We start from the raw sequence: 46,357 nt of genomic DNA on the forward strand, positions 1-46,357 counted from the left end.
CCGAACATCGACCGGCGTGTCACCCGACCCGGCGAACGTTCGTGGCCAACGCACTAGCCGTACATCCGCCGCATCGCGAAGTCGACCATCTGCTCCACGGCCTTCGCGTCGAACACCATCCGGTGCTCGCCCTCCATGTCGAGGACGAAGCCGTACCCGGTCGGCAGCAGATCGATCACCTCCGCCCCTGTGATCACGAAGTACTTGGACTCCTTGCCCGCGTACTTCCGCAGCTCCTTCAGCGAGGTGAACATCGGGATCACCGGCTGCTGGGTGTTGTGCAGCGCGAGGAATCCCGGATTGTCGCCGCGCGGGCAGTAGACCTTCGACGTGGCGAAGATCTGCTGGAAGTCCTCCGCGGACAGCGATCCGGTGGTGAAGGCGCGCACCGCGTCGGCGAGCGAGGGCGGCGACGGCTCCGGGTAGAGCGGCTGCTCCGCGTAGCCGCCCTGGGGCGGGGGCTGCGGCGGCGCGTACTGCTGCTGTCCACCCTGGTTCTGGTCGTAGCCGTACATGCGCGCAAGCGTACTCAGTCACACATCCCCGTTAGGGGTTGCGCCTTATTACTGACGGGTAGCATCATCGTAGCTACTGAGTAGTAGTAGATGTACGAGGAACCTGCCTCCCGATCCTTAACGGAGCCGTTGCCATGGGTCACTACAAGTCGAACCTCCGCGACATCGAGTTCAACCTCTTCGAGGTCCTCGGCCGCGACAAGCTGTACGGCACCGGCCCGTTCGCGGAGATGGACGTCGAGACCGCCAAGAGCATCCTCGACGAGATCGCCCGCCTCGCGGAGAACGACCTCGCCGCCTCCTTCGAGGACGCCGACCGCAACCCGCCGGTCTTCGACCCGGCCACCAACACCGCCCCCGTACCCGCGTCCTTCAAGAAGAGCTACCAGGCCTTCATGGACAGCGAGTACTGGCGCCTGGGCCTCCCCGAGGAGATCGGCGGCACCACCTCGCCCCGCTCCCTGATCTGGGCGTACGCGGAGCTGCTGCTCGGCGCCAACCCGGCGGTCTGGATGTACTCCTCCGGCCCCGCCTTCGCCGGCGTGCTGTACGAGGAGGGCAACGAGGCCCAGAAGAAGATCGCGCAGATCGCCGTCGACAAGCAGTGGGGCTCGACGATGGTCCTCACCGAGCCGGACGCCGGCTCGGACGTCGGGGCGGGCCGCACGAAGGCGGTCCAGCAGGAGGACGGCTCCTGGCACATCGAGGGCGTCAAGCGCTTCATCACGTCCGGCGAGCACGACATGTCGGAGAACATCCTCCACTACGTGCTGGCCCGCCCCGAGGGCGCCGGCCCCGGCACCAAGGGCCTGTCGCTCTTCCTCGTCCCGAAGTACGACTTCGACTGGGAGACCGGCGAGCTGGGCGAGCGCAACGGCGTCTACGCCACGAACGTCGAGCACAAGATGGGCCTCAAGGCGTCCAACACCTGCGAGATGACGTTCGGCGACCAGCACCCCGCCAAGGGCTGGCTCATCGGCGACAAGCACGACGGCATCCGCCAGATGTTCATGATCATCGAGTTCGCCCGGATGATGGTCGGCACGAAGGCCATCGCCACCCTCTCCACGGGCTACCTGAACGCCCTGGAGTACGCCAAGGAGCGCGTCCAGGGTCCCGACCTGGCGAACTTCATGGACAAGACCGCGCCCAAGGTCACCATCACGCACCACCCCGACGTCCGCCGCTCGCTCATGACGCAGAAGGCGTACGCCGAGGGCATGCGCGCCCTGGTCCTGCACACCGCGTCCGTCCAGGACGAGATCACGGCCAAGGAGGCCGCGGGCGAGGACACCAAGGCGCTCGTCGCCATGAACGACCTGCTCCTGCCGATCGTCAAGGGCTACGGCTCCGAGAAGTCCTACGAGCAGCTCGCCCAGTCGCTCCAGACGTTCGGCGGCTCCGGGTACCTCCAGGAGTACCCGATCGAGCAGTACATCCGCGACGCGAAGATCGACACCCTCTACGAGGGCACGACCGCCATCCAGGGCCAGGACTACTTCTTCCGGAAGATCGTCCGCAACCAGGGCGCCGCGCTGAACTCGCTCGCCGAGGACATCAAGAAGTTCCTCGCGGTCGGCACCGGCGGCGAGGACCTCGCCGCGGCCCGCGACCACCTCGCCAAGGCGGCCGTGGACCTGGAGGCCATCGTCGGCACCATGCTGACCGACCTCGCGGGCACCGAGCAGGACGTCAAGTCCATCTACAAGGTCGGCCTGAACACCACCCGCCTGCTGATGGCCTCCGGTGACGTCGTCGTCGGCTACCTCCTGCTGCGCGGCGCGGCCGTGGCCGCCGAGAAGCTGCCGACCGCCTCCCCGAAGGACGTCCCGTTCTACACGGGCAAGATCGCGGCGGCGAAGTTCTTCGCCGCGAACGTCCTGCCGGGCGTCGGCGTCGAGCGCGCCCTGGCCGAGTCCGTCGACCAGTCCCTGATGGAGCTGGACGAGGCGGCCTTCTAGTCCACTGCGGAAACCCTCTGGCCACGGGCCGGGCCCTCCCTCCGGGGACGGACCCGGCCCGTTGTCAGTGACCCGTGCGACTCTGGTGGGCATGAGTTCCATGGAATCCCGCAGGGGTGGTTATTCCGTCCCGGCCGGCCGGCCGTACGCGCTCAGTGAGCTGCGCGGAAAGCTCGGCTCGGTGGGCGACCAGATCGGCGACCTGTACGACGGCTCCCACCCGCTCGAGTACGAGCCGATCGCCGACACCCTCTACGTCGCCTTCAAGACGGCCGCCGACCTCGCCCCCGTCAAGAGCTACACCGGCTGCGAGGTGCACCCCAACGGAGCCATCGACCCCGAGGCCCCCGCCGGCTGGGGCCGCTGCCTGCTGTGCAACGACCGCCGCCGGCGTGGCGAGCGCGGCGTCCCCGCCCCGGCCGAGCAGCGCCGCCTCGGATACCCCGTCCCGGACCCGCCGTACACCCTGGACGTGCTCAAGGCGTACGTCCAGCAGGTCAACGACCGTGCCTTCGCCGTCACCGTCTCCTCCCCCGGCGAGGAGTTCGTGGAGATCGCGGACACCCTGCACCGCGCTTTCATCGTGGCCCGCGAGCTGTCCCGGCCGCGCAACGCGTCGGGCTGCTCCGAGCACCCCGGCTCGCCCATCGACCCGACCGCGCCGCCCGGCGAGGGCTGCCTGTTCTGCGTGGGCCGGCGCCGGCAGCGCCAGCGGCCGCCGGGCGCTCCGCAGATGCTGCCCCAGGTGCGCCGCGGCGAGCGCCGCACGATACAACGGCGGTTCGAGCGGCCCCCGGGCCTCTGAGGAAGGCCCTGGGGCCCGGAGGTTAACCCTCGTTATGGTGAACCCCATGCGCGCACCCCTCCGCTTCGACCGCGGCCACACAGACGACCTGATGTCCTTCCTGGCGGCCAGTCCGTCGCCGTACCACGCGGTGGCGAACGCCGCCGAGCGCTTGGACAAGGCCGGGTTCCGGCAGGTCGCGGAGACCGACGCCTGGGACGCGACCTCCGGGGGCAAGTACGTGCTGCGCGGCGGGGCGATCGTCGCCTGGTACGTACCCGAGGGCGCGCAGGCGAGCACCCCCTTCCGCATCGTCGGCGGCCACACCGACTCCCCCCACCTGCACGTGAAGCCGCTCCCTGACATGGGCGCACAGGGCTGGCGCCAGATCGCCGTCGAGATCTACGGCGGGACGCTCCTCAACACCTGGCTCGACCGCGACCTCGGCATCGCCGGCCGGCTGACCCTGCGCGACGGCACCCACCGCCTCGTCAACATCGACCGGGCGCTCCTGCGGGTGCCGCAGCTCGCCGTGCACCTGGACCGGTCGGTCAACACCGACGGGCTCAAGCTCGACAAGCAGCGGCACATGCAGCCCATCTGGGGCCAGGGCGACGTCCACGAGGGGGACCTCATCCGGTTCCTCGAAGAGGAAGAGGGCCTGACCCCGGGCCAGGTCACGGGCTGGGACCTGATGGCCCACAGCATCGACCCGCCCGCCTACCTCGGCCGCGACCGCGAACTGGTGGCCGGGCCGCGCATGGACAACCTGATCTCCGTGCACGCGGGCGTCGCGGCACTGGCCGCCGTCAGCACCGCCGAGGAACCCCTCCCGTACATCCCGGTGCTCGCCGCCTTCGACCACGAGGAGAACGGCTCGCAGTCCGACACCGGCGCCGACGGACCCCTCCTCGGCAACGTCCTGGAACGCTCGGTGTTCGCCCGCGGCGGCAGCTTCGACGACCGGTCACGCGCCTTCGCCGGCACGATCTGCCTGTCCTCCGACACCGGGCACGCCGTCCACCCCAACTACGCCGAACGCCACGACCCGACGCACCAGCCCCGCGCCAACGGCGGACCGATCCTCAAGGTCAACGTCAACATGCGGTACGCGACGGACGGCAGCGGCCAGGCCGTCTTCGCGGCGGCCTGCGAGAAGGCGGGCGTGCCGTGGCAGGTCTTCGTGTCGAACAACTCCATGCCGTGCGGGACGACGATCGGCCCCATCACCGCCGCCCGGCACGGCATCCGGACCGTCGACATCGGCGTCGCCATCCTGTCGATGCACAGCGCGCGCGAGCTGTGCGGCGCGGACGACCCGTATCTGCTCGCCAACGCCATGACCGCGTTCCTGGAAGGCTGACCCCCGGAATCCCGAACGCCGCTCACAGGCTTGTCCGTTGAAGGGCCGGGTACGCGAAGGACGTACACCGGCCCGGAACCGCCGGGCCCACAGGGAGGCGGAACTCATGGGACTGGGAGGATTCATTCTCCTCATCGCGGGCGGAGCGATACTCGCCTTCGCCACCGACTGGGAGATGGAGAGCGTCAACCTGACCCTCGTCGGGGTCATCATGATGCTCGTCGGAATCATCGGGGTCGCGGTCTACGCCAGCGTCGCCAGGCGCCGTCGCATGGTCGTGCCCCCCACCACCACGGTCGTCGCCGACGACCAGCACCACCACCACAACCCCTGACGCCCGGCGGCGCCGTCCGCGCGCGCCGGGCCCCCGGGACCGTCGGCGCCGGTCAGTCGTCCATACCGGCGAGCACGAGCGGCAGCCGGGGCGTTCCGTCCGCCGTCACGCGGACGGGGACGCCCCAGTCCTGCTGGTGGACGTGGCACGCCGGGTACTCGTTCGCCGGGTCGTCGTCGCACGAGGCGGCCATCGCGGACACGTGCAGCACGCCCTCGGTGACCTCCGGATTCAGCTCCAGGTCGCGGCCCAGATCCGTCCCGGCCCCCTCACCGCCGCTCAGCAGCTCGGGCGGGGTCGACGACACGAGCAGCCGCGTCGAGGGCCCGTACCGCGTGTCCAGCTTCTGACCGCGCGGCGCCTCGAAGACGACGTCCAACCGCAGCCTGCCCGGCGCCACTTCGGTCGCCGCGCGCTGCGTCCGGTGCGCGACCGCCTCGACGCGCACCGCCTCCTCGGGCAGCCGCAGCCGGGTCAGCCGGTGCCGGGCGGACTCCACGACGACGATGTCGTCCCCCACGAGCACGGCGTCGCTGGGCTCCCGCAGGTCCGTCGCGAGCGTGGTCACTTCCCCGCTCGCCGGGTCGTAGCGCCGCAAGGCGTGGTTGTACGTGTCGCTGACCGCGACCGAGCCGTCGGGCAGCGCCGTCACCCCGAGCGGGTGCTGGAGCAGCGCCTGCCCCGCCGCGCCGTCCCGGTGCCCGAAGTCGAACAGCCCGGTCCCGACGGCGGTGTGCACGACCAGGTCGCTGTCGACGTACCGCAGCGCGCTCGTCTCCGAGTCCGCCACCCACAGCCGGTCGCCGTCCGCCGCGAGCCCCGACGGCTGTGCGAACCACGCCTCGGCGGCGGGCCCGTCCACCAGCCCCTCGTTGGTCGTCCCGGCCGCCACCCGCACGGTCCCCTCCTCGGGGTCGTACGTCCACAGCTGGTGCACGCCGGCCATGGCGATCCACACCTTGCCCCGCCACCACGCCACGTCCCACGGCGAGGACAGGTCGACGTCCCGCGCGGGCCCGGAGGTGGGCGAGCCCTGCCACCACTGCTTGCCGGTACCGGCGACGACCTCGATCGCGCCCGTGGCCGGGTCGTACGTGCGCAGCTGGTGATGGACGGTGTCGGCGATCACGACCCGCCCGTCCGGCAGCAGCGCGAGTCCCTGGGGCTCCTTGAACTCCCCGGCACCGCCGATCCGCCGTACGACGGTCTCGCCGTCCGCCTCCAGCTCGACGAGCTGGTGCCGGGTGGTGTCCGAGACGAGGTAGTTCCCGCTGCCGGGCAGCAGCAGCGCCTTCCCGGGGAAGCGCAGATCGCTCGCCACCGGCTCGGGCGCGACGTACGGGCCGTCCCCGCGCCGCAGCGTCCCCTTCGCCGCGTGGACGGCCTCCAGCTCCTCGACGAGCTTCTCGATGGCGTGCGCGTGCCCCTCACCGGCGTGCTGGGCGACGACGTACCCCTCGGGGTCGATCACCACGAGCGTCGGCCAGGCGCGTACGGCGTACTGCTTCCAGGTCGCGAGCTCGGGGTCGTCGAGCACCGGGTGATGCACGCCGTACCGCTCGACGGCGTCCACGACGGCCTGATGCTCGGCCTCGTGCACGAACTTCGGTGAGTGGACCCCGATGGTCACCACCGTGTCCCGGTGCTTCTCCTCCAGCTCCCGCAGCTCATCCAGGACATGAAGGCAGTTAACGCAACAAAAGGTCCAAAAATCGACAATGACGACGCGGCCCCTGAGGTCCGCCAGACTCAGGTCCTTGCCGCCTGTGTTGAGCCAGCCGCCCTTGCCGATGAGCTCGGGGGCCCGAACGCGCGCACGTGAAGACATACCTCCATCCAACCGCATGCACGGGACAGGCATTCCGCCCCGCGACGTGTTGTACGCGACCCGGCTTCCGGCGCCCTACCGCAGCCGGCGGTCCTTCAGGGCCGGGAACTGGTCGCGCGTGGTCGTCACCTTCGCCGGGTCGAGGTCCACCACCAGCACCTCCTCGGCCGGGCCCGCCTCGGCCAGTACCTCGCCCCAGGGGTCGACGACGATGCTGTGCCCCGCCTGCTCCACCCCCGCGTGCGTGCCGGCCGTGCCGCAGGCCAGGACGTACGCCTGGTTCTCGACCGCGCGGGCGCGGGCCAGCAGCGTCCAGTGCTCGCGGCGCCTGGCGGGCCAGCCGGCCGGGACGACGAACGCCTGCGCGCCGGCGTCGACGAGGCCGCGGAAGAGTTCGGGGAAGCGCAGGTCGTAACAGGTGCCCAGGCCGAAGGTGAGACCCGCGGCCGTCACCGTGACCAGTTCCTCGCCCGCGCCCATCATGACGGCCTCGCCCTTGTCGAAGCCGAAGCGGTGGATCTTCCGGTACGCGCGCACGAGCTCGCCGGCGGGGGAGAGGACGAGGGAGGTGTTGTAGAGGGGCCCCTCCGGGTCGCGCTCGACGATCGACCCGGCGTGCAGCCACACGCCCGCGTCGGCCGCCGCCTTGGCCATCGCCTCGTACGTCGGCCCCTCCAGCGGCTCCGCCTCGTCGGCGAAGGACTCGTACGCGAAGGCGCCGGTCGGCCACAGCTCGGGCAGGACCACGAGGTCGGCGCCGTACCGCTCGCGTTGCTCGCGGACGAGGGAGGCGACGCGCTGCCGGCGGGATTCGACCGGTTCGTCCGGGTCTACTGCGATCTGGATGAGGGAGGCGCGCACACTACCACCGTCCTGGCATTCGAGCCGTCAACACGGGCCTACGATCGTCACACCAAAGCACTGCCAGGGTGCCACGGGGCAGCGTAACTTAGCGTGCGAGCCTCCCACGCAGTCCGGCACGCACCGTCAGTCCAGCCCGCCAGTCAGTCCCGTCAGACCAGCCAGCCCGCGCCACCGCCACTGAACCGCACGAGGGGTCCCGTGACCGTCCATCCCAGCCTCCAGACATACGCCGAAGCCTGGACCCACTCCATCGAAGCGATATCCGAGCTGGTGACACCGCTCGTCGAGGGGGAGTGGAACCGCCGTACGCCGTGCCCGGGCTGGTCGGTGCGCGACATCGTCTCCCACCTCATCGGCATGGAGTGCGAGATGCTCGGCGATCCGCGGCCGATCCACTCGCTGCCGCGCGATCTGTACCACGTCACCTCGGAGTTCGCCCGGTACATGGAGATGCAGGTCGACGTACGGCGCCACCACACCGCGCCGGAGATGACCTCGGAGCTCGAGTACACGATCATCCGCCGCCAGCGTCAGCTCCGCAACGAGACCCGCTCCCCCGACACGATGGTCCGCGCCCCGCTCGGCGCCGAGCAGACCCTGGAACTAGCGCTGCGGATGCGGGCCTTCGACACCTGGGTGCACGAGCAGGACCTCCGTACGACGTTCGGGCGCCCCGGCAACCTCGACTCGCCCGGCGCGCTCGTCACCCGCGACGTCCTCGTCCAGGGCCTGCCGAAGGTCGTCGCGAAGGAGGCGGGCGCGCCCGCCAACTCGGCGGTCGTCTTCGACGTGCACGGCCCGGTCGAGTTCATGCGCACGGTCCGGGTGGACGCGGACGGCCGGGGGACGGTCGACGGCACGCCGTCGCTGGGCCCGCTCGCGACGATCAGCCTGGACTGGGAGACGTACGTGCGGCTGGCCTGCGGCCGGGTCCGCCACGAGGCGGTCGCGGACCACGTCAAGGTCGACGGCGACCAGGCGTTGGCCGACGCGATCCTGCGGAACTTCGCGGTCACGCCGTAACGACGACCCGGCACGCCACCACGCCGACGCCCCGTCAGGCCGGGACGTGCACCGCCTCGACGCGGCTCGCGACCAGGTGGTCGCGCTCCCGGCGGGCGGTCCGCTTGCGCAGGCGCAGGATCTGTACCACGCCGAGCGTCTCCAGCACGAAGACCGAGCCGAACGCGATCCGGTAGTTGTCGCCGGTCGCGTCGAGCAGCACGCCGACCGCGAGCAGGGTCGTCATCGAGGCGACGAAGCCGCCCATGTTGACGATGCCCGAGGCCGTGCCCTGGCGCTCGGGCGGGTTGGCGGGGCGGGCGAAGTCGAAGCCGATCATCGAGGCCGGGCCGCAGGCGCCGAGCACCAGGCACAGGGTGACGAGCAGCCACATGGGCGCGTGCTCGCCCGGGTGCGCGACGGCCGCCGCCCACAGCAGGGCGGTGGCCGCGACGGTACCGAGCGCGATCGGCGCGCGGGCGGCGCCGTGGCGGGCGATGATCTGCCCGAACACCAGGCCGAGGGCCATGTTGGACAGCACGACGAGCGTCAGCAGCTCGCCCGCCGTGCCGCGCGAGAGCCCCTGCGCCTCGACGAGGAACGGCATCCCCCACAGCAGCAGGAACACCATTGCCGGGAACTGCGTAGTGAAGTGCACCCACATCCCCAGCCGCGTCCCCGGCTCGCGCCACGCGGCGGCGATCTGCCGGCGGACGTAGGCCGCGCCCGCGTGCTCGGCGGGGGCCGGTTCGTACCCCTCGGGGTGGTCCTTCAGGAACAGCAGCAGCAGGACGAGCACGAGCACTCCGGCGAGCGAGCTGCCCGCGAAGGTGGCGGTCCAGCCGACCCCGTGCAGCAGACGCGCGATGACGAGCGTCGAGACGAGGTTGCCCGCCATCCCGCACAGGCCCGCGAGCTGCGCGATCAGCGGTCCGCGCCGGACGGGGAACCAGCGGGCCCCCAGACGCAGTACGGCGATGAACGTCATGGCGTCGCCGCAGCCGAGCAGGGCGCGGGCGGCGAGGGCCGTGCCGTACGAGGGGGAGAGGGCGAAGGCCGCCTGCCCGAGGGTGAAGAGCACGACGCCGAGGGTCAGGACCTTCTTCGTGCCGAGGCGGTCGACGAGGAGGCCGACGGGTATCTGCATGCCCGCGTACACGAGGAGCTGGAGTATGGAGAACGTCGACAGCGCGGAGGCGTTGACGTCGAACCGGTCGGCGGCGTCGAGGCCCGCGACGCCCAGGCTCGTACGGAAGATGACGGCGACGAAGTAGACGGCGACGCCGATGCCCCAGACGGTGGCGGCGCGCCGGCCGCCGGGTGGGTCGCCGGGCAGGGCGGCGGCGGGAGCGGCGGAGTCCCTCACCGGCCCTCGCCCCGTTCCTCGCCCCGGACCAGCACCTTGACGCGGCTGACGTGGCGGCGTACGCAGCGGGCGGCGCCCTCGACGTCGCCCGACCGGATGGCTTCGAGCATCTCGGCGTGCTCGGTGAGGTTCTTGGCGATGCGGTCGGGGTGCGCCTCCATGATGGTGACGCCCATGCGCAGCTGACGGTCGCGGAGCTGGTCGTAGAGGCGGGAGAGGATCTGGTTCCCGGCGTTGCGGACGATCTCGACGTGGAAGCAGCGGTCGGCGACGGCGACTTCGGCGAGGTCGCCTTCGAGGGCGCGCTGCTTCTGCTCCTCCAGCAGTTGTTCGAGCCGTGCGACGAGGGCGGCGGAGGCGGGTACGGCGCGGCGTACCGCGAACTCCTCCACCAGCAGCCGGGTCTCGACGACGTCGGCGATCTCCTGGGCGGAGACGGCGAGGACGAGGGCGCCCTTCTTCGGGTACAGCTTGATGAGGCCCTCGACCTCCAGCCGCAGCAGCGCCTCGCGCACCGGCGTCCTGGACACGCCGACGGCGTCGGCGAGGTCGCCTTCGGTGAGCAGGGTGCCGCCCTCGTAGTGCCGGTCGAGTACGCCCTTCTTGATGTGGGTGTAGACGCGCTCGGCGGCGGCGGGCTGCTTGACGGTGCTGGGCGGGGGGACCGGGGGTGCGGCAGGCATGCGCACAGCTTAGATACAACAGGAGTGCGTCAGAAGGGAGCGTCCGCATCCCGGAACGGGCGGGGGCGCGGCGACGCCCGTCCGGTCACCGGCCGCCACCGCGCCCCGGCTTCACCCCTTCGCGCCGGTCGCCGCGGCCGCCGTCTCGGCGGGGGACGGTAGGCCGGACGCCCGCTCGACGGGCGTCCCCTCGTCCCCCTCTCCCCGGCCCCACCGGTTCGCCCTCCGCATCCGCGACACCAGCGGTTCGGTCCACCGTGCCGTCAGCGGGCCCAGGATGACGAGGATCAGGACGTACGCCGTGGCGATCGGGCCGATCCGTGGCTCGGTCGCCACCGCGAGGCCCGCTATCACGATCGAGAACTCGCCCCGCGCCACCAGTGCTCCGCCCGCCCGCAGCCGGCCGCGCGGGCCGATGCCCGCGCGCCGCGCGGCGTACCAGCCGGTGGCGATCTTCGTGAACGTCGTCACGACGGCGAGCAGCAGTGCGGGCAGCAGCACCGGCGGGATGGCCGCCGGGTCCGTCGACAGGCCGAAGAAGACGAAGAAGACGGCCGCGAAGAGGTCCCGCAGCGGCGTCAGCAGCTTGCGCGCGCCCTCCGCGACCTCTCCCGACAGCGCGATGCCGACGAGGAACGCCCCCACGGCCGCGGACACCTGCAACTGCTGTGCCACTCCGGCCACCAGCACGGTCAGCCCGAGCACCACGAGCAGCAGCATCTCCGGGTTGTCCGACGAGACCGCCCGGCTGATCAGCCGCCCGTGCCGCAGGGCGACGTACAGGACGAGCCCGACCGTGCCGAGCGCGACGACCAGCGCCACGCTGCCGCCGGCGAGGCCCACGCCGGCGAGCAGCGCCGTCAGCAGCGGCAGGTAGACCGCCATCGACAGGTCTTCCATCACCAGGACGCCGAGCACGACCGGCGTCTCGCGGTTGCCGAGGCGGCCGAGGTCGGTGAGCACCTTGGCGACGACACCCGACGACGAGATCCAGGTGACACCGGCCAGGGCGACCGCGGCCACCGGCCCCCACCCGAGGAGGAGCGCGGCGGCCGCGCCCGGTGTGGCGTTGAGGACGAAGTCGACGGCGCCGGACGGGTATTGGGTCTTGAGGCTGGTGACCAGCTCGGAGGCGCTGTACTCCAGGCCCAGCAGGAGCAGCAGCAGGATGACGCCGATCTCGGCGCCGACCGCCACGAAGTCCTCGCTGGCGTCGAGCGGCAGCAGTCCTCCCTGCCCGAACGCGAGCCCCGCCAGCAGGTAGAGGGGTATGGGGGACAGGCCCACCCGCTCCGCCAGCCGGCCGATGAGGCCGAGCGCCAGGATGAGCGAGCCGAGTTCGATCAGCAGCGCGGTGGTGTTGTGCACGGCTCAGCCCCCCGCGATGATCTCGACGAGCGCGTCGACGCCCTCGCGGGTGCCGACGACGACCAGCGTGTCGCCGATGGACAGCCGGAATTCGGGCCCCGGCGACGGCGTGGCGGCGGTCCGCTGGAGCACGGCGACGATCGACGCGCCCGTACGGCTGCGCGCCCGGGTGTCACCGAGCGGCCGTCCGGCGTACGGCGACTTGGCGGTCACCTGGATGTGCTCGGTGACGAGGTCGATGCCGTCGGTGCGTACGGCGTCGATGGGCGCCGTGTCGATCAGGTGGGCCAGGGCCGTGGCCTCATCGGGCGACAGGGGTACGGACAGGAGGCACGCGTCGGGGTCGTCACGGTCGTAGAAGCCGATGAAGCGCCGGCCGTCCTTGTGGACGACGACCGAGATGTGCTGGCCGTCGTCGGTCGTGAAGTCGTACTGCGTGCCGACCCCCGGCAACGTGGTCCGGCGCGTGCCCATGGTCTGCCTCCCGGTCTGCCGCCCGGCCGCTGCACGTGCGGACATGCGGGCACGGCGGCCGTGATCCACGAGCAGTGCGACCGGCTACTTTGCCTTGCCATTACCCTACGCTGCCCGTCCGCGAGCCTCCTGTCGGGCGTATCCGCAGCTCAGAGGCACGGCGAGGGCGGCGAGCGTGAGAGCGGCGGCGCCCCGTGACGCGGAGCGCCGCCGCCCTCCCCACGCGACTGCGCGCGAGACCTCAGGGGCGGTGAGCGACCGCCGGGTCCTCTTCTCCGCCCCTGCCGGGGCCGGTGTCGCCGGCCCGGTCCGGGTCCGCGGCGTCGGAATGTCGCGGCTCGTGCCGCGCGGCGTCGTGCGGTTCGGAGGAACGGGCGACTTCGGCCCGCACCATGGCGTTCAGTGCGGCATACGGGTCGATGGGCATGGTGAACGTCCTTCTCGTCGAGGGGTGGTCGCGGTGCCGGAGCGACGGCGACGGCACAGCGGTGTGCCGGGCCGCGCCGGCCCCCTCAGCAGCGCAGGACCACCCGCCGCCGCTCCCCGCCGGCCGCCGGAGCCACGTCGGCCCCCGGGACCGCCCGCCCGGCGCCGGGGCGCCTCCCCCCGTTCCGCGTACGCCGGTACGCCGTCACCACGCCGACGGCCCGCCCCCTGCTGCCGCTGCGCACCCGCTCGCGCCGAGCGCCCCGGGCACCGTCCCCGGCCCCCCGCACCTCGCTGTCCCCCGCGTCCGACGGCTGCCCCTCGCCCCCGGCACCGGCACCGGCACCGGAACCGGCACCTGAACCGGGACTGGGAAACGAACCCGCCCCGCCCCCCAGAACAGCCGCCTCCCCCGCCGCCCACATCACCGGAGGCCGCACCTGCCCCACCGACCCGCCCTCCCCCAGCACCACGGCGAGCACGGCGGTGAGGACCAGCAGTACCGTCAGCGCGCCGCTGCGGACCGCGCGCGGGACGAGGCACATGGCAGGCATGTGCCTCTCGTCCCACGGGCGCGCCGGTTCTTAGCCGTACGACGCCCAAGACCCCACCACCGGGCTAGTGGCGAACGCCCGTTCTCCCGAATCCCCCCTCGGAGCGGGCGGCCGCGTGTTGAATGGGCGCATGCGACGCACACTTGGCAAGCCCCTGGTCATCGGAGTCCTGGTCGTCGGCATGCTCATGGCCGTCGCCGGTCTGTACTGGTTCCAGCCGTGGAAGCTGTGGGTGGACGAGACCGTGCGGGACGAGCTCCCCGTGGCGGCCCCCACCACCACCGGGCGGGACTCCTCCTCCGCACCGTCCGCGCCGCCGGCGCCGCGGACCCTGGCTTCCGGCACCCTGATCAGCCACGAGCACAGCACCAGCGGTACGGCGAAGATCATCCGGCTGCCCGACGGCTCCCGCACCCTCCGCCTCCAGGGCCTCGCCACCAGCAGCGGCCCCGACCTGCGGGTCTGGCTGACCGACGCGCCGGTCAGGGCGGGCAGGGACGGCTGGCACGTCTTCGACGACGGCAGGCACGTCAGCCTCGGCAAGCTGAAGGGCAACAAGGGCGACCAGAACTACGCGCTGCCGGCCGGGCTGGATCTCAAGGGCCTTACGAGCGTGAGCATCTGGTGCGACCGCTTCGACGTCTCGTTCGGCGCCGCCGCACTGACGGCTCCCGCGTAACCGCCCGGGCGGGCCCCGGAATCAGCCGGGCAGCCACATCGCGAACGCCACGACACTGCCCCGCGCCCGGTCCGCGCTCCCCGCTCCACCCTCGATGACCAGCCGGTCCGTGATGAGCCGCGTCAGCCACAACCCCCGCCCGCCGTGGCTGCCGCCCAGCCCCGGCGCCAGTTCCGGGATGACGGAGGAGGCGAACCCCGGCCCCGAGTCGCTGATCACGCATTCGAGCGCGCCGGGTGAGCCGGCGGACCGGTGCAGCAGCAACCGGCCGCCCCCGCCGCCGTGCTCGACCGCGTTCGTGGCCACCGCGTCCGCCGCCAGGACGAAGTCGCCGCGCCGGGGCTCCGCCAGTCCGGCCCAGGCGGCGTACTGGTCGACCAGCACACGCAGCCGGGGCATGTCGTCGCGGCCGAAGTCGAACTCCAGCAGCCGCTCCCGCGCCCCGTCGTTGTCGACGTGGATCCCTTCCGTCACCATGCCCGCACCGCCTCCGTCAGCGTGAGGCGCCGGACCCGCTCCGAGCCGAGTCGGCGCAGCAGCACCGCCTGCGCGGCGGCGCAACGTACCTCGACGCCGTCGTGTCCGTCGGCCCCGGCGATCCGCTCGATGAGGTCGAGGGCGCACCGTACGGCGAGGAAGTGCAGAGGCATGAGGTCCACCAGCAGCCGCCGGGACGCGGCGGACCGCTCCAGCGCGTCGTTCAGGGCGGTCAGGAAGGGTTCGCGCGTGGCGTGGTCGGCCTCGCCCGCGACCCTGACCGAGTGCTCGCGGTGCACGATCCGCAGCTCGCCGAGCGAGCCGAGCAGCGAGCGGGGGTGCGCGTCCGACATGGCGTCGAGCACGTCGTCGTCGAAGGCGCGCCGGTCGTAGGAGCAGACCTCATTGTACGGACGCCCGTCGAAGAGGTGCTCGGCGTGCGACTCGCGGTGCATCATCGTCTCGATGTCGGCGTCGAGGTCCGCCACCCAGTGCATGTCGATGAACGCCCGCAGCCCCTGGTAGCCCTGCGCGACGGCGAGCGCGGTCTCCTCGCCGAGACGGTCCCACTGCCGCTCGGGGGTGAAGCCGCGGCCGGGGTGGATCAGCGCCCGCATGCTGCTGTTCGTCAGCTGCCCCCGCCCACGCGCCTCCGCGAGCAGCCGGCTGGTCCCGTCCAGGCGGGTCCGTACGGCGTCGGGATCGAGCTGCGGCGCCGCGAAGACGATCACCTTCTCGCCGCGCGCCAGTCCCGTGCGGACGTAGGTGACGAGCGCGTCCCAGTTGGCCTCGTCGTCCGCGTAGCTGAGGAACGCGTGGTCACCCGCCCGCATCCCCTGTACGGGCATCAGGCCCGGATGCGCGTCTGCCCGTTCATGCATCGCTCGTGGGGGTCCCTTCCTGCTGTGCGCCCCACCATAGGGACAGCGGGAGGAGTTGCGTAGCCGTACCGGGACTCCCGGGACCGCGCTCGAACGGACGGCCGTACCGGAGCGCATGACAGGGCGCCGGGCCCGAACGTAAGATCGCCGCACGGCATCGCGTGTCGGTCACCGTCCGGGTGAGGCATGGAGGTAGCCCGTGAGTTTGCCTTACGGAGGCATTCCACAATGTCAGTGCAGCTGAATCACACCATCGTCCACTCCCGCGACAAGCGGGAATCCGCTGAGTTCTTCACCCGCGTCATGGGCGTGGAGATCGCGGCCGAGTGGGGCCCGTTCATCGCCGTCGAACTGAGCAACGGCGTCACCCTCGACTTCGCGACCGTCCCGGCGGAGTCGATCACCCCGCAGCACTACGCCTTCCTCGTCACGGAGGAAGAGTTCGACGGGATCTTCCAGCGCGTCCAGGGCGCCGGCCTCACGTACTACGCCGATCCGCACGGCAAGCAGCCGGGCGAGATCAACCGCAACGACGGCGGCCGGGGCGTGTACTTCATGGACCCGTCGGGCCACGCCCTGGAAGCGATCACCCGCCCGTACGGCGGCGGCGCCTAGGCAGCACCACAGGGCCGGGAAGCACCGCTTCCCGGCCCTCACCCGTCCGGCGCCGCGTACCCCGCCGCCGCGACGGCCGTGCGGCGGCGCCTCCGTCCCAGCATCGCAATCCGTACGCGAGCACGAACCCTCATCACATAGGGCGAACGGGGTAAAGGCCCGTCCGGGTGGGCGCGTATAAAGGTTGCCGGACGAACTCGGAGGAGCGACGAGTGGCCAGTGCGACAGATGCCGTCAGCACACTGATGGTGCAGAAATTCGGAGTGGACCCGGCGGCCGTCCGACCCGAGAGCCCGCTCTACGCCTTGCGCTTGGATTCCCTCGCGCTGGAGGAATTGCGCATCCTCATCGAAGAGCACCTGAACATCGACCTGGAAGACGCGGCGCTGACGTCCCGCAACACCGTGGGCGAACTGGTCGCCCTCGTGCACACCAAACTCGTCCACACCGGGAGCCTGGGATGACCAGGCCGGCGATCCCGCCCTTCACGGCGGCCGTGACCGGCCTCGGCCTGGTCACAGCGGCCGGGGTGGGCGTCGACGAGACGTGGCGAAACGTCACGCGGGGCGAGGTCCGCCCCGCCTCCGTGGGGACGCGCGAGGAACTGCGCGACCTGCCCTGCGACTTCATGTACGCCGTCCCCGCCGAGGACCTCGACACGGCGCGGGTCCTCGGCGTGGCGACGCAGCGCCTGATGGACCGTTTCGCCCAACTCGCCGTACTGGCAGCGCGAGAGGCGGTGGCGGACGCCGGACTCGACCCCTCCGTCTGGGACAGCGGCCGGGTCGCGGTCGTCATCGGCTCCGCCCACGGCGGACTCCCCTTCTACGACGAGCAGCACACCGCACTGACCACCAAGGGCCCGCGCCGCGTCTCCCCGAAGCTCGCCCCGCTGACCGTCGTCAACAGCGCCGCCAGCAGTGTCTGCATGGACCTGGGCGCCCGCGGCCCGAGCCAGGCGGTGTCCACCGCCTGCTCGTCGGGCACGGTGGCGATCGGCACCGCGCACCAGATGCTGCGCACGGGCGCCTGCGACATCGTCGTCGCCGGCGGCGCCGAGTCCGTGTGCTCGCGGCTGCTGATCGCCAGCGCCTGCCAGATGCGGGCGGTGTCGACCCGCCGCGACGACCCGGCCGCGGCCTGCCGCCCGTTCGACGCGGACCGCGACGGTTTCGTGGTCGGCGAGGGTTCCGGCCTGCTCGTCATGGAACGACCCGAGCACGCCAGGGCGCGGGGCGCCCGGATCAGGGCGCACATCGCCGGTTACGGCGCGTCCAGCGACGCGTACTCCGCCGTCGCCCCCGACCCGGAGGGCAAGGGCATCGAGAGCGCGCTGCGCACGGCGCTCACGGACGCGGGCGTCGCCCCGTCCGACGTCGGCCACGTCAACGCGCACGGCACATCCACCGTGTTCAACGACCTCATCGAGGCGACCATGCTGCACCGGCTGCTGGGCGCGGACCCGCTCGTCACGTCGACCAAGGCCATGACGGGCCACACCCTGGGCGCGGCCGGCGGTATCGAGACCGTGCTGACGGTGCTCGCCCTGGAGCACCAGCTGGTGCCCCCCACGGCCAATCTGGACGCGCTCGACCCGCGCATCCCGGTCGAGGTCGTCGCCAAGGCCGCGCGCCCCGCCGCGTTCGACTGCGCGGTCAAGACGTCGCTCGGCTTCGGCGGCCACAACGCCGCGCTCGTCCTCACCCGCGGCTGACGGGGCCCGGCCGCCACCCCCTGCCGAGAAGGAGCTGAAGCATGCCCGAGGAAACCGTTCGCTCGCTGTCGGTGGACGGGCTGCGCTACTCCTACCGCGTGCTGCACCGCACGGGCCCGGCCGCCGGCGAGGCGACCGGCTCACCCGCCACACAGGTCACCGAACCGGTGCTGGTCCTCGGCGGCGCGCTCCAGGGCATGCTCGGCTGGCCCCAGATGGACGGCCGCCTCGGCCCGGTGACGAGCGTCGTGACCGCCGACCTGCCCGGCATGGGCAGCGCCGCGCCCCTGCCGCCGGGCCCCAGCGCGGACCTCCTGTGCGCCGCCGTCACCCGGATCATCGACGACCTCGACGTACCGCGCGTCAACCTCTTCGGCTTCTCGTACGGCGCCGCGCTCGCGTTCCGCTGCGCCCAGCGCAACCCGGGCCGCATCGCCCGCCTCCTCCTCGGCGGCGTCCCCGCGCACATCTCACCAGCCCAGCGGGCGCACTGGCGCAGCGCCACCGACCGGCTCGCCGCCGGGGACCGGGACGGCTTCGCGACGCTGGTGACCGAGGCGCTGATGTGTCTCGACCCGGACCGGTACGTCGCGCGCCGCGACCTCGCCTACCGCTACGTCAGGCGGACGATGCTGCACGCGGTCGAGCACTCCCCGCACGCCGCGGACTCCGTGCACCGCTCCCTCGGCGACCGGCCGGACTTCTCGGGGGGCCTGTCCGGCGTACCGGCGCTGGTCTTCACCGGGGAGCACGACACGGTGACATCGGCGGAGCGCCAGCGAGCCTTCGCCGCGACCATCCGGGGCTGCCGCTTCACCACGATCCGGGACGCCGACCACTGGGTCGTGCTCGAAAAGGCGGACGAGGTCGCCGACTTGGCCTTGCGATTCTTCACCGACCGCCCGCTGGAGCCCGCCGGCTACCTGAGGTCGGTGCCGCACCAGGAGCGCGCGGCGGACCGCAGCACGGCCTGAGCGGTCACTCCCGCGGCGCCCTGCCGTGCCCCGGGCTTCGCCCGGGCCCCCGGGAACGTGCCCGTGACCTGTACGGAGCTGGACCGTTGGCAGGGCATGAAGACACGAAGCGCAGCCGCCGCGGCCACCGCCGCCGCGGCGTTCGCGGCCGGTCTGGCGGCGGCCCTCGCGGTCCCGGCCCCGCTTGCCCTGGCCGCCCCGCCGGACCGGACCGACCGGCCGGCGTCGCCGCTGCCGATCGACCTTCCGGACGTGAGCGAGGAGAGCTTCAAGGGCCTCGACAAGGCGCTCCAGTACTGACACAGCGTGCGGGAAAAGTTGCGGAGGGTGGCAGCCGGTTGCACGGTGGCGTTGTCCCCTCTCCGACCTCTCACGTAAGGACATCCCCATGCGCATCTCCCGAACCGCCGGACTCGTCGTCTCCTCCGTGGCGTGCGGGGTACTGGCGTTCGGCTCGGCCGGGGGCGCGATAGCCGCCCCGGCGACGCCTCCGCTCGCCGCCGAGAGTCCCACCGACAGCATCGCCGCGGAGGACGCGCTGCCCGGCGCCGACAAGCTCACCCCGCAGGTGAAGCTGCTGAGCGAGATCGCCGGTGTGCTCAAGCCCGTCACCGAGCTCCTCGACGCGGTCATCGCCGGCGGCGGCAAGCTGCCGGCCGCCGAGGTCGCCCAGCACACGAAGGCGGTCGAAGAGGCCCTGAAGGGCCTTCCGAAGTCCCCCGGCACCGCCCTCGAAGTCCCCGCTTCCCCGTCCCCCGACCTGCCGTCGGTGGCGGCTCCCCGGGCCGTCGACGCGGGCCTGGAGCTGAAGGCGAAGGCGGTCGTCGACCTGCGGGCCAAGGTCGACGCGCTGCTGAAGGCGGCTCAGAAGGGCGACGCGGCGAAGGTGACCGAGGCGGTCACCGCCACCATCACCGCGACCCTCAACGTGGTCGTCAGCGTCGTGGTCGGCGGCGGACTGCCGGCCCCGAACCTCGAAGGACTGCCCGCGCTGCCGAAGGTCCCCGGCGCCGCCGAAGCTCCCAAGGTGCCCGGCTCGCCCGTCTGACGCCCGGCACGCACCGCCGATTCCCGGTTCTCCCTGTTGGGGAGGCCGGGCAGTGGCGTGCGGACGCCAATTCACGCCCCTGCGCGCCGAAATGAAGGTTAGGGCGTTCGGGTGACGGTGGATAGATAGCTTCTTTTATGGAGTTTCCTCGGTGGAACCGGATCGTTACCGATGTCGACGGCGACGCTACGGGCGTGAAGAAACAGACTCGTGCAGCGCGAAGGACGTGGCTGTGTAGGGTGTCGCCGCCGGAAAGGTTCTTAAAGTGAAGTACATGAAGAGCGCCGCATTCGTCGCCGGCTCGCTCCTGGCCGTCGGTGTCGCCTCCCCGGCCATCGCCGACTCCGGGGCGAACAGTGACGTCAAGGGCAACCCGGGCTTCATTTCCGGCAACAACGTGCAGGTTCCGGTTCACGTCCCGGTGAACGTCTGCGGCAACACCGTGAACTTCGTCGCGCTTCTGAACCCGGCCTTCGGCAACAAGTGCATCAACAAGTAGTTCCCCGTCCGAACCGCTAGATGTTCGGTCACAGTTGGCCCCTCAGTGCACGCCATGCGCTCGGGGGCCAACTGAACCTCCCTCATCGCGTGTGAGCAATCGGCTCATCCGCAGGTATGAAAGACAGGGAACGGCAAAGTGCGACAGGTTTTGAGCAGAAGTGTGTTCGCCGCGGCGGCCGCTTCCGGGCTCCTCGCCATGTCCGGAGGCACCGCAGCGGCGGACTCCGGGGCCGATGGGGAGACCTCCAACTCGCCGGGCGCTGTGTCCGGCAACAACGTTCAGGCGCCCGTACACGTTCCGGTGAACGCGTGCGGCAACACCATCAACATCATCGCGCTCCTGAACCCGGCCTTCGGCAACGAGTGCGTCAACGGCGAGTCGAAGAAGCCGCACAAGCCGTCCGGGCCCGGTCACAACGAGCCCGGCCACGGCGGCCCCGGCCACGGAAACCCCCCTGGTGAGGGCTCCGGCCACCCCGGCGGTGACTACCCCGGCGACGAGGGACCCGACGGCGGGCACCCGGGCGGCGGGCACCCCGGCAACGAAGACCCCGGTCACGAAGACCCCGGTCACGAGAACCCGGGGAACGAGAACCCCGGTCACGAGAACCCGGGGAACGAGAACCCCGGTGGGCACCCGGGCGGTGAGCCGCCGCGTCACGAGCCGCCGCACCAGGAGCACCCCGGTGACGAGCCGTGCGAGGAGCACCCCGGCGAGGAGCCCCCGGCCGAGGAGCCCCCGGGTCACACGCCGCCCGGCAACCCGCCGGCCGAGAAGCCCCCGGTGAAGGAGCTGCCGGCCGAGGAGCCGTCCGTCAACAAGCCGCCGGTGGAGGAGCCCCAGGCCCACGAGCCGCCCACGCAGGTGCTGCCCGCCGCGCAGGAGGCCTCCAGCCTGGCCGACACGGGCGCCGGCGAGGTCGGAGCCGCCGCCGCGCTCAGCGCCGCGCTGCTCGGCGGCGGTGTGCTGATGTTCCGCCGCAAGGCGTCCGCGCAGGTCTGATTCACAGGACGCACAGCACGATGGAGCGGGTTCTCCGGAACCCGCTCCATCCGTGTGTCCGGGCGCCTCCCGGCCGTAACGCGGTCTCCGCATCCGAGTGAATCGGCAAGAAACGGCGTAGGCTGTCAGTTTCTCACCGTCCTGGCCTTCGTTAGTCCTGGTGTAAGTGACATGGAACAGCAGCGTCGGAATGTCACGGGATTCGTAGTTCGCGGATACGCCAGCACGAAGAGGGATTACTGGAATGAAGTACATGAAGGCCGCCTCGTCCATTGCCGTCTCGATGATGGCCGCGGGAGCGGCCGCGGCCGCCGCGTCTCCGGCAGCGGCAGCGGCCGCCGACTACCAGGCGATGAGCCTGAACGGCGGCGTGCAGCAGCTGACCGACGCCCTGAACACCCACCAGCCCGTGGACACCACCGTCCAGCCCCTCCTGCACACCGCGACCGACACCGCGCAGGCGGTCAACGAGGCCAGGAACGGTGACCCCTCGAAGCTGCTCGGCAACGCGCAGGAGACCGCCAAGATGACGACCCCGATGCTCGGCGGCGTGCCGCTCGGGGGCTGACGCCCACCTCCCGCGCTCCTCGCGCGACGCAGGAAGGCCGGTGCGTACACCAGACGGTGTGCGCACCGGCCTTCCTGCGTGTACGGGATGTGCACGCGGGTGTACGGCGCTGTGCGGGCCCGGGTCGGTCGTCGGTGCGCGCCGGGCGTGCGGGGGCACAGCAGTGCGCCCCTGACGACGGTCAGGGGCGCACTGGTGGTCAGGCGGCGATCAGCGTCACTCGTTCGACGCGCCGTTGCCCGCGATGGCGTTGTCCAGCAGGTGCGACAGGGTCTCGTCACCCTTGTTCTGGGTGGAGTTCTCGACGCACTGCTGGTTCTGCGGGTTGGACAGGATGTCCTGGACGCCGACGTTGACGCCGCCGACCACGTTCTGGATGTTCTTGATCGGGACGGCGAGACACGGCTTGTTGAACGAGCCCTGGATGATGGACAGCTGCGGGCTCTGCTTGCCCTTCGTGATGGAGTTGCCGTACTTCTGCACCGATCCGTTGCCGCTGGCGTTCGCGGTGGTGTGGTCGTCCACGGCGGCGATCGCCTGACCGGCTCCGGCAGCGCCGAACCCGACTACAGAGGCAGCGACCGCGGCCGTGGCCATCATCTTCTTGAGCATTTGGTTTCCTTGTTAGTCCGGTACTCAGGGTTCTGCGTCAGGCTCAACTTTCGTTAAGAGGATTGGTTGCGCCGATTCACTCGAATGGTATTTGCGGGCCTTCTGGCCCAATCCCGCACGGCCGAATGGGTGATGCAGGAGAACTAACCCATCGTTGCGGAGTTGGTCAGTGAGCCTCACCTCGGGGTACGACATGGAAAGAGGAAAACAGTGATCAAGAAGGTCATGGCTACCGCTGCCGTCGCCGTCTCCGTCATGGGCCTCGGTGCCGCGGCCGCCCCGCAGGCAATGGCGGCCGCTGACGACCAGGACACCCGCAATGCGAGCGGCAACGGGTCGAAGCAGATCTACGGCAACTCCGCCACGCACGGCGACATGAGCCCCCAGATGTCACTCATCCAGGGCTCGTTCAACAAGCCGTGTGTCGCCGTCCCGATCAAGAACATCCAGAACGTGTTCGGCCTCATCAACGTCGGCGTCCAGGACATCCTGTCCAACCCGCAGAACCAGCAGTGCGTCGAGAACTCCACCCAGAACAAGGGTGACGAGACGCTCTCGCACGTCCTGGACAACCTGCTCGCGGCCAACGGCGCGGACAACAGCTGACGCTCGTCGGCGACGGCCCGAGCCACCGCGCTCCCTCCTGCGCGGCGGTCCGGGCCGGGACCCGGCCGGGAGGCGACGGAGACCCCAGCCACTCCTTTCGCCCCTGGTCACAGCCTTCAGGCCCCGTAGATGGATCACCTCTACGGGGCCTGAAGGCTGTGGGGTGCGGGGGCCGATGGTTACTTGCGCAGGGTCGTCACCGGAATGACGCAGTGCGCCGAGGCGGCGAGTACGTCCTCGTCGGCGACGAACGCCTTGAGGGCCTCCGCCTCGACGGGGACGCCGGGCTTGCCCTCCGGCCACGGGCGGGTCGTGAAGATGAAGTGCACCTGCTTGCGCCGGAGGGCCGCCGCGATCCACTCCTCGGGCACGACGCTCTGGACCCGCAGGCTCGGCATCGTCAGGGACGCGCTGCCGCTCTCGACGAGCAGGCTGATCGGCTCTTTGGACTTGGAGGCGTCGGTGATGCCCGCGCCGACCGGCAGGCCGGTCTGTTCCAGCAGGAGGCGGACGGCCCGCTCACCGGCCTCGGGGCCGGCCGTTCCGTCACCGAGGGAATACGCGAGCAGGAACGCCATGTCGCGGCCGTCGTCAATATTCTCGCCCGACCATGCGATTACCGAGATGGTGCCCAAGTGGCTTTGTTCGACAGGTGTTTGAGCGGTTTCGGCTGTCTCTGAGGTCATACAGCGGGACCCTAATTGCCCGTAGTGGGTGCGCCCGCCCACAAGTCACCCGGTCGGCCTAATCCGCTTTCCGCAATACCCCTTACGAGGAAGGCCCTTCGGCCGTGCCCGGCCGCTCCTTCGAGGGGACGTCCCGGGCGCCGAGGCGCAAATGCTCGATGTGATAAACGGCTTCATCGAGAAGCTGGGCGACGTGATTGTCGTACAGGCTGTAGACAATGCGGCGGCCCTGCCGGACTCCCGTGACGAGGCTAAGCGCGCGCAGGAGCCGGAGTTGGTGGGAGACCGCCGACTGTTCCATCCGGACGGCTTCGGCCAGTTCCGTCACGCCGCACGGGCTCTGGCGCAGGCGCGTCAGGATCATCAGCCGGGACGGGGTGGCGAGGGCCTGGAGCGTGGCGGCGATGGTGGCGGCGGCGTCCGCGTCGAGATGACCCGTGGGTGTGGCGCGTTCGTCGACTCCGTGTCCCATGTGGCCATCGTATCGGGGCTCATATCGGCTATTGCTGAAGAGGTCTTCATGTGTTCCGTTATGGTGTGGGGTCTCCGCGTTCCGCTCGCTCCGCTCGACTGAGAGGTGATCCGTCATGGCTTCTCCGCTGCTCGACGACCGCCCCGCCGTACGCCCGGCCGCCGCGCCGGTGCCGTCCCGCCGTACGCGCCTGCTCGCCCTGCCGGAGGTGCGGTGGGCGGGGCTGTCCGCCGTCGCCTTCCTGCTGGCCTTCCCGCTCGACCTGGCCGGGGCGCCGGGGTGGACCTGGGGGCCGCTCTACGCGGTCTGTTACGTGGCGGGCGGCTGGGAGCCGGGGTGGGCCGGGCTGATGGCGCTCAGGGAGCGGAGCCTCGACGTCGACCTGCTGATGATCGTGGCGGCGGCGGGAGCGGCGGCGATCGGCCAGTTCCTGGACGGCGGGCTGCTCGTCGTGATCTTCGCGGTGTCCGGGGCGCTGGAGGCGCTGGCCACGCGGCGTACGGCGGACTCCGTGCGGGGGCTGCTGGATCTGGCTCCCGCCACGGCTGTGCGGGTGGCGTTCGCGGGGGAGGAAGCGGTGGGCGAGGTGGTGGTGGCCGTCGGCGAGCTGCGGGTCGGGGACGTGGTGCTCGTACGGCCGGGGGAGCGGCTGCCTGCCGACGGGACCGTGGTCCACGGCGCCGGTGAGGTGGACCAGGCGACCATCACCGGGGAGCCGCTGCCGGTGCGCAAGGCGCTGGGGGACGAGGTGTTCGCCGGCACGCTCAACGGCACGGGGGCGCTGCGCGTCCGGGTGGACAAGGACGCGGCCGACTCGGTCATCGCGCGCATCGTCGGGATGGTCGAGGAGGCGAGCGGGACCAAGGCGCCCACGCAGCTGTTCATCGAGAAGGTCGAGCAGCGCTACTCGGTGGGCGTCGTGGTCGCCACGCTGGCGCTGTTCCTCGTACCGCTCGCGGTGGGGGCCGACTTCACCTCGACGCTGCTGCGGGCCATGACGTTCATGATCGTTGCCTCGCCCTGCGCGGTGGTCCTGGCGACCATGCCGCCGTTGCTGTCCGCGATCGCGAACGCGGGGCGGCACGGTGTGCTCGTCAAGTCCGCTGTGGTGATGGAGCGGTTGGGCGGTGTGACGCGGGTGGCGCTGGACAAGACCGGGACGTTGACGGAGGGGGCGCCCCGGGTCGCGGAGGTGCGGGTGCTGGGGGCGGTGTGCGGTGAGGACGGGGTGCTGGCGGCCGCCGCCGCCGCGGAGTACCCGAGTGAGCATCCGGTCGCGCGGGCCGTCGTGGCCCTGGCCGAGGAGCGCGGGCTGCGGATCGATCCGGCCGAGGACTTCTCCTCGGAGCCGGGGTGGGGGGTCCGGGCCGTCGTCGGGGGGCGGGACGTGCGGGTGGGGAGGCCGGGGGGCGGCGGTGCGGGGGTGGCCTCGGGGGGCGAGAGGGTGGCCGATGCGGTGGATGAGGTGGAGGGGGCCGGGCGTACCGCTGTGGTGGTGTGGGTGGACGGGGTGCCGGTGGGGGTGCTCGGGGTGGCGGACCGGGTGCGGGCGGGAGCCGGGGAGGCGGTCGAGGCGCTCGGACGGCTGACGGGGTCGGTGCCGGTGCTGCTGACCGGGGACAACGCGCGCGCTGCCGAGCGGCTCGCCGGTGAGGTCGGCATCACCGAGGTACGGGCCGGGCTGCTGCCGCAGGACAAGGTGGCCGCCGTGCGGGAGTGGGAGGCGGCGGGGGAGAAGGTGCTGGTCGTCGGCGACGGGGTCAACGACGCGCCGGCGCTGGCCGCCGCGCACAGTGGCATCGCGATGGGGAGGGCCGGGTCGGATCTGGCGCTGGAGACGGCTGACGCGGTGGCGGTGCGGGACGAGTTGGCCACCGTGCCGGCGGTGGTCGCGCTGTCACGGCGTGCGCGTCGGCTGGTCGTGCAGAACCTCGTCATCGCGTCCGTGTGCATCGGGGTGCTGGTGGTGTGGGATCTGGCGGGGCATCTGCCGTTGCCACTGGGGGTAGCGGGGCACGAGGGGTCGACGGTGCTCGTGGGGCTGAACGGGTTGCGGCTGCTGCGGGAGTCGGCGTGGCGGGGGGCGGTGCGGGACGCGTAGGGCGGCGGCGGTGGGCCCGGTGCGGCGCCGTCCGCATGGCCGCTTGTGGATCTTGTCAGGCCGCGTACTGGCCCAGCATCCTGCCCATCGCTGCCAGTACGGACGGAGCCACCCGGTAGTACACCCAGGTCCCGCGGCGTTCCGAGGTCAGCAGGCCCGCTTCCCTGAGCTTCTTCAGGTGGTGGCTGACCGTGGGCTGGGATACGCCCACGTCCGAGATGTCGCAGACGCACGCCTCGCCGCCCTCGTGCGACGCGACCGCGGAGAAGAGGCGCAGCCGTACGGGGTCGCCGAGGGCCTTGAACATCGCGGCCGTACGGACCGCCTCCTCTGCCGAGAGGGGGCGCTCGTTGAGGGGTGGGCAGCACGGCTCGGCGGTCAGGGCCTCCATGTTCGACATGTGTCTATGTTGACACATGTCGAAGCTTTGGGCCGGTGGCGTGCGTGGACCGTTACGGTCGGGCGATGCGCGCGAGTCGGTGGGAGTGGCGGGGGTGGGGGCCGGCGGCGGTGGCCGCGGTGGTCGCCGGGTTGCTGGCTTTTCCGTCCGCCGTGCCCGACATGGCCGGGCGGCCGGGCAGTCTGCTGGAGACGTTCCTGCCGTGGCTCGGGGTGTGCGTTCCCGTGCTGCTCGTCCTGTCGTGGTGGCGGCGGTCGCTCGCCGGGCTGGTGGCCCTGGTGCTGCCCGTCGCCGCCTGGGTGGCGGGCTTCGGCGGGATGCTCGCCGGCGGATCGGCGTACGACCTGGTCGCGGTGCAGCACAACGTGAGCGACGAGAACGGTGATCCGGCGGGCACGGCCCGGGCCCTGGCGAAGGTGCGTCCCGGGCTGGTCGCCCTGGAGGAGCTGACCCCGGGCGGCGCCGCGGTGTACGCGTCGGTGCTTCGGGCGGACTTTCCCCATCACGCGGTGGTGGGGACGGTCGGGCTCTGGTCGACGTACCCGCTGACGGACGTGCGGCCGGTGGACATCCGGCCGCAGGGGGTCGGGGCGGGCTGGAACCGGGGGCTCCGGGCCGAGCTGCGGATGCCCGGACGGGAGGCGGTCGCGGTGTACGTCGCTCATCTGCCGTCGGTACGGATGGGGCCGGCGGGGTTCGGGGCCGGGCGGCGGGACGAGAGCGCCCGGCTGCTGGGCGCCGCCCTCGCCGACGAGCCGCGGGAGCGCGTGATCCTGCTCGGTGACCTCAACGGGACGGTGGACGACCGCGGGCTGGAACCGGTCGGCGCGCAGGTGACGTCCGGGCCGGGGTTCGCCTTCAGCTGGCCGGCCCGGTTCCCCGTGGCCCGGATCGACCAGATCATGACCAGGCGGGCGACCGTCACCGAGGTGTGGTCGCTGCCCGCGACGGGGAGCGACCATCTGCCGGTGGCCGCGCGCATCAGATGGTGAGCGCCGTCAGCGGCGGGGCCGCCGCTCCTTCGTCTCAACGCGGGCGGGCCAGCAGGAGCGTCCACCATCCCTGGCCGCCCCGGTGGCTCACTCCGACGCCCACGTGCTGGAAGGCGCAGGTGAGCATCACGGCGCGGTGCTTCGGGCTCTGCTTCCACCGGTGCAGGGCCGATGCCGGGTCGCGCTCGGCGCGGGCGAGGTTCTCGGCCACCCTGCGCCACCGGTAGCCCTCGTACGTGAGCCGGTCGCCCGGCCGGGAGTCGTGGGCGCCGGTGTGGGACAGGGAACCGGCGCGTGACATGTAGGCGCTGTGTCGTTGAGCGGCCCTGGTGAGGGCGCGATGACTCCTGACGGGTCGGCAGCCGTGACGGGCGCGCTCGCGGTTGAGGAGGCGGACCAGCACTTTGCGGGTCTTCTGCGCGGAGGACGTGGGGCGCCTCTCGCGCCCCGTCGGCCTGCGCGGCGGGCGGTGCTCCGGGCCCGCCGAAGGGCGCCACGTCGCCTGCCAGACGTCCGGCAGCGGTGTCAGCGCGTGGGGCTGGAAGCGGTGCGGTGGAGGGGGTGGATCCGCGCTCGCGGGCGCGGCGGTGACAGGGGCCAGGACGACGGCCGTCGAAAGCAGGATCAACGTCAGTTTCCGGTGCAACCGCGCTGCCCTTTCTCTCTGGTTCTCGCGGACGTGCCTGCTCTGTGGCGGGTGCTGGCGCGTGAGCGGCGGCGGGCACGACAACGGCCCGGTTGCCTGGCGCGACGACCGCGCACTTGACGGCGGTGGGTCGAGGACCGCCGGACCTTCGTGTGCGTGCCCCGCTTCAATGATTCGCGTCTCGGGTCGGATACGGCGCGTCGGTTCGTCGGAATGGTGCAGGTGGTTACGCCGAACGCGCAGAACTTCGACGCGGAGGACCGACCTCAGATGCCGAGCGCCGCGCAGATCTTCTTGCCGCCTTCGGGGGACGGGGTGACGGTGACGAAGCGGGCCAGGAAGTTGACCAGGGTCAGGCCGTAACCGCCTTCGTAGCCGGTGATGTCCGGGTGGCGCGGGCGTGGGCGGGACGGGCTGGGGTCCTGCACGGTGATCTCCACCGTGTGCCGGCTCGCGGTCAGGCGCAGCCCCGTGATGCCGCCCGCGTGCCGCAGGGCGTTGGTGACCAGCTCGGAGACGACCAGCACGACGTTCTCGGCGGCCTCCGCGGTGGGCGCCGGGGCCAGGCCGGACAGGAACGCGCGAGCGGTGTCGCGCGCCTCGGCCGCCGTGTCCGGTCGAGTGGTCTTCTCGGCGGCGGTGCTCCGGTCGGAGGCCGTCTGCGTACGGTTCATGTCGTTCACCCCCGTTGGCGGGAAGGCCCTGCTCCGGACCCCGGGGCTCCTGCCCCGCTTTTACCGCGGGCTAACTTCGCGCGTGGCTCGGCCGAACCAGTCCAGGCAGACGACGAGGGCGTCGTCGGCGGCGTCCGCGTCGGTGTCCCGGTACGAGGCCAGCTCCTGGAGCACCGCGCGGGGCACCGCGGCGGCGGGCAGCAGGCTCGCGGCCTGGATGGCTCGCGCGAGCGCGCGTTCGCCGTAGGTTTCGCCCGCCCGCGTCGCGGCGGCGTACACGCCGTCGCTGACGAAGACCAGCCGGTCACCGGGGAGTACCCGGAACTCCTGGGCGACGTACCCCGTCTCCTCGAACATGCCGAGCGGCAGCTGGGCCTCGAACGGCACGCGCTCGACGGTCTTGTCGCGCTGGCGCCACAGCTGGGGGGAGCCGGCGTCGACGACCTGGGCGTGACCGGTGGCGAGCTCGAAGGAGAGCAGGAGGGTCGAGACGTACGACTCCCCGTGGTGCTGTCCGTAGATGGCCTGGTCGGCGAGGGCGGCCTGGTCGGCGATGCCGATGCCGGCCCTGCGGGCGTTGCGCAGCGCGTTGACGGCGAGGTTGGTGAGGAGGGACGCCTCGATGCCCTCGCCCATTCCGTTGGTGACGGTGAGGGTGAGGGTCTCGGCGGTGGTGGCCCAGTCGAAGTTGTCGCCGTGGATGGCGTACGCGGGCTCCAACTGGGCGCCAATGGCGTACTCCTGGCGGGAGCAGGCGCGGCCGGGCAGCAGCTGCCACTGCATTTCGGCGGCGAGCGTCAGGCGGCTGACCCGGCGGGCCTGGAGGTACAGGTCCGTGTCGCGCTCGGCGACCATGATCTCGTGGCCGAGGAGCTCGGCGAGTTCGGTGAGTTCGTCGGTGGCCTGGGGTGTGCATCTGTGCTTGGGCAGGCGCACGGTGAGGATGCCTAGTCTGTCGCCGCGGACGGTCACCGGCAGGTGCAGGTCGACCGCGCCGTCCTGGGCCACGTACTGCCCGTACGGCTCCTGGCTGCCGAAGGCGCGGCCCTCGGGGCTGGCGTCGACCGGCAGCGCCTGTGCGGTGTGGGGCAGGGCGGTGACCGGCTGGAGGACCGTGAGGCTGTAGTCGGCCAGGAGAAGGTCGACGTGCGTGGCTTCGTAGTGCTCGACCAGTGCGGCGCGTGCCGTATCGAGGAGAGCGTGCGGTGCGGCGGTGCGCACGGCACGCTCAACGGCCAGGAATTGCGTCACGGTCGGCGGTCCTCTGGGGTGAGTTCGGCGGGTTGTCGGGTTTCGTGCGCGGGGGCGGCCGGTCGGTCGCGGGTGGGGTGGACGGTGCAGCGTAACGGTATTGCGGAGATTCCGTGAGCATAATGTTGACAAACGTCGAGTGTTGCCAAGTGGCAACTGTTACCCCTAGGCTGATTGTGCCGCACCATCGGGGCAGATGCGTCGGCTCAGCCGGCCGCTGCCACATCTGAGGGGCCAGTTGTGCACCAGACACGCAGCACCGAACCACGCATGCTCCTCGTCACCCACCGTTCGGAACGGGCCGTCGTACTCGCCCTGCACGGCGAAGTGGACATGGACTCCGTCGAACCCCTGCGCCTGGCGCTGGACAGCGAGGCCCGCCGGGGGTGGTCGCCCGTGGTGATCGACCTGTCGGCGGTGGACTTCGCGGACACGGCGATGATCAACGCTCTGCTGGGGGTGCGCCCGCTGCTCGGGGGGCGCCTGCGCCTCGCCGCGCCCTCGGCGCTCGTGACGCGGCTGCTGGGGGTGCTGAGTCTGGACGACGCGTTCACGGTCCGCGACAGTCGCGAGGCGGCGGTGGCGGCCTAGGCCGGGCGTACCGCCCGTACCGGGGACTCGTCCTCGGCCGCTCCGCCGTGGACTACCGCGGCGGCGGCGTCGCGGAACGCGGCGAGGCCCTCGGCCAGCCGCGTCAGGTCCTCGGAGGCCATCGCCCCGAGCACCGGGGCCAGCTCCAGCACCTGGCTCTCCCGTACTTCTTCGAGCAGGAGCCGCCCCGGCCTGCTCAGGTACAGCTCCACCTCACGGCGGCTCGACGGGCTGAGGCGGCGCTCCACCAGGCCGGCCGCCTCCAGGCGGTCGCACAGCCGGCTCGTGGCGGGCGGGCTCGATCCGAGCGTCTCGCCCAGGGCCCGCAGATTACCGCCCTCCAGGCGCTCGATCACCAGCAGCGCGCGGAGCTGCGACGGCGAGATGGGCCCGGACGGGGCCCTCAGCTGCGCCCTGCCCCACAGGACCGCGAGCAGGTCCGTCACCTCGGACGCGGTGTACGCCGGGTCCGGTGAGGGCGACGGTGGGCTGGGGGGCATCGTTCCACTGTGCCACCCCGGGGGCGGCGCTGTCAGTACGGGCCGGCACATCGTGCGCCCGCGGCCGCGGTGTGCCGGCCGCCCTCAGTGCTCGCCGGCCAGCATCCCGCTGCGCAGCTGCTTCAGCACGCGCGTCAGGAGCCGGGACACCTGCATCTGGGAGACGCCGAGCTCGGCGCCGATCTGCGCCTGCGTCATCTCCTGGCCGAAGCGCATCTCGACGATGCGGCGGTCGCGCTCGTCGAGCCGCTCCAGGAGCGGGGCCAGCGTGTGCAGGTCCTCGACGCTCTCCAGGGCCGGGTCGAGCTCACCGAGCCGGTCGGCGAAGGTCCGGCTGTTGGCGTCGGGGCCGTCACCGCTGTCGTTCGGCGCGTCGAGGGAGCCGGCGGTGTAGCCGTTGGCGGCGACCAGGCCCTCGATGATCTCGTCCTCGGAGAGGCTCAGGTGCTCGGCCAGCTCCTTGACGGTCGGGTCGCGGTCCAGGCGCAGGGAGAGCTCCTCCTTGGCCTTCGCGAGGTCGACGCGCAGTTCCTGGAGCCGGCGGGGGACGTGGACGGCCCAGCTGGTGTCACGGAAGAACCGCTTGATCTCACCGACGATGTACGGCACGGCGAAGGTGGCGAAGCCGACCTCGCGGCTGAGGTCGAACCGGTCGATGGCCTTGATCAGACCGATCGTGCCGACCTGGACGATGTCCTCCATGTCGCCGCCGCCGCGGTTGCGGAAGCGGTTGGCGGCGTACCGCACGAGGGAAAGGTTCATCTCGATGAGGGTGTTGCGCGCGTACTGGTACTCGTGCGTGCCCTCTTCGAGCACCTGGAGCTGGTCGAAGAAGAGCTGCGACAGTTCTCGGGCGTCCTTCGGTGCGACCTTGCCCGCGTCCTCGATCCAGGGAAGCTCCCCGACCGTCTCCACATCGGCAATGGTCTCCGCAGACACCGTCGTCATGGCCGCCGTCCTCTTCATCGTCCTGCCCCTCCCCGGTGTTCCGACCCTTTCAGAAGTCGCTCCTGCCCCGGAATCCGGATCCCATGCGTCATTACTTTCCGCGTTTATCCGACCAAGATTCGGTAACACTCCGTAACGACAGAGCGGAATCCTCGTACGAGGAAGCCCCGGAGAAAGGTGGGAACTCATGTCTACGGGCGCTGTGGTCCTTCTGGGTGTGGTGGCCGCGATCATCACGGCACTCCTGCTGGCCCGGCCGGTGGCGCAGGCTGCCCCCGACGACCTGCGCCGCAGGTTCGGGCCGGAATTCGACGAGACGGCCGCACGGCACGGCGGCGACGTCCGGGCGGCCGAGCGCGACCTCGGCGCGCGGCTGCGGCGGTTCGGGGGCCTGCGCGTCAAGAGCCTGACGACGGCGGCGCGTGAGCGGTACGCCGCGCAGTGGGCCGGGCTGCAGGAGCGGTTCGTCGACGCGCCGGGGGCGGTCGTCGCGCAGGCCGACGCGTTGCTGGACAGCCTGGCGCGCGACCGGGGCTTCCCCGCCGACTCCTTCCAGCGGCAGTACGAGGCGCTGTCCGTGCACTGCCCCCACGAGGCGGGCGCGCGTCGTCGGCTCCGGGAGGCCGCCGAGCGCGCGGCGGCGGGTGACACGGACACCGAGGCGCTGCGCAAGGCCCTGCTCGCGGGCCGCGCGCTGTTCGCCGAGCTGATCAGGACCCGCCCGCAGGACGAGGGCGCCCGCGGGCCCAGCGCCCTGCAGCGCCTCCCCCGCCGCCCGCACCTCCCGGCCCAGCGGGTCGCGGCGCACCAGCGCGCCGACTGAGTCGGCGTCCGGCGCGAGGGGGAGCCCCCCGCCGGAGAGCCTGCGGGGGCGCCCTGATCCACTGGTCGGCACTGGTTCAGCGGTCGGCCGGGAGTGTGGTGTGTCCGAGCAGTCCAAGCCTTTTCTGTACGTCGTCGTCTGCGCGGCCGGGGGCGCCGACGGGGTGGGGCGGCTCGTCACCGCCGCGCGGGAGCGGGGATGGGAGGTGGGCGTGATCGCCACGCCGCAGGGGCTCGGCTTCATCGACGAGGGAGCGGTGGAGGCGCTGACCGGAAGGCCGGTGCGTTCCGCGTGGCGGGCACCCGGCGAGCCGCGGCCGTTTCCCCCGGCGGACGCCATAGCCGTCGCCCCGGCCACGTTCAACACCGTCAACAAGTGGGCCGCGGGCATCGCGGACACCCTGGCCGTGGCCACGCTGTGCGAGGCGTACGGCGCGGGGGTGCCCACCGCCGTCCTGCCCTCCGTGAGCCCGGCCCTGGCCGCCCACCCCGCGTACCGGCAGAGCATCGAGCGGCTGCGGGGGATGGGCGTCCTGGTGGGAGGCGGTTCGGGGCCGTTCCGGTGGGAGGAGGCGCTGGAGCTGCTGGCGGGCGCCGGCCTCCCGGTGACGGGCCCTCGGCGCGGGTCCGGTGAGCGCGGGTCCGGTGCGCCCGGGTGAGCGCGGGTCCGGTGCGCCCGGTTAGTGGTGCGCCGGCTCAGCGGGGCGACTCGGCGGTGGTCTCGGGACCGGGGCCCGGGGTGTCGGCGGAGCTGGGCTCGGGGGAGAGCCAGGCCATGCCGATGAGCACCGCCGCGAGGAAGGCGATGGCGCCGGCGATCGCGCTCGCCACGCGGGGGCGGCGGCGTACGAACTTCCGGGTGCTCGGCCGCTGCATGGGCGGCGCGGCGCGGCGGCGGGACGCCGGACGCGGGGCGCCGGTGGAGGGCAGCGAGTACGTCGTGGTGGACGGCGGCGGCGGGCCGTTCGCCGGGACCGGGGAGGGCAGCGGCTCAGGGCGGCCGCGCCAGGAGTCCTGACGGAACCAGTCGGCGGCCTGCTCGGCCGTCGGACGGTCCTCGGGCTGCTTGGCGAGCAGCCCCAGCAAGTACGCCTCGAACGGGGCCGGCACGTCGACGCCGAGATGGCGTGGCGGCACGGGCGCCGCGTCCACGTGCTGGTACAGCGTGCCGGTCGCCGTGTCCGCCTGGAACGGCGGCCGCCCCGCGAGGAGTTGGTAGAGGACGCAGCCGAGCGAGTACATGTCGGAGGCCGGGCCGGCGGGTCTGCCCAGTGCGCGCTCGGGAGCCAGGTAGAGGCTGGTGCCCACGATCTGGCCGGCAGTGGTGAGCGCGGTGGCGGGGTCGTCGACGAACTGGGCGATGCCGAAGTCCGCGATCTTGACCGTGCCGTCGTGACTCGTCATCAGGTTGCCGGGCTTGATGTCCCGGTGCACGACACCCTGACGGTGGGCCGCCGCCAGGCCGGCGGCCGCCTGGGCGGCGATGCCGGCGACCCGCTCGGCCCGCAACGCGCCCTCGGTGAGCAGGGTCTGAGCCAGACTCGTCCCCTCGACGAGCTCCATGACGAGGTAGAAGCGGTCCTCCCACGCCCCGAAGTCGAACACCGCCACCAGATGCGGATGGCTCAGCCGGGCGGCGGTCTGGGCCTCCAGCCGGAACCGGGCGGCGGCCGAGGCGTCGGCCCCGTTGCCGAGCAGCAGCTTGACGGCGACTGGCCGGCCCAGCACCTCGTCCGTAGCCCGCCAGACCTCTCCCATCCCGCCCCGCCCGATGGGTGTGTCCAGCCGGTATCTGTCCGCCACCAGCACTTGCGCACCAACCCCGATTCACTGTGACAATCTCAAGGCTGCTGAACCTACTTCACGCCGTTGTCACCCCTTCGGGTGAGGGCTGGAGTTACGCCGGATCAGGCGTTCAGGGACATGGGCGCGGGGGGTACCCCCACCGCGGGTGTCCTGCCTGCCGCATGGGCGCAGGCGGCCCTCTCAACCACCCTTGTCGCATGACGACTTACTCCCAACAGGCCACCCGAAGTCTCCTTCTCGCACTCTCGGTCGCGGCCGTGGCGTCCACCCTGACCGCCGCACCGGCCGCGGCGAGCGGCGCCGCCGGAACGCCCGCCCTCGACTGGAAGCCCTGCGTCCGCGAGGACGGGCCCACCGGCCAGGAGTGCGCCGAGCTGCCCGTACCGCTCGACTACCGCGACCCGGACGGCCGGCAGCTCACCCTCGCCGTCTCCCGTGTCCCCGGCGACCGGCCGCAGGCGCGGCGCGGGACGCTGCTGGTGGTCCCCGGCGGGCCCGGCGGCTCGGGGGTGCGGCGGCTGACGCAGAAGGGGGCGGCGCTGCGGGAGGCGACGGGAGGGGCGTACGACATCGTCAGCTTCGACCCGCGCGGTGTGGGCGCGAGCACCCGGGCGAACTGCGGCCTCGACGAGGGCGACCGCCACCTGGTGACGCTCCGCGGCTGGCCGGGGCCGAACGGTGAGATCGGCGAGAACGTCGCCCGCGCCCGCCGCGTCGCCGACGCGTGCGCCCGCAACGGCGGCGACGAACTTCGCAGCTTCACCACGGCGAACGAGGTGCGGGACATCGACCGCTTCCGGCGGGCGCTGGGCGAGGAGAAGCTGTTGGCCTGGGCCCTCTCGTACGGGACGTACGTAGCGGCGGTGTACGCGCAGAAGTACCCGCGGCACACCGACCGCTGGGTGCTGGACAGCAGCGGGGACCCCGACCCGGCCCGGGTCGCGCGGGGCTGGCTGGCGAACATGTCGGCGGGGGCGGACGGCCGCTTCCCCGACTTCGCGGCCTGGGCGGCCGACCCGGCGCGGGAGGCGCGGGGACTGCGGCTGGCCCGCAGGCCGCAGGACGTACGGCCGCTGGTGCTGGGCCTCGCGGCGCGGCTGGACCGGGAGCCGAGGCCGTCCGACCGGCCGGGTACGCCGCTGACCGGCAACCGCCTGCGGCAGGCCCTGCAGAACGCGCTGACCAGCGACGGAGCCTTCCCGCAGATCGCCGCGCTCATCAAGCAGGCCCTGGACCCGGACGCCGAGGTGGTGCTGACCCCCGACATCGCCACGGCGCTCTCGGACGAGGACGCGGCGGTGACGGTCGGGGTGATCTGCAACGACGTGCGGTGGTCCGGGCCGGCCCCGGCGCCGTACCAGCGGGCCGTCCTCGCCGACCGGGCCCGGTATCCCCTGACGGCCGGGATGCCGGTCAACGTCACGCCGTGCTCCTTCTGGAAGGGAGCGCCGGTGGAGAAGCCCACCCGGATCACCGGTCGCGGCCCCTCGAACATCCTGATGGTCCAGAGCCTCCGTGACTCCGCCACGCCGTACTTCGGGGGGCTGAGGATGCGCGAGGCGCTGGGCGACCGGGCCCGTCTCGTCACGGTGGAGCACGGTGGCCACGTCGTCTACCTGGGCAACGGCAACGCGTGCGGTGACCGTGCGGTCAGCACGTTCCTCACGACGGGGGAGCGGCCGGCGCGCGACTCGTACTGCGCGGACTGAGCGGGGCGCGCCCGGCCGACGACGGCCGGTGGCCGCCCGCCCGACGACCGGTGGCAGCCCGACGAACGGCCGGTCGCCGTGCGGGCGGCGGCGGCCGGTCTCCTAGGCGCTGACGCGTACCGTCGCGAACGTGATGTTGTCGGGGCCGCCCGCCTCGATCGCCCCCTTCCAGAGTTCGAACGCGGCCCGGGCGCCGTCGTGCTCCCCCAGGACCCCGGCGATCTCCTCGTCCGGGCACGGGTCGGTCAGCCCGTCCGTGCACACCAGGTAGCGGTCGCCCGCCGACAGCGCGCGGGTCGTCACGTGGGGTGTGACCGTACTGAACACGGAGCTGCCGCCGAGCGTCTGGGTGACAGCCGAAGTGGTACGGCGCCCGGGCGGCGGCAGCGGGCTGTCGTCCACGCTGACCTGCCCGAACCCTTGCGGGGACGCTTCGAAGACCTTGCTGTCGCCCACGTTGAACACCAGGACCGACGAGGCCAGCACGACGACGCCCGCGATCGTGGTCCCCATGGTGAACAGGTCCGGATCGCCGTCGGCGGCGGAGTACACCGCCCGATTGCACAGTGCCAGAGCGGCACGGACGGCTTCCTCACTGTCCAATGACGCTCCCAGGGCGGCCAGTTGGCGTACGACCAGCGAACTGGCCACCTCGCCGGCCGGCTGCCCGCCGAGCCCGTCGGCGACGGCGACGACGAGCGGGGTGCCGAGGGGGAAGACGAGCGTCTGGGGGTTCTCTGTCACCGTGCCGCAGAGCGTCCACGGTCCGGCGACGAGGCTGTCCTCGTTGTGCTCGCGCATCAGCCCGGGATGGCTCAGGGCGGTCACAGCTGTGTACGGCACCGGAAGTCCCGCCTCTCCGCGCTGGAAGGCACGTCCTCCCCACCATTGTCCCGCCGCGCCGCCCGGAACCGGGGGGCGCCCGGTGGCGTGGCCCCCGGCTCGGTCGTTGGCGGTCCGGCGGCCGGATCCGGCCGGGCACCTGGAACGGTGGTCCGCGCCCCCAGCGCGCGGGTCGCTGAGTATGTACGGTCCCGGCCGGCCGTCCAGGTACTGGCCGAGCTCGGTGAGCACCCGCCGCAGCGGTGCCTCGTCCGCCGGGCAGACGGTCACGAATTTGCCGCTGGATCCCCGGTGCGCGTACTTCGCGTCGGCCAGGAGCGGGTAGTCCTTGCCGGGGAGGAGCTTGAACGGAATCCGGCGGAGGACCCAGTAGTCCCACACGGCGGCGATGATCTCCACGCCCGGGACCGTGACGTCCGCACACCTGGCAGGGGGAGCGGATCGGCCCCGAGCCCGTGCGCGCGGTAGCGGTGGTTGGGCCCGGAGGCGTGTGCGCGGGAGCGGTCCGGCCTCGAAGCCGGGCGCGCGGGAGCAGTCCGCCCCCGAGACGTCCGCGCGGGAGCGGTCCGGCCCGGGGCCGTGGTCAGCGAGGAGGCGTGCGGCTGACCGTCCGGCCCAGCGCGGACGCTTCCCGCCCGAACCTGGCGGCGTCCACGACCGCCGCGCCGCCCATGTCGTTGTTGAAGTACACGAACACGTCGTCCTCGTCGGACCAGGCGTCCGCCACACGCCGCGCCCAGGAGCCCAGTGCCTGCCGCCCGTAGTGCGGCGGCGGCTGGGCGGTGCCGCCGTGGAACCGCACGTACCCCCACGACGCGGTCCGCCACAGCGGCGTGACCGGACGGGAACCACGATCGGCCCAGCACAGGGCGCTGCCGTGCCGCTCCAGCACCTCCCGCAGCTCCCCCTCCACCTCCCACCACGAGGGGTGCCGCAGCTCGACGGCCACCCGCACCGAGCCGGGGAAGCACCCCAGGCAGGCGTCCAACGCCGCGATGTCCGTACGGAAGTTGGGGGGAAGCTGCAGAAGCACGGGACCCATCCGGTCGCCGAGGCCGGCGGTACGGTCCATCAGCCGGCTCACGGGCTCCTGCGGGTCGCGCAGCCGCTTCAGGTGGGTCAGGTAGCGGCTGGCCTTGACGGCCATGACGAATCCCTCGGGGGTCCGCTCCCGCCAGGAGACGAAAGTCTCCCGGGTGGGCAGCCGGTAGAAGGCGTTGTTGTTCTCGACCGTGGCGAAGTGGCGTACGTACTCCTCCAGCCAGAGCCGCTGGGGCTGTTCGGACGGATACAGACCGCCGCGCCAGTCCTTGTACTGCCATCCGGAGGTTCCGACGAGCAAGGGCATGCTCCGATGCCTGCCCGGAATCCGGTGCCCGGCACGGTGGGGCCCGGGACCGGCCTCCAAGCGGGTGAAAGCGCGGCACGTCGTGGGCGGCGTACGGACCGAAAAGCGTACTGGCGGGTTATCTGTTGCTTGCCCACCGGCCGTGACGTCACCGCGTCACGGCGCTGCCGGAGTCAGCGGAGGAGAACTCGGATGTCGCCTTCACCCTTTGCCAAGCGGTCTGTCCAAACGGTCCTGTCTCTGATGCTGGTACTCCTGAGCGCGCTGGGCCTCGCCGGCCAGAGCACGGCGAGCGCCGCGACGCGGTCGGCCGCCCCGCAGGCCGCGCCGCAGTCGGGCGCTCTGCACTCGGTCCTTCCGCAGTCGGTCCTCCCGCAGTCGGTTCTTCCGCGGACCGCGCCGGCGCGGCCCGACTGGGAGAGCATCGCCGCCTGCGAGAGCAACGGCCGCTGGAACATCAACACCGGCAACGGCTACTACGGCGGGCTCCAGTTCGCGCCCTCCACGTGGCGCGCGTACGGCGGCCATCATTACGCGCCCCGCGCCGACCTGGCCACCCGGTCCCAACAGATCGCCGTAGCGACACGCGTCGCCCAGGACCGCGGCCTCTCCGCCTGGCCCAACTGCGGACGGCGCCACAGTGCGAGCAGCTCCAGCTCCAGCAGCACCGGGACGGCATCCGGCACCAGCGGCTCCGGAGTGACCGCCGCCCAGCCGCAGCGCCAGTTCCAGCCGCAGGTACAGCCGCAGCCCCGGATCCAGCCGCAGCGTCAGGCCCAGCCCCCGGCCGCGGTCCCCGCTCCGTCGCGCGGTTCCCACGAAGCCATCGCTTCGCAGACGTACGTCGTACAGCCCGGTGACTGCCTCTCCGTCATCGCCGACCGCGCCGACGTACGCGGCGGCACCCAGGCGCTGTACGAACTGAACCGGCACAAGCTCGACGAGGGCCCGGACCGCATCTACCCCGGCCAGCGTCTGCGACTGCACGCATGAGGCCCGGGACGCGATCGCGCGTGTGCGACAGCCGAAACGTTTACGCCGCGGACCGAGCGAAGGTCCACCCCGCACCGCACCCCGTACGCCCCCGCGCTGCCTTCGGCGGCATCCGCTTCCCCCGCCACCGGCTCCAGGCCCAGTGGCTGTCGCGATCAGCGCACTTCGAGTACGCCGAGCGTCCCACGGAACAGCGGCGGGGCCAGGGAATCCCGACATCGGGATCAGGGACATCGGGATCAGGGACATCGGGATCAGGGACATCGGGATCAGGGACGTCGGGAACGCCGGCATCGGGAACCGACTCAGGGGAAACGTGTTCCGAGGGAACGTGTTCCGTAGGGCGCGTCCTACGGAATCGCGAGCTCACCGCCCCGGTAGTAGCCCTCGCGCTCCTCGACGACGTACGGAGCCATGGCATCGCGCCGCTGCTTCTCCGCGTCGGATCCCCGCCAGGAATCGCACGCCTGCCTGGATTCCCAGAACGACACCCCGGTGACCTCCTCCCCGTCCTCCGACCAGTACGCGAAAGCTCTGCGCATGCCGTCCGGGTGCGCGCTCGGTCGCCAGGCCCTCTCGAAGTCCTCCAGGGCGCCCGGCCTGACGCGGCGTGTCGTCACCCAGACGAAGTGCTCGTCCATCGTGGCCTCCTCCGGAGCGCCGGTTCGGTTCGCTCGCGCTCCCTCCGACCACCGTAGGCGCGCACCGGGACCACCGCCCATCGACGGCCGGGCGCCCGGCGGAAGGCGTTCCGGCGCGGCGGACTCTGTCAGCCGTCGTCTTCCGCGATCGCCCACGAGGGACGGGTGGGCGAGGGAGGCCGGTGCCGCGGGAGGCCCGTCGTACCGCTGACGCTTGTCCTGTCGACGCCGGAGGCCGGTGCGCTGGGCGGGGGCAGTGGGCCGAGGGCCGGCCAGGGCCGGTAGGCGTCGGGAGCGCGGGGCGGGGCGAGGCGGGAGATCTCGTCGTGGGACAGGCCGAGCAGCCGGCCGGCGTCACTCTGGCTGACGCGCCAGTCCTGGACCAGGGTCCGGGCGGCGACGGCGAGGACGTGGTGTTCGGCGCCACCGTCCGTGGCGCGGTGCGCTTTCCTTCTCCGTACGCCGCGCTGTACGTCGTGCAGGAGCGCGGCGAACTCGGGTACGACCAGCTCCACGGTGATCGTGGCCGGTCGAAGGCCGTGAGCCCGGGCGACGGCGTCGCGCGCCATCGTCTCGGCCTCGTCGAGGGTGCGGCACTGGGTGTGGACGGCGGCTTGCGGGATGTCGACGGCCCACCAGCGGCCGATCCTGTGCAACCGCGCTTGGGCCTGGTATCCGGCACTCATGGGCTCAGCCTCCTTGGGGGTGCGGTGGCGAGGGCTGCGTGGCGCGGGTCGTGAGGGCTGGGTGTGACGCGGTCCTGAGCGTGAAGGAGGCGGCGGGTGTGGCTCGGGTCGGCCTGCGGTGATCAGCCGAGACACACCCCGATCAGGCACACGTGCGCCGGTGACGTGGGCTCGTCCGCCGGTGCCTGCGGCAGGAGGCCCACCACGGTGCCGATGACGCCGGGGCGTTCGGCGGAAGCCGGCGCGCTGGTCTCCGGGGCGGGGGCCGAGGGCGGGGTCGGGGCCTGCGGACCGTCGGGGTTCGTGGCGCCGGTGGCACCGCCACTGTCGCTGCCACCGCCACCGCCCGCGCCCGTCGCCGGTCCGGGAGCAGCTTCGGCTGCCGTCCCGGGTGCCGCCGTGGACACGTGCTGCGCCTGCGCGCCTCGGGGCGCGGGTGCGGCGGCCCGGTCCGTGGCGGCGGTGCGGTCCTGGCGGTCCGTCGGCGCGTCGGGAGATGCGGCGGGGGCGGTGTTGTGCTGCCCGGAGGCCGGGACGTCCGGGCGCGTGGCGCGGTCCTGCGCGCTGCGGGTCTTCGGCTGCTCGGACGGCGAGTCGCCTGCCGCTGCCCCGGGCGTGGTCGACGCGTTCACCGGCTCCGGCGGCGGGGCGGCCTGGGTGTGCCCGGCGGACGGCCGGGTGGCCGACAGGACGGCCACGGTCAGGCCGCCGCCGAAGAGTGCGACGGCGGTCGCGGCCGCTGCCCGACGCCGGTGCTTCCTCCAGCGGGCGAGCTGCCGACGCCGGGCCGCCCGGCCCCGGCCGGTGGCGGCCGCCCCCGCGAAGCCGCTGGACGACGCGGTGCCCGGAGTGCCTGAGGCGTCCGAGGTGGCCAGGGCTTCCGGCGGGTCCGGCGTCGCGGTGTCGGTGTGGTGAGCGCCGGGGATCAGGTCGGCGGGCGGGGCGATGTCCGGAGCGTATGCGCCGCATCCGGGACACACGAGAGCGCCGTTGAGATGCCGGCGGCAGGACGAGCAGTAATCCATCTGCGATCTTTCTGCTGACTGCGCCCCCAGGGACGCGCGACCTGTTCCAGTTCGCACGCGGGATCGCACGCGGGATCGAGCGGCGCTCACGCTAGCGGGGCTCGTCGAAGGTGCTGCGCAGTCCTTGTGAGGCTGCTGCGAAGATTTCTTGCCGGGCGGCCTGTGACACAGAGTGATCAGAGGCGAGTTCTGTGGCGCGGAGTAACCGGAGAGCAGCCGACGCCGACCGCGACCGCTGCTCCCCCATACGCGCCCTGAGCACCCCGGGGCACCTGCGCCCAGGACCCACCGGACGACCGCGTACGCCTCCTGCCACCTGCGCCGCCGCCGACCGCCTGCGGTCCACTACCGACCGCCGCCGGGCGATGTCCTCCGGCCCGCCCCTGGCCATGGGCCCCCAGCCCCGGAACACCGTCCACGGCCCACCGCCCACGCCTCACCCACGAGGCGGCGGACATGCACCCGTCAGGAGCCATCCCCATCGGTGACCGTCACGAGGCCCCACGAGCGACCGGGCGGGCGCACCCGCAGTAGAGACGGTTGGGCCCGACTACAGCCCTCAACCCTCGTCACCGCAGCGCCTCCTGACGGACCAGAGCACTGTGCCGCCGACTGGGCGAACAACGAAGGCCCGCGCAGGCACTCGCGCTAGTGTGCGGGGGTGAGCGTTCATGTCGTTGTCGGGTTCGGGCCCGCCGGAGCAGCCACTGCTCGGCTGCTGGCCGCACAGGGCCATTCCGTACGAGTCGTCACCAAGTCGGGCCGCGGCCCGGAGCCCGGCATCGAACACATCGCACTGGACATGCTGGACACGGCGGACAGTAAGCGGCTGATCGACATCGCGCAGGACGCCACCGCGCTCTACAGCTGCGGCGCACCGCCCTACCCGCGCTGGGCGAGCGAATGGCCGCCGATGGCGGCTTCGCTCTGCGCGGCGGCCGAGGCGACCGGGGCGGTGCTGGTCATGCTGGGCAACCTTTACGGCTACGGTCCGGTGGACGGCCCCATGACCGAAGAAATGCCGCTCGCGGCCACCGGCCCCAAGGGCCGGGTGCGAGCCGCTGTGTGGGAGCTGGCACGACAACTGCACGAGCTGGGGCGCATCAAGGCGGTCGAACTGCGGGCGTCGGACTTCTTCGGCCCGGGAGTGACTGACGGCGGGCACCTGGCGGGGCGGGTCGTACCGCGCCTGCTGCGCGGCAAACCGGTCTCCACGCTCGGCGACCCGGACGCCCCGCACAGCTGGAGTTACGTTCCCGACGTGGCCAGGGCCCTGGTCGAGGTCGCGGGCGACGCACGGGCCTGGGGCCGGGCCTGGCACGTACCGACGGCGCCCCCGCTGTCGACCCGGGAGATGGTCGACCGCCTTGCCGGACAGGCGGGGACGGGACCGGTCGCGGTACGCAGACTGCCGCCGGCCGTGGTGCGCGTCGCGTCGTTCGTCTCCCCGCTGCTCCGCGAACTGGACGAGATCCGTTACCAGTTCGACCGTCCCTTCGTGGTTGATTCCAGCGCGTACGAGGCCCAGTTGACGGTACGAGCGACTCCGGTCGAGGAGCAGATCGAGGCGACGGTGGCCTGGTGGCGCGATCGGCTGAACACCACCGGGTGACCGGTGCCCGTACCGGCTCACGACGCGCTTCGCCTCACACCACACCACTGCCGAGATCTCACCCAACTCAGCTGCAAGCCAACGCACTTGTGGCTGCCGGTTACGGTTGGAGCATGAACACATTCGGAGCGAGTGCCATGGGCGAGGACTCTGGTACGGCGGCGGCCATCAAAGTCACCGCACGCCAACTGCTCGGGAAGCTGGGCGCCGGAGGGCTGTCCCTGGACGCCGTCGCGGATGCCGGGGGCTTCGCCGTAACCGACGTGGAAGCGGTGTTCCCGCACCGGGACGACCTGCTGACCGCGTTGGTCATCGACGCGTACGACGGGTCCGGCGCCGCGATGGAGCAGGCGGATCAGCACGCGAGGGACGCCGGCGCTTCGTCGGGCGCGCGGCTTCTGGCGGTCACGCGCGCCCTGCGGCACTGGTCCTTCGACAACCCGGCGGAGTTCACCCTGATCTACGGCTCGCCCGTACCGGAGTACCACGCCCCGCCGACCACGGTCCCAGCCGCCTCGCGCACCCCGGCGGTACTGGCCGGCATCGTGCGCTCGGCCCTGGAATCCGGCGAGCTCACCCCGCCCCGGCGCACGCTCCCCGGCCCACCGCTGCTCCTGCCGCAGGCCGTCGCGCTCTTCGGCGGTGTGCCGGAGGCCCCGTTCGTGGACCTCGTCGAACGCGGCATGGTGCTGTGGAGCAACATCATCGGCCTCCTGATCTTCCAGGTCTTCAGCCGCACCCACGACAGCGTCCGTGACGAGTCCGCGTTCTTCGACTACGCGGTAGCGGTATCAGCCGAGGCAGTAGGCCTGACGGTCCGGGCGGACGAACCCTTCGCTCCTACCACCGAGCCCCGCTGAATCGAGGAGCCACGGCGGCGACCGGTTCGGGATGCCGACGGAGAACCGTCGTGCCACGCTGACCGTGATCGCGCCGCTCCGAGAGTTCGGCTGACCGGATGAGTCTGCCACCGTAGGAGTTCGACATGGCCAGTGACGCCGCCTCCTCCGGAACGGCCCGTGCCACCCCGCGCCCATGGCATGCGCCCACGTCAGGTACCACCGCCTTCGCAGCCGCACTGATGATGTTCGGTGGCGCGATGTCGATCTTCGAAGGCATCGCGGCCATCGCCAAGGACGATCTGTTCATCGCGACGCGCCACTACGTCTTCCAGTTCAGCCTGGCGGGCGAGGGCTGGGTGCACCTCATCCTGGGCATTGTCCTGGTCGCCGCGGGGTGCACCGTGCTCAGCGGTGCGCTGTGGGCCCGCTTCTTCGGCGTAACAGTGGCGGGGCTCGGCGTGATCGCCAACTTCCTGTGGGTCCCGTACTGCCCCCTGTGGGCCCTGACCTTGGTCGCCGTCAACGTCTTCATCGTCTGGGCCCTGTGCACCGGCATGCGCAGAGAGGCCGGCGACGGACGGCGGGCGTGAGCGCTCAGGCCGGTCCGGGCGCAGCACACAGCGGCGGACGCGGCGAGCGCGTGATACTCCCTGCAGCGCACATACGTACACCATTCTGGTACATGTACTAGGGTTGGCGCATGTCGATGAAGCGCACCAACGTCTACGCCGACCCGGAAGACCTCGCGATCATCAAGGAAGCGGCCAAGCGCCGAGGTATTAGCGAGGCTGAGATCATCAGGCAGGGCATCCATCTCGCCGCGATGGCCAACCGGGTGTGGGACGAGCCACTGTTCTCCCGTACCTTCGCCGGCCCTGGGCGCACCCTTCGTCAAGACGAAGTGCGTGACGCCGTCGCCGACGCCGTCCAGCGCGAGACGGATCCCGGAACCGTCGCGTGATCGTCGTCATCGCCGATACGTCCGGCCTGCTGGCCGCCCTCGATTCAACGCACCCCGAGGGCGAGGCGGCCCGGGAAGCGATCATGGCCGCCGGGCTGCTCGTCATGTCTCCGTTGCTGTTGGCCGAACTCGATCACGTGGCTGCCCGGGAACTCGGCCGTGAGGCCGCGGTGAGTGCGATCGAGGACATCCGGGGCTGGATGCGCCGCGGCCGGGTCTCCGTACCCGAGATCACTGAGGAACGCCTGGGCGTCGCCCAAGCCGTCCGTGCTCGCTACCTGGGACTCGATCTGGATCTGGCCGACGCGGTGAATGTGGCCCTGGCGGCCGACTACGACACCGACGCGATCCTCACCCTGGACCGACGCGACTTTCGTGCCGTCCGCCCTCTCGGCCGCCACAAGGCATTCCGAGTACTGCCCGACGACTTGCCCCTCTGACGGGCCGGGGGCGCCAACTGATGCTTCCCGTGGGGCTGAAGCCCGCAGGAGGGGCTCAGAGGGTGCGCTACGCCTGAGCCGCTCTAGACAACAAAGAAGCCCCGGGCTCGCGGCGAATTCCAGGGGTCGTTGCAACACAAGTGATCAACTGGCTGTGGCCAGGAGCTT

Annotated in this window: 54 protein-coding genes and 1 pseudogene; 28 read left to right on the top strand and 27 right to left on the bottom strand. The window is 72.0% G+C overall.

The genetic code is table 11. The features are described 5' to 3' along the window. Window positions 1–53: 53 nt before the first annotated feature. Window positions 54–515, bottom strand: coding sequence for an SseB family protein (locus IE185_RS29885; RefSeq protein ID WP_138896468.1), 462 nt, complete (start codon window positions 513–515; stop codon window positions 54–56). Between the two features lie 134 nt (window positions 516–649). On the opposite strand from IE185_RS29885, the gene IE185_RS29890 reads away from it, so the two are divergent. From IE185_RS29890 to IE185_RS29905, 4 genes are all read left to right on the top strand, one after another. Next, a complete protein-coding gene (locus IE185_RS29890) occupies window positions 650–2,476 on the top strand; it encodes an acyl-CoA dehydrogenase (protein ID WP_138896469.1) in 1,827 nt (608 codons plus the stop codon). Between the two features lie 91 nt (window positions 2,477–2,567). Beyond that, the gene (locus tag IE185_RS29895) at window positions 2,568–3,281 is read left to right on the top strand and encodes a hypothetical protein (protein ID WP_138896470.1); all 714 of its coding nucleotides are present in this window, start codon (window positions 2,568–2,570) and stop codon (window positions 3,279–3,281) included. 46 nt (window positions 3,282–3,327) lie between these two features. Beyond that, window positions 3,328–4,623 carry a M18 family aminopeptidase gene (locus IE185_RS29900; RefSeq protein ID WP_138896471.1) on the top strand — a complete coding sequence of 432 codons (1,296 nt, stop codon included), beginning with the start codon at window positions 3,328–3,330 and terminating at the stop codon, window positions 4,621–4,623. A gap of 106 nt (window positions 4,624–4,729) precedes the next feature. Further along, the gene (locus IE185_RS29905) at window positions 4,730–4,957 is read left to right on the top strand and encodes a DUF6458 family protein (RefSeq protein WP_138896472.1); all 228 of its coding nucleotides are present in this window, start codon (window positions 4,730–4,732) and stop codon (window positions 4,955–4,957) included. A gap of 52 nt (window positions 4,958–5,009) precedes the next feature. On the opposite strand, the gene IE185_RS29910 is transcribed toward IE185_RS29905, so the two are convergent. Continuing rightward, window positions 5,010–6,785 (bottom strand): NHL domain-containing thioredoxin family protein, encoded by a 1,776-nt coding sequence (locus IE185_RS29910; RefSeq protein WP_229843769.1) that lies wholly within the window; start codon window positions 6,783–6,785, stop codon window positions 5,010–5,012. A 75-nt stretch (window positions 6,786–6,860) separates the two neighbouring features. Further along, window positions 6,861–7,646: a carbon-nitrogen family hydrolase gene (locus IE185_RS29915; protein ID WP_138896474.1), complete on the bottom strand. Its 786-nt coding sequence runs from the start codon at window positions 7,644–7,646 to the stop codon at window positions 6,861–6,863. 201 nt (window positions 7,647–7,847) lie between these two features. On the opposite strand from IE185_RS29915, the gene IE185_RS29920 reads away from it, so the two are divergent. After that, window positions 7,848–8,672, top strand: coding sequence for a maleylpyruvate isomerase family mycothiol-dependent enzyme (locus IE185_RS29920; RefSeq protein WP_138896475.1), 825 nt, complete (start codon window positions 7,848–7,850; stop codon window positions 8,670–8,672). Between the two features lie 34 nt (window positions 8,673–8,706). On the opposite strand, the gene IE185_RS29925 is transcribed toward IE185_RS29920, so the two are convergent. The 6 genes from IE185_RS29925 to IE185_RS29950 all read right to left on the bottom strand — a co-directional run bounded on the left by IE185_RS29925 (window position 8,707) and on the right by IE185_RS29950 (window position 13,522). Next, complete coding sequence (locus IE185_RS29925) at window positions 8,707–10,017, bottom strand: MFS transporter (RefSeq protein WP_138896476.1); 1,311 nt, start codon at window positions 10,015–10,017, stop codon at window positions 8,707–8,709. Beyond that, the gene (locus tag IE185_RS29930) at window positions 10,014–10,700 is read right to left on the bottom strand and encodes a GntR family transcriptional regulator (RefSeq protein WP_189716387.1); all 687 of its coding nucleotides are present in this window, start codon (window positions 10,698–10,700) and stop codon (window positions 10,014–10,016) included. Before IE185_RS29930 ends, IE185_RS29925 begins: the two co-directional genes overlap by 4 nt. Before the next feature lie 111 nt (window positions 10,701–10,811). Beyond that, complete coding sequence (locus tag IE185_RS29935) at window positions 10,812–12,068, bottom strand: cation:proton antiporter (protein ID WP_189716389.1); 1,257 nt, start codon at window positions 12,066–12,068, stop codon at window positions 10,812–10,814. Between the two features lie 3 nt (window positions 12,069–12,071). Next, complete coding sequence (locus IE185_RS29940; protein WP_138899292.1) at window positions 12,072–12,542, bottom strand: cation:proton antiporter regulatory subunit; 471 nt, start codon at window positions 12,540–12,542, stop codon at window positions 12,072–12,074. A 241-nt stretch (window positions 12,543–12,783) separates the two neighbouring features. Next, a complete protein-coding gene (locus IE185_RS29945) occupies window positions 12,784–12,969 on the bottom strand; it encodes a hypothetical protein (protein ID WP_138899291.1) in 186 nt (61 codons plus the stop codon). A gap of 85 nt (window positions 12,970–13,054) precedes the next feature. After that, window positions 13,055–13,522: a hypothetical protein gene (locus IE185_RS29950; RefSeq protein WP_189716391.1), complete on the bottom strand. Its 468-nt coding sequence runs from the start codon at window positions 13,520–13,522 to the stop codon at window positions 13,055–13,057. Between the two features lie 130 nt (window positions 13,523–13,652). Between IE185_RS29950 and IE185_RS29955 the strand changes: the two genes are divergently transcribed. Further along, the gene (locus IE185_RS29955) at window positions 13,653–14,201 is read left to right on the top strand and encodes a DM13 domain-containing protein (RefSeq protein ID WP_138896334.1); all 549 of its coding nucleotides are present in this window, start codon (window positions 13,653–13,655) and stop codon (window positions 14,199–14,201) included. A 21-nt stretch (window positions 14,202–14,222) separates the two neighbouring features. On the opposite strand, the gene IE185_RS29960 is transcribed toward IE185_RS29955, so the two are convergent. Together IE185_RS29960 and IE185_RS29965 are read right to left on the bottom strand one after the other, a co-directional pair. Beyond that, window positions 14,223–14,678 (bottom strand): ATP-binding protein, encoded by a 456-nt coding sequence (locus tag IE185_RS29960; RefSeq protein WP_138896335.1) that lies wholly within the window; start codon window positions 14,676–14,678, stop codon window positions 14,223–14,225. Beyond that, the gene (locus IE185_RS29965; protein WP_138896336.1) at window positions 14,672–15,559 is read right to left on the bottom strand and encodes an MEDS domain-containing protein; all 888 of its coding nucleotides are present in this window, start codon (window positions 15,557–15,559) and stop codon (window positions 14,672–14,674) included. The genes IE185_RS29960 and IE185_RS29965 overlap by 7 nt, the downstream gene beginning before the upstream one ends. 228 nt (window positions 15,560–15,787) lie before the next feature. Between IE185_RS29965 and IE185_RS29970 the strand changes: the two genes are divergently transcribed. The 9 genes from IE185_RS29970 to IE185_RS30010 all read left to right on the top strand — a co-directional run bounded on the left by IE185_RS29970 (window position 15,788) and on the right by IE185_RS30010 (window position 21,982). Further along, the gene (locus tag IE185_RS29970) at window positions 15,788–16,174 is read left to right on the top strand and encodes a VOC family protein (RefSeq protein WP_138896337.1); all 387 of its coding nucleotides are present in this window, start codon (window positions 15,788–15,790) and stop codon (window positions 16,172–16,174) included. A 245-nt stretch (window positions 16,175–16,419) separates the two neighbouring features. Next, window positions 16,420–16,638: an acyl carrier protein gene (locus tag IE185_RS29975; protein ID WP_138896348.1), complete on the top strand. Its 219-nt coding sequence runs from the start codon at window positions 16,420–16,422 to the stop codon at window positions 16,636–16,638. Beyond that, entirely contained in the window at window positions 16,635–17,888 is a 1,254-nt protein-coding gene (locus IE185_RS29980) for a beta-ketoacyl-[acyl-carrier-protein] synthase family protein (RefSeq protein ID WP_138896338.1), read from the top strand. The genes IE185_RS29975 and IE185_RS29980 overlap by 4 nt, the downstream gene beginning before the upstream one ends. A gap of 41 nt (window positions 17,889–17,929) precedes the next feature. Next, window positions 17,930–18,862: an alpha/beta fold hydrolase gene (locus IE185_RS29985; protein WP_138896339.1), complete on the top strand. Its 933-nt coding sequence runs from the start codon at window positions 17,930–17,932 to the stop codon at window positions 18,860–18,862. Between the two features lie 96 nt (window positions 18,863–18,958). Then, window positions 18,959–19,162, top strand: a complete 204-nt coding sequence (locus tag IE185_RS29990) for a hypothetical protein (RefSeq protein WP_138896340.1) — start codon at window positions 18,959–18,961, stop codon at window positions 19,160–19,162. 88 nt (window positions 19,163–19,250) lie between these two features. Then, window positions 19,251–19,910, top strand: coding sequence for a hypothetical protein (locus IE185_RS29995; protein WP_138896341.1), 660 nt, complete (start codon window positions 19,251–19,253; stop codon window positions 19,908–19,910). Window positions 19,911–20,175: 265 nt separating this feature from the next. Beyond that, window positions 20,176–20,409 (top strand): chaplin, encoded by a 234-nt coding sequence (locus IE185_RS30000; protein ID WP_138896342.1) that lies wholly within the window; start codon window positions 20,176–20,178, stop codon window positions 20,407–20,409. 138 nt (window positions 20,410–20,547) lie between these two features. Beyond that, a complete protein-coding gene (locus tag IE185_RS33900) occupies window positions 20,548–21,414 on the top strand; it encodes a chaplin (RefSeq protein WP_170198326.1) in 867 nt (288 codons plus the stop codon). Window positions 21,415–21,658: 244 nt separating this feature from the next. After that, window positions 21,659–21,982, top strand: a complete 324-nt coding sequence (locus IE185_RS30010) for a hypothetical protein (RefSeq protein WP_138896343.1) — start codon at window positions 21,659–21,661, stop codon at window positions 21,980–21,982. 216 nt (window positions 21,983–22,198) lie between these two features. Here IE185_RS30010 and IE185_RS30015 read toward each other — a convergent pair whose 3' ends face one another. Next, window positions 22,199–22,594 carry a rodlin gene (locus IE185_RS30015; protein WP_138896344.1) on the bottom strand — a complete coding sequence of 132 codons (396 nt, stop codon included), beginning with the start codon at window positions 22,592–22,594 and terminating at the stop codon, window positions 22,199–22,201. A 210-nt stretch (window positions 22,595–22,804) separates the two neighbouring features. Between IE185_RS30015 and IE185_RS30020 the strand changes: the two genes are divergently transcribed. Then, entirely contained in the window at window positions 22,805–23,200 is a 396-nt protein-coding gene (locus tag IE185_RS30020; protein ID WP_138896345.1) for a rodlin, read from the top strand. Window positions 23,201–23,379: 179 nt separating this feature from the next. Here IE185_RS30020 and IE185_RS30025 read toward each other — a convergent pair whose 3' ends face one another. Further along, complete coding sequence (locus IE185_RS30025) at window positions 23,380–23,886, bottom strand: DUF5949 family protein (RefSeq protein ID WP_138896346.1); 507 nt, start codon at window positions 23,884–23,886, stop codon at window positions 23,380–23,382. 82 nt (window positions 23,887–23,968) lie between these two features. After that, a complete protein-coding gene (locus IE185_RS30030) occupies window positions 23,969–24,358 on the bottom strand; it encodes an ArsR/SmtB family transcription factor (protein WP_138896347.1) in 390 nt (129 codons plus the stop codon). A 115-nt stretch (window positions 24,359–24,473) separates the two neighbouring features. On the opposite strand from IE185_RS30030, the gene IE185_RS30035 reads away from it, so the two are divergent. After that, window positions 24,474–26,459, top strand: coding sequence for a heavy metal translocating P-type ATPase (locus IE185_RS30035; RefSeq protein WP_189716393.1), 1,986 nt, complete (start codon window positions 24,474–24,476; stop codon window positions 26,457–26,459). Window positions 26,460–26,514: 55 nt separating this feature from the next. Here IE185_RS30035 and IE185_RS30040 read toward each other — a convergent pair whose 3' ends face one another. After that, window positions 26,515–26,859 (bottom strand): ArsR/SmtB family transcription factor, encoded by a 345-nt coding sequence (locus IE185_RS30040; protein ID WP_189716395.1) that lies wholly within the window; start codon window positions 26,857–26,859, stop codon window positions 26,515–26,517. A gap of 65 nt (window positions 26,860–26,924) precedes the next feature. Here IE185_RS30040 and IE185_RS30045 point away from each other — a divergent pair, with 65 nt between their 5' ends. Next, the gene (locus tag IE185_RS30045) at window positions 26,925–27,851 is read left to right on the top strand and encodes an endonuclease/exonuclease/phosphatase family protein (protein ID WP_189716397.1); all 927 of its coding nucleotides are present in this window, start codon (window positions 26,925–26,927) and stop codon (window positions 27,849–27,851) included. 34 nt (window positions 27,852–27,885) lie between these two features. Here the strand turns inward: IE185_RS30045 and IE185_RS33380 are convergent, their stop codons facing one another. From IE185_RS33380 to IE185_RS30060, 3 genes are all read right to left on the bottom strand, one after another. Further along, the gene (locus tag IE185_RS33380; protein ID WP_229843772.1) at window positions 27,886–28,254 is read right to left on the bottom strand and encodes a CAP domain-containing protein; all 369 of its coding nucleotides are present in this window, start codon (window positions 28,252–28,254) and stop codon (window positions 27,886–27,888) included. 509 nt (window positions 28,255–28,763) lie between these two features. Next, on the bottom strand, window positions 28,764–29,171 hold the full coding sequence (locus IE185_RS30055; RefSeq protein WP_189716398.1) for an ATP-binding protein: 408 nt from the start codon (window positions 29,169–29,171) through the stop codon (window positions 28,764–28,766). A gap of 60 nt (window positions 29,172–29,231) precedes the next feature. Then, window positions 29,232–30,422 (bottom strand): PP2C family protein-serine/threonine phosphatase, encoded by a 1,191-nt coding sequence (locus tag IE185_RS30060; protein WP_138898461.1) that lies wholly within the window; start codon window positions 30,420–30,422, stop codon window positions 29,232–29,234. A 240-nt stretch (window positions 30,423–30,662) separates the two neighbouring features. Here IE185_RS30060 and IE185_RS30065 point away from each other — a divergent pair, with 240 nt between their 5' ends. Further along, complete coding sequence (locus tag IE185_RS30065) at window positions 30,663–31,013, top strand: STAS domain-containing protein (protein ID WP_229843770.1); 351 nt, start codon at window positions 30,663–30,665, stop codon at window positions 31,011–31,013. On the opposite strand, the gene IE185_RS30070 is transcribed toward IE185_RS30065, so the two are convergent. Both IE185_RS30070 and IE185_RS30075 read right to left on the bottom strand, forming a co-directional pair. Continuing rightward, on the bottom strand, window positions 31,010–31,513 hold the full coding sequence (locus IE185_RS30070) for a MarR family winged helix-turn-helix transcriptional regulator (protein WP_138898462.1): 504 nt from the start codon (window positions 31,511–31,513) through the stop codon (window positions 31,010–31,012). The two genes, IE185_RS30065 and IE185_RS30070, sit on opposite strands and share 4 nt — an antisense overlap. An 84-nt stretch (window positions 31,514–31,597) precedes the next feature. Then, window positions 31,598–32,461, bottom strand: a complete 864-nt coding sequence (locus IE185_RS30075) for an RNA polymerase sigma factor SigF (RefSeq protein WP_138898463.1) — start codon at window positions 32,459–32,461, stop codon at window positions 31,598–31,600. A gap of 187 nt (window positions 32,462–32,648) precedes the next feature. On the opposite strand from IE185_RS30075, the gene IE185_RS30080 reads away from it, so the two are divergent. Beyond that, on the top strand, window positions 32,649–33,284 hold the full coding sequence (locus tag IE185_RS30080) for a hypothetical protein (RefSeq protein WP_138898464.1): 636 nt from the start codon (window positions 32,649–32,651) through the stop codon (window positions 33,282–33,284). A gap of 100 nt (window positions 33,285–33,384) precedes the next feature. Further along, on the top strand, window positions 33,385–33,942 hold the full coding sequence (locus IE185_RS30085) for a flavoprotein (RefSeq protein WP_189716400.1): 558 nt from the start codon (window positions 33,385–33,387) through the stop codon (window positions 33,940–33,942). Window positions 33,943–33,979: 37 nt separating this feature from the next. Here IE185_RS30085 and IE185_RS30090 read toward each other — a convergent pair whose 3' ends face one another. Continuing rightward, on the bottom strand, window positions 33,980–35,041 hold the full coding sequence (locus IE185_RS30090) for a serine/threonine-protein kinase (protein WP_229843773.1): 1,062 nt from the start codon (window positions 35,039–35,041) through the stop codon (window positions 33,980–33,982). Window positions 35,042–35,286: 245 nt separating this feature from the next. On the opposite strand from IE185_RS30090, the gene IE185_RS30095 reads away from it, so the two are divergent. After that, window positions 35,287–36,798 carry an alpha/beta hydrolase gene (locus IE185_RS30095; RefSeq protein ID WP_138898064.1) on the top strand — a complete coding sequence of 504 codons (1,512 nt, stop codon included), beginning with the start codon at window positions 35,287–35,289 and terminating at the stop codon, window positions 36,796–36,798. Between the two features lie 102 nt (window positions 36,799–36,900). Here IE185_RS30095 and IE185_RS30100 read toward each other — a convergent pair whose 3' ends face one another. From IE185_RS30100 to IE185_RS30105, 3 genes and pseudogenes are all read right to left on the bottom strand, one after another. Then, complete coding sequence (locus IE185_RS30100) at window positions 36,901–37,641, bottom strand: PP2C family protein-serine/threonine phosphatase (RefSeq protein ID WP_138898069.1); 741 nt, start codon at window positions 37,639–37,641, stop codon at window positions 36,901–36,903. Window positions 37,642–37,812: 171 nt separating this feature from the next. Then, window positions 37,813–38,040, bottom strand: a pseudogene (locus IE185_RS34130) (class III lanthionine synthetase LanKC N-terminal domain-containing protein); the annotation flags it as partial. Between the two features lie 184 nt (window positions 38,041–38,224). Beyond that, window positions 38,225–38,989, bottom strand: coding sequence for a DUF72 domain-containing protein (locus tag IE185_RS30105; RefSeq protein ID WP_138898065.1), 765 nt, complete (start codon window positions 38,987–38,989; stop codon window positions 38,225–38,227). 243 nt (window positions 38,990–39,232) lie between these two features. Here IE185_RS30105 and IE185_RS33905 point away from each other — a divergent pair, with 243 nt between their 5' ends. Beyond that, the gene (locus IE185_RS33905) at window positions 39,233–39,982 is read left to right on the top strand and encodes a LysM peptidoglycan-binding domain-containing protein (protein WP_280117303.1); all 750 of its coding nucleotides are present in this window, start codon (window positions 39,233–39,235) and stop codon (window positions 39,980–39,982) included. A gap of 350 nt (window positions 39,983–40,332) precedes the next feature. Here IE185_RS33905 and IE185_RS30115 read toward each other — a convergent pair whose 3' ends face one another. From IE185_RS30115 to IE185_RS30125, 3 genes are all read right to left on the bottom strand, one after another. Continuing rightward, the gene (locus IE185_RS30115; RefSeq protein ID WP_138898068.1) at window positions 40,333–40,623 is read right to left on the bottom strand and encodes an antibiotic biosynthesis monooxygenase; all 291 of its coding nucleotides are present in this window, start codon (window positions 40,621–40,623) and stop codon (window positions 40,333–40,335) included. Window positions 40,624–40,751: 128 nt separating this feature from the next. Next, window positions 40,752–41,309 (bottom strand): hypothetical protein, encoded by a 558-nt coding sequence (locus tag IE185_RS30120; RefSeq protein WP_189716404.1) that lies wholly within the window; start codon window positions 41,307–41,309, stop codon window positions 40,752–40,754. A 122-nt stretch (window positions 41,310–41,431) separates the two neighbouring features. Then, window positions 41,432–42,334, bottom strand: a complete 903-nt coding sequence (locus IE185_RS30125) for an SCO2400 family protein (RefSeq protein ID WP_189716406.1) — start codon at window positions 42,332–42,334, stop codon at window positions 41,432–41,434. A gap of 661 nt (window positions 42,335–42,995) precedes the next feature. On the opposite strand from IE185_RS30125, the gene IE185_RS30130 reads away from it, so the two are divergent. From IE185_RS30130 to IE185_RS30150, 5 genes are all read left to right on the top strand, one after another. Further along, on the top strand, window positions 42,996–43,946 hold the full coding sequence (locus IE185_RS30130) for an NAD-dependent epimerase/dehydratase family protein (protein ID WP_138898772.1): 951 nt from the start codon (window positions 42,996–42,998) through the stop codon (window positions 43,944–43,946). A gap of 113 nt (window positions 43,947–44,059) precedes the next feature. Then, window positions 44,060–44,806 (top strand): TetR-like C-terminal domain-containing protein, encoded by a 747-nt coding sequence (locus IE185_RS30135; protein ID WP_138898773.1) that lies wholly within the window; start codon window positions 44,060–44,062, stop codon window positions 44,804–44,806. A gap of 125 nt (window positions 44,807–44,931) precedes the next feature. Further along, on the top strand, window positions 44,932–45,378 hold the full coding sequence (locus tag IE185_RS30140; protein WP_138898774.1) for a DUF7144 family membrane protein: 447 nt from the start codon (window positions 44,932–44,934) through the stop codon (window positions 45,376–45,378). Window positions 45,379–45,488: 110 nt separating this feature from the next. Then, complete coding sequence (locus tag IE185_RS30145; RefSeq protein ID WP_138898775.1) at window positions 45,489–45,749, top strand: ribbon-helix-helix domain-containing protein; 261 nt, start codon at window positions 45,489–45,491, stop codon at window positions 45,747–45,749. Continuing rightward, window positions 45,746–46,189: a PIN domain-containing protein gene (locus IE185_RS30150; protein ID WP_138898776.1), complete on the top strand. Its 444-nt coding sequence runs from the start codon at window positions 45,746–45,748 to the stop codon at window positions 46,187–46,189. The genes IE185_RS30145 and IE185_RS30150 overlap by 4 nt, the downstream gene beginning before the upstream one ends. Window positions 46,190–46,357: the final 168 nt, after the last annotated feature.

Origin of the sequence: Streptomyces chryseus, assembly GCF_014650755.1 — a bacterium.
GTDB classification, from domain to species: Bacteria; Actinomycetota; Actinomycetes; order Streptomycetales; family Streptomycetaceae; genus Streptomyces; species Streptomyces chryseus.

What these genes read in the sequence shown, in the direction of transcription:
- IE185_RS29885 (WP_138896468.1), bottom strand. Translation starts at nt 515, where the DNA reads ATGTACGGCTACGACCAGAACCAGGGTGGACAGCAGCAGTACGCGCCG.
- IE185_RS29890 (WP_138896469.1), top strand. Translation starts at nt 650, where the DNA reads ATGGGTCACTACAAGTCGAACCTCCGCGACATCGAGTTCAACCTCTTC.
- IE185_RS29895 (WP_138896470.1), top strand. Translation starts at nt 2,568, where the DNA reads ATGAGTTCCATGGAATCCCGCAGGGGTGGTTATTCCGTCCCGGCCGGC.
- IE185_RS29900 (WP_138896471.1), top strand. Translation starts at nt 3,328, where the DNA reads ATGCGCGCACCCCTCCGCTTCGACCGCGGCCACACAGACGACCTGATG.
- IE185_RS29905 (WP_138896472.1), top strand. Translation starts at nt 4,730, where the DNA reads ATGGGACTGGGAGGATTCATTCTCCTCATCGCGGGCGGAGCGATACTC.
- IE185_RS29910 (WP_229843769.1), bottom strand. Translation starts at nt 6,785, where the DNA reads ATGTCTTCACGTGCGCGCGTTCGGGCCCCCGAGCTCATCGGCAAGGGC.
- IE185_RS29930 (WP_189716387.1), bottom strand. Translation starts at nt 10,700, where the DNA reads ATGCCTGCCGCACCCCCGGTCCCCCCGCCCAGCACCGTCAAGCAGCCC.
- IE185_RS29940 (WP_138899292.1), bottom strand. Translation starts at nt 12,542, where the DNA reads ATGGGCACGCGCCGGACCACGTTGCCGGGGGTCGGCACGCAGTACGAC.
- IE185_RS29945 (WP_138899291.1), bottom strand. Translation starts at nt 12,969, where the DNA reads ATGCCCATCGACCCGTATGCCGCACTGAACGCCATGGTGCGGGCCGAA.
- IE185_RS29950 (WP_189716391.1), bottom strand. Translation starts at nt 13,522, where the DNA reads ATGCCTGCCATGTGCCTCGTCCCGCGCGCGGTCCGCAGCGGCGCGCTG.
- IE185_RS29955 (WP_138896334.1), top strand. Translation starts at nt 13,653, where the DNA reads ATGCGACGCACACTTGGCAAGCCCCTGGTCATCGGAGTCCTGGTCGTC.
- IE185_RS29960 (WP_138896335.1), bottom strand. Translation starts at nt 14,678, where the DNA reads ATGGTGACGGAAGGGATCCACGTCGACAACGACGGGGCGCGGGAGCGG.
- IE185_RS29965 (WP_138896336.1), bottom strand. Translation starts at nt 15,559, where the DNA reads ATGCATGAACGGGCAGACGCGCATCCGGGCCTGATGCCCGTACAGGGG.
- IE185_RS29970 (WP_138896337.1), top strand. Translation starts at nt 15,788, where the DNA reads ATGTCAGTGCAGCTGAATCACACCATCGTCCACTCCCGCGACAAGCGG.
- IE185_RS29975 (WP_138896348.1), top strand. Translation starts at nt 16,420, where the DNA reads ATGGTGCAGAAATTCGGAGTGGACCCGGCGGCCGTCCGACCCGAGAGC.
- IE185_RS29980 (WP_138896338.1), top strand. Translation starts at nt 16,635, where the DNA reads ATGACCAGGCCGGCGATCCCGCCCTTCACGGCGGCCGTGACCGGCCTC.
- IE185_RS29985 (WP_138896339.1), top strand. Translation starts at nt 17,930, where the DNA reads ATGCCCGAGGAAACCGTTCGCTCGCTGTCGGTGGACGGGCTGCGCTAC.
- IE185_RS29990 (WP_138896340.1), top strand. Translation starts at nt 18,959, where the DNA reads ATGAAGACACGAAGCGCAGCCGCCGCGGCCACCGCCGCCGCGGCGTTC.
- IE185_RS29995 (WP_138896341.1), top strand. Translation starts at nt 19,251, where the DNA reads ATGCGCATCTCCCGAACCGCCGGACTCGTCGTCTCCTCCGTGGCGTGC.
- IE185_RS30010 (WP_138896343.1), top strand. Translation starts at nt 21,659, where the DNA reads ATGAAGTACATGAAGGCCGCCTCGTCCATTGCCGTCTCGATGATGGCC.
- IE185_RS30015 (WP_138896344.1), bottom strand. Translation starts at nt 22,594, where the DNA reads ATGCTCAAGAAGATGATGGCCACGGCCGCGGTCGCTGCCTCTGTAGTC.
- IE185_RS30025 (WP_138896346.1), bottom strand. Translation starts at nt 23,886, where the DNA reads ATGACCTCAGAGACAGCCGAAACCGCTCAAACACCTGTCGAACAAAGC.
- IE185_RS30030 (WP_138896347.1), bottom strand. Translation starts at nt 24,358, where the DNA reads ATGGGACACGGAGTCGACGAACGCGCCACACCCACGGGTCATCTCGAC.
- IE185_RS30035 (WP_189716393.1), top strand. Translation starts at nt 24,474, where the DNA reads ATGGCTTCTCCGCTGCTCGACGACCGCCCCGCCGTACGCCCGGCCGCC.
- IE185_RS30040 (WP_189716395.1), bottom strand. Translation starts at nt 26,859, where the DNA reads ATGTCGAACATGGAGGCCCTGACCGCCGAGCCGTGCTGCCCACCCCTC.
- IE185_RS30045 (WP_189716397.1), top strand. Translation starts at nt 26,925, where the DNA reads ATGCGCGCGAGTCGGTGGGAGTGGCGGGGGTGGGGGCCGGCGGCGGTG.
- IE185_RS30055 (WP_189716398.1), bottom strand. Translation starts at nt 29,171, where the DNA reads ATGAACCGTACGCAGACGGCCTCCGACCGGAGCACCGCCGCCGAGAAG.
- IE185_RS30070 (WP_138898462.1), bottom strand. Translation starts at nt 31,513, where the DNA reads ATGCCCCCCAGCCCACCGTCGCCCTCACCGGACCCGGCGTACACCGCG.
- IE185_RS30075 (WP_138898463.1), bottom strand. Translation starts at nt 32,461, where the DNA reads ATGACGACGGTGTCTGCGGAGACCATTGCCGATGTGGAGACGGTCGGG.
- IE185_RS30080 (WP_138898464.1), top strand. Translation starts at nt 32,649, where the DNA reads ATGTCTACGGGCGCTGTGGTCCTTCTGGGTGTGGTGGCCGCGATCATC.
- IE185_RS30090 (WP_229843773.1), bottom strand. Translation starts at nt 35,041, where the DNA reads ATGGGAGAGGTCTGGCGGGCTACGGACGAGGTGCTGGGCCGGCCAGTC.
- IE185_RS30095 (WP_138898064.1), top strand. Translation starts at nt 35,287, where the DNA reads ATGACGACTTACTCCCAACAGGCCACCCGAAGTCTCCTTCTCGCACTC.
- IE185_RS30105 (WP_138898065.1), bottom strand. Translation starts at nt 38,989, where the DNA reads ATGCCCTTGCTCGTCGGAACCTCCGGATGGCAGTACAAGGACTGGCGC.
- IE185_RS33905 (WP_280117303.1), top strand. Translation starts at nt 39,233, where the DNA reads ATGCTGGTACTCCTGAGCGCGCTGGGCCTCGCCGGCCAGAGCACGGCG.
- IE185_RS30115 (WP_138898068.1), bottom strand. Translation starts at nt 40,623, where the DNA reads ATGGACGAGCACTTCGTCTGGGTGACGACACGCCGCGTCAGGCCGGGC.
- IE185_RS30120 (WP_189716404.1), bottom strand. Translation starts at nt 41,309, where the DNA reads ATGAGTGCCGGATACCAGGCCCAAGCGCGGTTGCACAGGATCGGCCGC.
- IE185_RS30125 (WP_189716406.1), bottom strand. Translation starts at nt 42,334, where the DNA reads ATGGATTACTGCTCGTCCTGCCGCCGGCATCTCAACGGCGCTCTCGTG.
- IE185_RS30135 (WP_138898773.1), top strand. Translation starts at nt 44,060, where the DNA reads ATGAACACATTCGGAGCGAGTGCCATGGGCGAGGACTCTGGTACGGCG.
- IE185_RS30140 (WP_138898774.1), top strand. Translation starts at nt 44,932, where the DNA reads ATGGCCAGTGACGCCGCCTCCTCCGGAACGGCCCGTGCCACCCCGCGC.
- IE185_RS30145 (WP_138898775.1), top strand. Translation starts at nt 45,489, where the DNA reads ATGTCGATGAAGCGCACCAACGTCTACGCCGACCCGGAAGACCTCGCG.